The sequence below is a fragment of the Kaistella sp. genome (assembly GCF_041824135.1).
Lineage (GTDB): Bacteria > Bacteroidota > Bacteroidia > Flavobacteriales > Weeksellaceae > Kaistella.
On sequence record NZ_JBGZYM010000117.1, the window covers coordinates 1 to 57,671 of the forward strand.

Consider the following 57,671-nt stretch of genomic DNA (forward strand, 5'->3'; position numbering starts at 1 on the left):
ACATCATCCATCATCCATCACCTAACATCCAACACCCATCAACCATGAAAATCGAACACCTCGGTATCGCCGTAAAATCTCTCGGAACTTCCGATGACTTATTCGCCAAACTATTAGGCAAAGAAAACTATAAACAGGAAACCGTCGAAAGAGAAGGAGTGACAACTTCATTCTATGACCTCGGAGAATCCAAGATCGAACTCCTCGAAGCCACCAATCCCGAAAGTCCAGTCGCTAAATTCTTGGACAAACGTGGCGAAGGAATTCACCACATCGCTTTCGGTGTCGAAAATATTTATAATGAAATTGAAAGACTAAAAAAAGCCGGTTTCCTCTTCATCTCCGAAGAACCCAAAGACGGAGCCGACAATAAACTCATCGTTTTCCTCCACCCAAAATCCACTAATGGAATCTTAATCGAATTGTGTCAGGAAAAACCTGCGGTTTAAAGAGCCAAGTAAAAAGTAAAAAGAGCCAAGGAAATTCCTTGCGACCATTGCTAAGTTTACGCCTTTGCGTTCTTAAAAGTTTCATCAAAAACATTCGAATAGAAAAAGAATTCTTTGTGTCTTTGCGTTAAAATAATTCTGCAAACTGAACGATAACTTAATTTTCTCAGGAAAAACGTCAAATAAATTTTGATTATTTCAAAAAAACGCTATTTTTGCAAACCAATTGAGACGGTATTTCTTCGGAAATAAAGTTAGGCCCTATAACTCAGCTGGTTAGAGTAGCTGACTCATAATCAGCAAGTCCCTGGTTCGAGCCCAGGTGGGGCCACAACATTGGAATTGAAGCACTTACAGCGATGTAGGTGCTTTTTTTATGGGTTCAAATTTCTTTTAGATACAACATTGGTATAACAAAATGTTCTCACAAATATTTTGCTAAGACTCCTATTTTAAAAGCACCGCAGTGCATTTCTTTATATCTTAAAACTACTTAAGTTTTTATTTTTCGAACATTATGAATTATTTTTTTACAGTAATAATCTTTGAAGATATCTGTAACGGTCTTTAAATTGTACTTCGAGAAGACATTAATCCCAAAATGTTTTGACATGGAAAATAATAAAACAGTAGATGTTCTCAACAATCTATTACAGATCACCAACGACCGATTAGAAGGATTTAAGAATGTAGATGCTAAGATGATCTCTTCTTATCCTAAGCTTCGCGACGAGTATGATCACGGTGTTATTGCATCCAACCGTATGAGGACAGAACTTTCAGCTCTTATTCAGGAAAGAGGCGGAGATCCAAACGATACTACAACAGTTGCCGGCGGTTTACACAGAACCTGGATCGATGTGAAAAATTCACTTTCTTTCGATAAAGGCGAAGCAACCCTGGAGAATGTTCTTTTCGGTGAAGGCGCTGCGATCAAAGCTTTTGAAAAAGCGCTGGACAGTGGCGATCTTTGTCCGGAAAGCAGCAAAGTTGTTCAGGATCAACTTCATGAACTGCGAGCTTCTTACCGAAAATTCGAAAGTTTGGAGGAAAATGAAGATTAAATAATCAATTTCTAATATCAAAGGTTGCGCGGAAAGTGCAGCCTTTTTTTTGGAAAACATGCTTGTTTTAAGATCGCTCAATCTGAGAAATAGGTTGCTTTAAAATGTTTTGTAGATTTGGCTTGAAGCATTTACCGAGAGGCAGCTGCTAACTATTTTTTAGTAGGATTGCCTTTAACCCCAAAATAATCCATGTAGCGATTACAAACGGTGCGGTCAAGGTAATAATACCTGTTCTACCTAAGCCAACGGTAAGTCCAGTCGACAAAATAATTGCGAAGGTGACCCACATCAGATCTTTCTTTTGTTGTGCGCTCAGTGCGATAGCGCAAAGTATGGCATTATAACCCATCAAGCCGGCATTGATGCTGGAAAATGATTCCGATAAAAGCCAGCCGATCAAGGAGCCTAAAACGGCAGCGTATATTGCGTACACCGCTGTTAATTTACGATTGATAAAGATAGCCAGCAGAAAAAATAAACCAGTAACCGTATTATCCTGAAACATGACCTGACCAAAACTTTTGCCGAAGGTACTTATTAGATTTAAAGAATTTTTAGCAGTGGTAGTTGTGGTTTCAAGTGGAGTTTTAAAAACAAATAAAAGCGAATAAATTACGGACCAAGTAACTAATACAAATGGCGCAGTAAAAGGTGGAACCATTTTTTTCAAGAGCTTCATAACGATCGTGGAAAGAAAAGATCCGAGGATCAAAGCTATGATGGAGTATAAATTAAATTGGAAAAAAATTAGGACTGCAATTCCAGTTAGAGTGCCATTAAAACCATACAACCCATTTCTAATATCCTCTTTTGAATATTTCAAAATCTCCGCAGATATTGTACTGATACATGTTCCGGCGATTGCTGCAAGTCCCAACATCCACGAATTGTAAAAAATCCCAACTAAAAATATAAGACCTGATAACCAATTGTTTTGAAACATGACTTGGCCTATGCCTCTCAAAATAGTTTCTGGAAATTTCATTAATGTAAAACTAAAAGTTAATTCGTGCAATGATAAGGAAAGTTATTATATTTATCCAGGAATAGAATTTCGCCTACAGCATTGTAATATGAAAGTTTTAAATTATAAAAAGACAACATGTTCTGAGCTCTTTTGGGATGATGGGTGTATTTTCGGCAACTCAGTTATTTAGATCATTTTCAGAAAAATAAAACATTCCACAAAAAGAGATTGATAAAATTGAAGCTGAATTTTTTCAACTATAAATTTTTTCTTAATAGTTGTAGTTCTTTTGTAAACTTTAGAAGCACCTACCTTGAGGTAGTTGTTTTTTTTATCTCTTCATTAAATAATTTTCGTTGTTAAAATCAATTTGTGGTTGATTCATCTATAGGTCCTTTTTATAATCTGAAGTCCTATAGTCCGGATGTATTCTTGTTCATTATATTGCACAATGAAGAATGTTTTATATATTTATAATCCTTAACTAAAATAATGAAATGTAGTGACGGGCTTTTCTACAGCTTCGAACATGGAATCAATTAAAATGGAAAATAATTTTCCTAAATTTTTATTTTCTTTAAGGTTCAGATATGTAAAACGGGATAAAAAGACACTATGAATTTAGGGATATATGAAAGTCTTATAACTGATGCTCTAAAAGAGCGTCTTGACGTAATTGATAGAAATGAATTTTACATTGCTGATCAAAAAAAACTAGATACGAATGAAGCAGTTCATTTTCTTACGATGCATTTAGGGAATGCGATCAAAAATGCACTGAACTTAATTAAGTCTGAAAAAAAAAATTTGTTGGTTTCAAAACAAATTGAAATTACAAACAAAATTCTGAAATATCTTACGCAAGAGATTTCAAGTTATGAATTTAAGGAAGATTTAGTACATGCAGATGGTCTAATTCTAGAAGGTGTTCTTGAAAAATTGAATTCTGATTATACTGATGTCAAGCTTCATTTAAAAGAGATAATGCCACTAACCCGATTGACTCAAAGTGAATTATTCACCGGCGGAAATGTAGGATTATCATTGGATGGAGAATTAAAAAAGGAAATTCGATCTTCTGATAGAATAGATTTATTGGTCTCTTTTATTAAATGGAAGGCAATAGTTATTTTGCGCGATGCGTTTGAAGAATTTACAAAAAGAGGTGGAAAATTACGCGTAATTACAACTACCTATATGGGCGCCACAGATGCAAAGGCAATTCATGAATTATCTAAGCTTCCCAATACTGAAATAAAAGTTTCTTACAACAACTCCAATGAACGTTTACATGCTAAAGCTTATTTGTTTTTTAGAAATTCAGGCTTTCATACAGGTTATATTGGGTCCTCAAATTTTTCCAGATCAGCCTTAACAGATGGATTAGAATGGAATGTAAAAGTAACGACCAAAGAAATTCCACATATTATTGACAAATTTCAAAAAACATTTGAATCTTATTGGAACAACGCAGAGTTTGAGTTGTATGATAAGTCTAAGTTAGAGCTTTTAGATAATGCACTTCAAAATAATAAACTGGGGAAGGCAACTTTAGAAATCGTGAGATTTTTTGATTTGAAACCTTATCATTATCAGTCAGAAATTTTAGAAAAGTTAAAGGTTGAAAGAACGGTTCATCATTCATTTAAAAATCTGATTGTCGCAGCAACAGGAACTGGAAAGACAATGATTGCTGCTTTTGATTTTAAAAATTATTTACGTGAAAACCCGAAGACTAAATTTCTGTTTATTGCCCATCGAATCGAAATCCTAAAACAATCTCTTCATACATTCAGAAATGTACTTAAAGATCAAAATTTCGGTGAACTGTATGGAAGCGGATACTATCCTACGTCAAAAAATTCAGTCTTTGCAACTGTTCAGACTTTAAGTAAATTAGAATTTGAAAATTTTTGCACCACAAATTATTTTGATTATATAATTCTTGATGAAGCACATCATGGTCAAGCTTCAACCTATCAAAAAATTCTAAACTATTTTAAACCAACTATTCTTTTAGGTCTTACCGCGACTCCCGAAAGGATGGATGGTAAAAGTATTTTGCCAGACTTTAATGATAGAATTGCCGCAGAAATTCGTCTTCCTGATGCACTCAATAATAAACTTCTTTGTCCTTTTCAATATTTTGGAATTTCCGATTCGATCGATTATTCACGGGTTAAATGGACCAACGGAAAGTATGATTCGGAGGAACTGACTAAAATTTTTACTCAAAATGATATTAGAGTTGGAGATATTATTAAGAATTTAAATAATTATACAAAAGATTTTAAGTTAGTTTCTGCTGTTGGTTTTTGTATTAGTATCGAGCACGCGAAATTTATGAAACGTAAATTTGAAGAAGTAGGATTAGCAGCTGAATATTTAGTTTCCGAAAATTCATCTAAACGTGAGGAAATTATTTATCAATTTTCCACAAAAAAAATAAACTATCTGTTTGTAGTAGATATTTTTAATGAAGGTATTGATATACCACAAATCGATACCGTATTATTTCTAAGACCTACAGAAAGTTTAACTATTTTTTTGCAACAACTCGGGAGAGGGTTAAGATTAGCAGATGGAAAAGATGTTCTTACCGTATTAGATTTTGTAGGTCAGGCAAGAGATGAATATGATTTCGAAAGTAAATTCCGCGCTTTAATTGGAAAGACAAATACAACAGTTCTAAAAGAAATTGAACAGGATTTTCCGCATTTACCTTTAGGTTGCTCAATAGTACTAGAGAAAAAAGCTAAAGATTTTATTATAGAAAATATTAGAAAGGCGACATCGGTTAATAAAAGACAATTGGTATTAAAGATTCAAAATTTTCATAATCATACTAATCTGGATTTAACTCTAAGTAATTTTTTGAAAATCTATAATTTAAAATTCCAACAGATATATAAAAACTATACATTCAATGAGCTTTTAGAAGAAGCTTTGCGTATTAGATTCAACAAGGATAATTATGCAAGTTATAAATCGATGCTTTCAAAAAAAATGATTGCAACAGAATCGTTATCCTATTTTAATTTTATTTTAGAGTTGGCAGATCAAAATTTTGAATTAGAAAAGTTACAAAAGACAGAGAATAATACATTGATGGGTATCATGCTTTTTTATGACTTTTACCAAACGGCATCAAATGATTTAACATTGGAAGATGGATTAAGAAAAATCGGAGAAAATAAATCTATGGTTAAAGAAGTGAGGGATTTTCTCACCTTAAAAATTGACCAAATTAATTATGAGGAATTCCAACTTGAAGATATTGCATTTGGATTCCCGCTAAAACTGCATTCTAGATATACAAGAGATCAGATTTTAGTGGCACTACGTTTAAGTACTCTAGAAAAGAAAAGTTCAAGTCGGGAAGGAGTTGCGGAGAATAAAGCTCTTAATTGCGAAGCATTATTTGTGAATTTAAAAAAGTCTGAGGAAGATTTCTCACCAACTACAATGTATGATGATTATGCGATTAATGATTCTTTGTTTCATTGGCAATCGCAAAATCAAACTGCTTCTACATCTGAAAAAGGCAAATCTTACATCAAACAATTGGAAAGAAAAAAAACTATTTTACTCTTTGTGCGCGAATCAAAAAGTGACGCTGATGGATTTACCAGAGGCTATGTGTTTTTGGGCCCTGTAAATTTCGTTGAATTTTCGGGCTCAAAACCAATGTCGATAAAATGGAAACTGCAGAAAAATCTACCACATTTCCTCTGGCAAGAAAGTGCGAAACTAAATGTAGGTTAGTTATTGCACTAATAAAGTTACATTTTTTTATAAGACTTAACTTCAACCCAAAACACTTTTTCCACAATACTTCTTCAATTGACTGAAGCGCGAATTATAAGTAATTTCCCTTTATAAAAAATGTTTTTAACAGAACTTTTAAAGGCTTTTTACTTAAATTTGCATCTTCAATTTCAACCACCAAACCCTACCATAATGATCGATAAAAATTTTTACCTCGAAAACCTTTCTGCTTTTGATATTCTCATTGAAGATGAGGACCGCAAACAGGCGGAAGCGGTAATTTATCGGGTATTCAGCATGCTGCAGCGGGATAAGATCTGGCTGCGTGACGTCGCTACCGAAGAGGAGATCTTTGAAGAAGACGCTGAGCTTTTGGAAGAGGTGGAAGAGGAACTCAAAGAACTCGACCAGAAATATGAATTCGGTTTTGACGAGTTTTACAAACTCGTGCAGCAGGAAATGAAGAAGATCCAGTCCAACGCCGGTAGCGATCTTATCGAAAATGATCCTTTGGAAGACGACGACTACGAGGAGGACGATGATATTTTCGCCGAAGATGACGAAGAAACTTTTGATGAAGACGAAGAAGATCTGTACGATTTTGATGAAGACGATGATGATGAAGAGGAAGGTGATGAAGACGCCTTCAGTCATCTCTCTGATGAAGAACTGGACCTCATCGAAGATTTTATTCTTTCCAGTGCCAAAACAAGATTTAATTTCCCGCTGTTTGTTCAGGATTTCCCGGAGGGAGATGAGGTTTTTGTTGATGGAGAATTCCTTTTACCCGTCATCGCCGGAAAAGCCTTCGGTGAAACCGATACCGAAATTGCCGAAAAAATGCTATCCTCTTTTATGATGTTGGGATATCAAATTGAGGTGAATGATCTCATCCAAATGATTCAGGAGAAAGGAAAAGAACTAGGACCTGAGATTCTGGCTTTTAAGATCGCAGCGGATTCTTTACAGCAAGGCGCCCATCCGAGAGATATCGTTCGGCAACTCGAACAGTTATTGGGCGTCTAAATAGTATTCAAATTAATTCAGATCGTTTTCCTTCACTAAGGAATGATAATTGCTGCTCTGCAGCGTCTTTATAAAAGTAAAATAAAATAGTAAAAATGACAGATCATTATTTAAATGCAACGTTAGTATCCTCTACTCAAAACGATAGTAATACTTCAAAAAGCAGTCAGTTACACTTGCTGATCAATGCGACCGATGAAGTTTTGAATCAGTATCCAAAATCGGTTGCGGAATCGATGAAAGAAGCCTTTGAAAAAAAGAAAAACAAAGTGACCGTTCTCAATGGAGAGGAGCAGCTATTCCTGATCGCCCTTCCCAAGACCGATCCTGAAAGTTTAAGACTTGCCGGCGCCTCCGTTTTTCAAACCTTGAAAAATGAAAACTGTAAAGAAGTGACGATTGATGAGGTAAAAGATTTAACTGAACTTCAACGGTTTGCTTTTTTAGAAGGTTTGCTTTTGAGCAGTTATAGTTTTTCAAAATATAAAAAAGAGAAATCAGAACTTCAAATTAAAGTTTCCTGTACTTCGAATTTCATTGATGACCAATCTTTGGCTGAATTACAAAAACTTGTAGAAGTAGTATCGCTCACTAAAACAATGGTGAATGAACCGCCCCAATTTATGGATGCGGTGAGATTCGCTGACTACGCGGTAGAAGCGGGCAAAAAATTCGGTTTTGTAACTGAAATACTCGGTAAAGCAGAAATAGAAAAACTAGGTATGGGCGGAATTCTCGCGGTCAACAGAGGATCTTCTGTTCCGCCGACCTTCAATATTCTTCATTATAAGCCGGAGAATGCGGTCAATGAAAAACCTTTGGTTTTGGTAGGTAAAGGAGTCACTTTTGATACCGGTGGTTATTCCATAAAAGTGGGTGGAAATATGACTTCCATGAAATCTGATATGGCTGGTGGTGCTGCAGTTTTAGGAATTGTTTCTGCAGCGGCAGCGAATAAGTTACCATACCATATTATTGGTTTGGTTTCTGCGACAGACAATAAAATCTCGTCTGACGCTTTGGTGGTCGATGATATCATTACCATGATGGACGGAACAACGGTAGAAGTGCAGAATACCGACGCCGAAGGACGATTGGTTTTGGCGGATGCCTTAACGTATGCAAAACGTTTCAATCCTGAATTGGTGGTCGATATGGCAACATTGACAGGTGCATCTGTAGCAATCACAGGACCGTTCGGAATTGCAATGGCCGGGAATAATCAGGATTACATGGATCAATTGAAAGTGTCTGGGGAAGAGACTTACGAAAGACTCATCCAGTTGCCATTCTGGACAGAGTTTGAAGATCTGCTCAAATCTGATATTGCAGATCTAAAAAATATCGGCGGACCAATTGGTGGTGCTACAACTGCGGGCAAATTCCTGGAACATTTCACCGATTACCCATGGATCCACTTGGATATTGCCGGAGCCTCTTTCGTCAAAGATGCAAAAGGATACCGACAAAGTGGCGGAACCGGCGTTGCCGTAAGATTATTATATCAGTTTATTAAAACGAAATGCAAGTAAGAATTGAAACAGTTTAATTAGTCGGTAAATTTTTTAAACCACAAAAGCACAAAGATTTTGGTCTTCTAGCCTTTGCTAAGTGTAACGCCCCTGTCTGCCGGAAGGCAGGTTTGCGCCCGTAATTTAAGCAGCATTTAAGGAAAAGCTTAGCGTCCCGATGGCTATCGGGATTGCGTTAAAAAAGGCAGTGTGATTTAAAAATGATATTGAAGGAATATTAATCGTTCAATCAGAAACAAAAAACATAGTATTCTGCACGAACATAAAAAATAACTAAAATGAATTTAAAAGGAAAAAGTGCCATCGTTACAGGTGGTGGACGAGGTCTCGGTAAAGCCGTAGCCTTGATATTAGCAAAAGAAGGAGTCAATATCGGAATCACAGGACGCAATGAAGAAAACCTAAAATCAACCGTTGAAGAATTGAAAGGTTTAGGAGTTCAGGCTGCGTATTCGATTTTCAGTATGGACGAAGAAAGGGCGGTTCAAAAAGGAATTTCAGACTTGGCAAAAGATCTGGGTGGAGTCGATATCCTCATCAACAATGCTGGAATCGGTGATTTTGGAAGCATTGAACAAATGCCGTCAGAAACCTGGGAGCAGGTCATCAAGACCAATCTTTTCGGAGTTTATTATGCAGCAAAAGCAGTTTATCCATTTTTAAAAGAAAAAGGCGCGGGCGATATCGTCAATGTTGCTTCTACAGCCGGATTAAAAGGCGGACCAAATATGTCAGCGTATGCAGCTTCAAAAGCGGCAGTCGTGTCTTTATCACAATCGATGATGGCAGAATGGAGAAAAGAAAATATCCGTGTGATCACTTTAACGCCGAGCACTATTGCTTCAGACATGTCTATTCAAGGTGGATTGACCGACGGAAATCCAGATACAGTTTTACAGCCAGAGGATTTTGCAGAATGGGTTCGTGATATTTTGAAAATGAACAGAAGAGCCTTGATTGCAAACGGTTCTATTTTTTCTACGAATCCGTAATTGTGGGTCTTTAATTTATTAATAAAGAGTTTCATTACTTGACAACAAAAGCGGGATTTTCCTGCTTTTGTTTTTTTAATAAACCCACATTAGTCACCTAAGAATTCGTTCTCACTTTATAAATATTTAGAATATCATTTTGAAAATCTTTGATTTTCGAAACTAAAGTGAACTTTTAAAAGTATTTTTTTCCTAAAACTAATGGGACTAATATGTTTAAAATTATTGCATTTCAGCAGTCTTCAAAATCACCATGAAATAAGGTTTTTACATTTTGCCTTCTTTTGAAAATCTTTATTTTTGCATTTATCTTTGGTCTCTTTTGCGGTTAAAAAAAACATTTAACAGACTCAAAATTCATTCATAATGCAAGCAAAAACTAAAATCATCGCGCATCGAGGTTATTGGCAAACGAATCCTCCAACCGCAGAAAATTCCCTTCAAGCTTTAGAAAATGCTCAGAAATTAAATATTTACGGAACAGAGTGCGATGTTCGAATGTCAAAAGATGGTGTGCTGATCGTTTATCATGACGAGTATCATGGAACCATGGAAATTTCGGAAACCAAATTTGCAGATTTAGATAAACTTAAACTAGAAAACGGCGAGAACGTTCCGACTTTAAAGGAATTTCTAGAAAAAGGGAAGAAGAATCACTTCTTAAAACTGATGATAGAACTGAAACCAATTAGTTCAAAAGCTAAGGAAAATGAGTTGGTAAAAAAAACAAGTCAATTGGTTAAAGAGCTGCAACTGGAAGCACAAACTGAATTTATTTCATTCAGTTTAAATATCTGTGAACATCTTAAAAAAGAAGAGCTTGTGTTTAAAATACACTATCTGAACGGTGACCTGTCACCTTCACAAATAAAAGAAAAAGGATTTGATGGAATAGATTATCATTATTCTATTTTCCTAAAAAATCCGACTTGGATTTCACAGGCACAAAGTATAGGATTAATTACCAATTCCTGGACGGTCAATGATATTGAAATTTTTAAGCAGCTGAGAAAACAAGGAATTGAATTCGTCACCACAGATATTCCCGATCTGTTATTAAATCTATAATAGTGGTCCGTGCTCAACTTTGGTGAATCGTGCTAAAAAATCAGTCTATTTTATTTCAATAAAACTTAAAGAGGATTAGTTCTCAACGAAATACGCTAAAACCTGTCAGAATTATTTTTTAAATTTTGCGTATTAATCAACCTTACAGTCATCATTATTAATTTCATCTATCGGAACCATTATATATGAAAACTTGGAAACTAATTTTGTTTTTAAGTTTTCTTTTGTATCTTTGCCGCCGAAATATGGACGAAAAAACAATTTTTTTAAGCAAAGCAGCAGAACTTTTCATTGAAAACGGAGCGAAATCTGTGACGATGGATGAGATTGCAAAAGAGTTTGGAATATCTAAGAAAACCCTTTATCAGAAGTATAAAAATAAAGAGGAATTATTAGAAGAAGTGTTGAAACATAAATTGGAAGAGGTTATTAACCGACTTCAGTATTTGGATGATAATATCGAAAATGCCATTGAAAGAATGTTTTGCAGAGATGAGGAAATCGACAAGGTTTCGCACTCTAACAATAATATCCTGATCCGCCAATTGTTGAAATATTATCCCGGCATTTTCCATAAACACATGCTGAATTTTTCTGCAAAGTTTTCAGAAGTATTAGTTCACAATATTGAAAAAGGAAGAAAACAGGGTCTTTACCGCGAAGATTTTAACCCAGAAATTTATGCGAAAATTTTCTTCCAACTTGTGATGTCGTATGACAGTTCGACTTTTTTTGATACGGAAGTGATCGAACGGGAATATTTCGTACAGGAAGCACTCATGCTTTACATCAACGCGATCACGAATGAAAAGGGGAAAGAAGTTCTTAAAAGTCTTCAGCAAAAATAGAGTACAATCTTGTCTTAGGATGATTTCCTTTTAAAGCAAGTAAACTCAATAATAATCTGTAATAAATAACAAAAATATAAAATGACCAATTGGAGAAAAATGGCTTTCGTTGCCCTCTTTGCAGTTTCGATCACCGGATTGAAGGCGCAGGAGACGGTGACTTTAAAACAAGCCATAGAGTACGCGCTTCAAAATAAAGCCGAAGCGTTGAAGGCAAAACTGGATGTTCGGAATTCCGATTACCAGATCATGGAAGCGAAATCAAACGCTTTGCCTCAAATTTCGGGTGTCGCCAATCTTACCTATAATCCATTGTTGCAAAAATCTGCCTTGGATGTAGGTGCATTTAGTGGTGGACCAAGTAATATTCAACTGATCTCTTTCGGACAGAAATGGAATGCAGGTGCAGGTTTGCAATTGTCTCAGGCCGTTTTTAACCAGAAAGTATTTATCGGACTGAAAGCGGCAAAGTCGACCAAAGAATTTTACCAGCTTAATTCACAGTTAACGGAAGAGCAAATTATAGAAAGAGTTTCCAACGCATACTTCGAAGTTTTTACGATTCAGCAAAAAAGAGAAACTTTAGAAAGCAGTTTCACCAGTACGGAAAAAGCCAGAAATGTAATCAAAAGTTTGTTTGATAATGGTTTGGCTAAAAAAGTAGATCTGGATCGAACAAACGTGAATCTTACCAACATCAGCACGATTTTAACCCAGCAGCAAAACGGAATTAACCAAGCTGAAAATGCCTTGAAGTTTTACATGGGAATGCCGATCGAAACTGATATCGAGTTGGTAAAAGCAGATATGGAAATCACTCCACATTTATTGGATAACACTGCAGCGACGGATTCCAGAACTGAAGTGCAGCTACTTTCAAAACAAAGAGAATTATTAGAATTCAATAAACAGGCAGTTGAAGCTGCATATTATCCGACGGTCAGCTTAAATGCGAATTACAGTTATCAAGGACTGGGAGATAAGTTTCCGTTGACTCATGGTGAAAAAAGCGGCGTTTTCTGGTCCGATTATTCTGCCATTACTTTAGGCGTTAATATTCCAATTTTTAATGGTTTTGCAACGAAAGCAAGAGTGGCCATGGCGCAGATAGAACTCGACAAATTAGAGGTTGATATTAAAGATACCAAACTCGGTTTAGACTTATCTTATCAAAATGCGAAGTCGCAAATTGAAAACAGTCTTTTGGCTTTAGACAGTCAAAAAGCAAATGTTGGACTTGCCGAAACAGTAGCTGCCAATACCAAAAGTAATTACCAATACGGTTTAGCAACGCTTACTGATTTACTGGAGGCTGAAAATGCTTTGGTAGAAGCGAAAAATAATTATAGCAATGCGATCCTGGATTATAAAATTGCAGAGATCCAGTACTATAAATCAAAAGGTGAACTTAAAACGTATCTAAAATAAACTAAAACTAAAATCGTGTTAAAAGTTTCCTTTTGACATTAAAAAATAATTATTCCAAATGAAAAAAACTTTAATATATATTATCGTAGCAGTCGTACTCATCGGTTTAGGAGCGTACAAAATTGCCAGTAATAAAGCAACTCAAAAGAAAGAAGTAGCGGAAGTAGCTAAACAGGTTGATAAGATCAATGTGAATGTGGTGACCGCAAGCAGAGAAAATATCAACACTGATTATTCTGCCAACGGAACTTTTATCCCGAAACAGGAAACGAATCAGTCTTCTGAAATCTCTGGACGCATTGTAAATGTATTGGTGAGAGAAGGATCCAGAGTAGGAGCAGGTCAGGTTTTAGCAACCATCAAAAGAGATGCGATTGAAGTTGATGTTAGTCAGGCACAGAACAATTTACAGAATGCCATCATCGACAACCAACGGTATGAGAATGCTTATAAAACAGGTGGAGTTACCAAGCAGCAGTTAGATAATTCCAGATTACAGTTGAAAAATATGCAGTCTTCAGTTCGTGCCCAAAACGTGAGGGTCAATGATACCAGCGTAAGAGCAGGAATCAGCGGAATCATTAATAAGAAAATGGTAGAGCCAGGAATGGTCGTTGCACCGGGAACTGCTTTATTTGAAATCGTGAACATCAACAGTTTGAAATTATCTGTTTTGGTGGATGAAAGCCAAATCGGAAAAATTCAGATGGGACAGACCGTTCCAATCACGGTAAACGTTTTACCTGATGAGTCCTTCGGTGGAAGAATTACCTTTATCGCTCCCAAAAGTGACGCGTCTTTAAATTTCCCAGTAGAAATTGAAGTAGCCAACAACGGAAGTTTAAAAGCAGGTATGTACGGTACCGCTTTGTTTAAAACCAATTACGGAGCTGAAAATCAAAATATGTTAACGGTTCCTGCAGAAGCTTTTGTCAATGGCGTGAGTTCAGGACAATTGTTCATCGTAGAGAACGGAAAAGCTAAAATGATCAGTGTGAAAACAGGAAAAGTGTACGGTAACAAAGTACAGATCGTGAGCGGATTGAATGGAGGAGAGCAAGTAATTACCAGCGGACAGATCAACCTGGAGAACGGATCAAAAATAAACATCGTAAAGTAGAAAGATGAAATTAGCAGAAATATCAATTAAAAGACCCTCGTTAGTCATCGTTTTATTTACGATACTTACTTTAGGTGGTATATTGAGTTACTCGATGATGGGGTACGAATTGATCCCAAAGTTTGAAACCAATGTGGTAACGATTTCTACGGTATATCCGGGAGCGTCGCCAAGTGAGGTAGAAACTTCGGTCACCAGAAAAATTGAAGATGCCGTAGGATCTTTAGAAAATGTAAAAAAAGTAGAATCATCTTCTTACGAAAGTCTTTCCGTAATTATGGTTCAGCTGAGTACAGGTGCTGATGTGAATTATGCTCTGAATGATGCGCAACGGAAAGTGAATGCTATTTTATCGCAACTTCCGGATGATGTAGATGCACCGTCACTCAACAAATTCTCCCTGGATGATCTGCCGATCATGACGATGAGTATCTCCAGTGAGAAGTTGAATAACAGAGAACTTTTTGACCTCTTAGACAAAAAAATAGAACCTATCTTTTCCCGTGTGAGCGGTGTTGCCCAAGTTGACCTCATCGGTGGACAGGAGCGCGAAATTCAGGTGAATATTGATGAAAGTAAATTGCAGGGCTACAATATTTCTATCGGAGAAGTTCAGCAAGCCATCCTTTCTTCTAACTTAGATTTTCCAACGGGAAGTTTAAAATCAAGAACGTCCAAATCAACCATTCGATTATCTGGAAAGTACAAGTCAATTGAAGAAATGAGCAATTTGGTGATCTCCAGCAAAAATGGAGCCCAAGTTAGACTTTCAGATGTGGCAAACGTTTTTGATACCACCCAGGATGTAGAAAAAATTGCAAGATATAATCAGAATCCAACGATTTTGATGCAAGTCAAAAAACAGTCTGATGCCAATGCCGTTGCCGTTTCTGAAAATGTTCGGAAGACCATTGAGGACGTGATGAAAAATTATGCAGTGCAAGGTGTTAACGTGAAAATTGTTGATGACAGTACGGATTTTACCTTAGCAGCAGCCGATCACGTGATCGTTGATTTGGTGATTGCCGTCATCTTGGTGGCCATCGTAATGTTGCTTTTCCTTCATAATATTAGAAATGCATTTATCGTAATGGTTTCTATTCCGTTATCATTGATTGCAACTTTCATCGGAATGTATTTAATGGGCTATACCTTAAACTTAATGAGTTTACTAGGACTTTCATTGGTAGTTGGTATTCTGGTGGATGATGCTATTGTGGTCCTCGAAAATGTGTATCGACACATGGAAATGGGCAAGAGTAGAATTCGTGCCGCATACGATGGTGCCTCAGAAATCGGATTTACCGTAACAGCAATTACCTTGGTTATTGTAGTGGTATTCTTACCCATTGCGATGAGTTCAGGTTTGGTATCCGATATTTTAGCGCAGTTTTGTGTGACGGTCGTTATGGCGACTTTGTTCTCATTGTTAGCTTCATTTACCATCATTCCTTGGTTGTCTTCAAGATTCGGAAAAGTAGTCCATCTTACCGGTAAAAATCCATTTGAAAAATTCATTCTTTGGTTTGAAGGGCAATTGGATAAATTCACCCACTGGATCACTAATATTTTAGAATGGTGTTTGAAATCAGGTTTAAGAAGAGTAATGACCGTCGTGGTAACCTTCCTTATTTTGATCTCTTCCATGTTGTTGGTTTATTTCGGTTTCATCGGTGGAGAATTTTTTCCAAAGATGGATCGTGGACAATTCTTAGTACAGATCGAATTACCGAAAGATGCAACCGTTGAAAAAACAAATCAGGTTACTTTAAATGTTGAAAAATATTTAAGAGACAATAAAAATGTAGTTGATATGATTACTACGGTTGGTCAGCAATCTACAGGTTTTGGAGCGTCTCAGGCAACTGTTTATCAAGCTGAGGTTCAGGTGAACTTAATTGATAAATCAGAACGTGCTCAAAGTACCGATATCTTAGCGGCAAAATTCAAGAGAGATCTTGAAGAAAAATTCACCGGCGTAGAATTTAAAACCGCACCGATCGGATTGATGGGAGCAGATAATGCACCAATCGAAATGGTGGTAACGGCGGCGGATAATGAAACAGCCAACAAAGAAGCCAACAGAATCTTAGAGTTATTGAAGAAAGTTCCAGGATCTGTAGATGCAGAATTATCAACTGATACAGGAAGTCCCGAAGTTCGGGTGAATATCGATCGTGATAAAATGGCGACTTTAGGTCTTAACCTTTCCAGTGTTGGTCAGGCAATGCAAACAGCTTTTAACGGGAATACCGACGGAAAATTCCGAGCTGGAGAATATGAATATGATATCAACATTCGTTTTGCAGACAACAACAGAAAGTCAATCGATGACGTAAGAAACTTAATGTTTACGAACAATAATGGAGAGCAGATCAGATTAACCCAGTTTGCCAATGTAGACATGAGTTCAGGACCGAGTTTACTTCAGCGTAGAGATAAATCGCCTTCTGTAAAAGTAATGTCAAAAGTGGTCGGTCGTCCGGCCGGAGATGTTGCCAACGAATGGGCAGACCAGTTCATGGAAAACGAAAAAACAAAACCAGCTGGTGTCAACTACATCTGGAGTGGTGATATGGAAAACCAGACGGAAGGATTCGGTACTTTAGGACTGGCTTTATTAGCTGCGATTGTCTTGGTTTATTTGGTGATGGTATCGCTGTATGACAGTTTCGTTTATCCTTTTGTGGTCTTGTTTTCGATTCCTTTGGCCTTAATTGGAGTAATGGTGATTCTGGCTTTAACGAACAATTCCATTAATATCTTTACGATGTTGGGGATGATCATGTTGATTGGTTTGGTGGCGAAGAACGCAATTATGATTGTCGATTTTACCAATATGCGTAAAGCGGCAGGTGAAAATACCCACGATGCCTTAATTCAGGCCAACCACGCCAGGCTTCGTCCGATTTTGATGACCACGATTGCCATGATTTTCGGGATGCTACCAATTGCTTTGGCAAAAGGAGCCGGAGCCGAAATGAACAACGGTTTAGCTTGGGTAGTAATTGGTGGATTAACCTCCTCGTTATTCCTGACGCTAATTATTGTTCCCGTAGTATATTCACTTTTTGACTCTATGCTCAGAAGAATGGGTAAACACGAAAAAGTAGATTACGAAGGCGCCATGGTAGCCGATTATGAACACAAAGAATTAAGCGACGACGGATTCACTCCGAAACATCAGCTTTAATTATATTTAGTTAGTTTGGTTATGAAAGCCGTTTCAGTGATTGAAACGGCTTTTTTTTATTGGCGTAAAGTTGTATCACATTCAATCACATGAGTAAGAAATAATCAAACGATTTATAGAAAAATGGTAAACATTAAATTTTCATTGAGAAGCAACAAAATAATCGCTTTTAATAAAACCCGTCCCGCTGTCCACTATATCTTTTGCACCACTTCGTTCTGCAAAAGGATGCCGCTGCCATCGCGGCTATAACTTCAGGCATTTCCTTTTCCCACAGAAAAAACAATCCACTTTCACCGATGCAAAAATTACTTTAATCAGTCCATAGAACAATTTTCTGCAAATTGATTGGCAACAATTAGTGCAAATCCTTCGCGTTCTTTACGTTAAAATTATTGCCTTTTCGTTAGACGAGATGAAAACCATTCAAATTAATAATCATCAGAATTTTCTCCATATTTTTCCGACTATTTTAACAAAATCCCTTTGCTGAGCGAAGCGCCTTTGCGTCCTCAATTTTTCATAGTCAATAAATCAAAATCCTTCGCGTTCTTTGCGTTAAAAAACTTTGAGTCTTTGCGAGTACATATTACAAAATCATACTCAACTGAATCCGCTTTCTCGCTTCATCCACTTCGGTCACTTTTACCTGGACATGCTGATGCAGTTTTACCACTTCGTTCACATCAGATACAAAACCTTCTTTCAGTTGGGAAATATGAACGAGTCCGCTTTCTTTAATTCCGACATCTACGAAACAGCCAAACGCCGTAATATTATTGACGATTCCCGGAAGAATCATTCCTGCTTTTAAATTTTTAATGGATTTAACGGTCGGATCAAATTCAAAAACTTTCGCTGCTTTTCTCGGATCCAAACCCGGTTTTTCCAGTTCTTTGAGAATATCTTTAATTCCTAAAATACCAACCGTCTCCGTAATATATTTTTCTGGATTGATGGATTTTATCAGTTCTTTATTGGCGATGAGGTCGTTCGTTTTAGTACCTAGATCTTTCGCCATTTTTTCCACAATAGCATAAGCTTCCGGATGAACTGCGGAATTATCTAAAGGATTTTCACTATTTGAAATTCTAATAAATGCAGCCGCTTGTTGAAACGCTTTTTCACCCAATCTTGGTACTTTTTTTAATTGTTTTCGATTTTCAAAAGCACCATTTTCTGCACGATAATTCACGATGTTTTCTGCCATCTTTTCTCCGATCCCGGAAACATAACTTAGCAAAGATTTACTCGCCGTATTCAAATTAATTCCAACTGAATTTACGCATTTCATCACCGTAGAATCGAGTTCGTTTTTGAGTTGTGTTTGGTCGACATCATGTTGATATTGTCCAACACCAATTGACTTCGCATCGATCTTTACGAGTTCTGCCAAAGGATCCGACAATCTCCTTCCAATCGAAATTGCACCACGAACGGTAACATCAAAACTCGGAAATTCATCTCTCGCAATTTTACTCGCCGAATAAACCGAAGCTCCAGCTTCTGAAACGATGAAAACCAATGGTGGTTTATCAAAAGCAATTTTCTTAATAAAGAATTCTGTTTCCCGACTTGCCGTTCCGTTTCCAATCGAGATCGCTTCAATATTAAATGAATTGACAAGAGAGCGAATTTTCTTCATCGCCATTCCGGTTTCATTTTGGGGAGCATGCGGGTAAATAGTTTCGTTGTGTAGTAGATCTCCTTTCTCATCAATACAAACTACTTTACAGCCACTTTTAAATCCGGGGTCAATCGCCAAAATTCTTTTTTCACCCAAAGGTGGAGCGAGCAAAAGTTGACGCAAATTCTCTGCAAATATTTCGATGGCTTTATGGTCTGCCTTTTCTTTGGCTTCCTGTAAAGTTTCATTGGAGATCGCAGGTTCCAGCAATCTCTTGTAAGAATCTTTTATGGCCAAAGCAATCTGATCTGCATATTCATTATTCGATTTAATGATGGAATTTTCAATAAAGTCAAGCGCTTCGTCTTTATCAATTTCGATCTTCGTTTTTACAAAGCCTTCTGTTTCTGCACGCAGCATCGCCAATAATCGGTGCGACGGTATTCTGTTCAAACTTTCTTGCCAGTCAAAATATTGCGAAAATTTCTGCGCAGCTTCTTCCTCTTTTTTAGCTTTGACTACTTTTGAAGTGATGATGGCTTTTCTTTGAAATAATCGACGAAGATTTTGCCGTACATACATGTTTTCATTGATCCATTCCGCCATAATATCTCGCGCTCCCTGCAAAGCTTCCTCTTCACTGGCAACCTGATCATTTAAATATTTAGAAGCTAAACTTTCAAGGTTATTAGCGTTCTGGCTCATTATAATTTTAGCCAAAGGTTCTAAACCTTTTTCTTTCGCGGAATCCGCTTTTGTTTTTCTGCGTTTCTTGCAAGGCAAATACAAATCTTCCAGTTCCTGAAGATCAAAACTGTCCTCAATTCTTTTTTTAAATTCTGGTGTTAAAGCATTCTGTTCTTCGATTGATTTTAGAATGCTTTCTTTCCTTTTTACAATTTCCTCAAACTGTTTATTTAGTTTTGAAATCTGTTCGATCTGAACTTCATCTAAATTTCCGGTGGCATCTTTCCGATATCTTGAAATAAATGGAATGGTACAATCTTCACCCAAAAGTTTTAGAGTAGAATGAATGCTTTTATCAGAAATAGAAAGGGATCTTTTAATAAAATCAGTTGGAGTCATAAGGGATTTTTGGAAGCGCTAAAATAAGAACTTTAAGATGAACTGAAAAGCAGTAATTTCGTCAGATCATCAAAGGCAGAAGAAAAAAGTTAATCAATTTTAATAGCGATACCACTTTAAAACTGAAGAGAAATCATTGCAATAATGACGATTTCAATTTCATCAAATTAATGATGTTTGATGCTGTTTGATCTTAAGAATCCATTCATCGAACAGAACACTAAAAAGATGTCGATCATCCTGAGTTTTAATTTGGGTCAGCATATCTAAAAAAGTCGCTTGAATGGCTCCGTCATCTTTTCCGTAATTCCAAATTGGTTGGAGACAGCGTTCAAATAATTCAATAAAATCTGAGGTCGGTAAATAGATGACCACCATATTATCAGAATTTTCAATGAGTTGCGGTAACTGTTGATACAATCGGTAATCGAATAAGGCGAAAAGTGCATGCAGCGCCAAAACGGCTGTTCCGGGATCATTAATTCCAGGACTTAGTGCTTTGATGGCGACTTCTGACAACTGTCGAAAACCATAATCAGGATTTCGGTCAATCGGTTGTCCAGTGTAGAAGTCTGCACAATCTGCGATTTCTTTAAGAGCGTCGTCGCTAATTATTTCGTTGCTATGGATTTTCATGCAAGCAGTTCCTTTAATTACAAACTGTCCCGGCGGAATTAGAAAGCTAACCTGAACTTCATGTTTTGTCGCCAGTTCCAATAATCGTTTTTCATTAAATCCTTGAAAATAATCTGATTTTTGAGCAGATATAATTTTTGATGGTGAACTTAACCACGCTGGTTTCTCGGACTGAACTTCTTTAAAATCAGCCTCCATGTTTTTAAAAGTTTGTAAGCGAACACGATCAATAACAGTTTCGTACTTTACGGTTTGCGTGACATAATCTAAAAAATAAATGAACAAAAAGATATCAATTACCGTTAATAAAATCAGGACATAAATACTAAAAGCCGGTACATAGATCCCACTTGAAATGTCACGAATAGTACTCAATAAAAACAAAGCGTAAACAATAGTACCGATATAAATCCCTAAAATAACTTGCTGAAACCGATTCTCGATCATGCTGTTCAACACGCGGTTGCTCATTTGCGAGGCGGCCTGATTTAATACAATCATCACCATCGAAAAACTAAAAACCGTCAATGAAATTATTGCTCCAGCTACGGTGGAGATAATAGTTCTCGCTGTGCTGGCATCTTTTAAACTCAACCAACTCAATCCTGATTTTATTTCTTTGCCATAATCTGAAAAATCAAAAACCAACATTCCCCAGGACAGCGCCAGAAAGCCAACAGCGATCAATGCGGGATAGAAAGCAATGCTTTCGATCATTTTATTGTAATAAATTCGGATGCCTTTACTGAAACTCATTTTCTATGGATTATCTGTTAAGAGGATAGTCGTCTTTCGTATTTAAAATATCGATTGGGAAAGGCTTTTTAGAATCGTACCATTTGATTTCCTGAATATCAGACGGAAGTGAGAAACCTTCTTTCATCAAAACTTCTTTCACGAGTCTGATGATTTCACTTTTAATTTCGAGCACGCCTTTTTTATAATCCAAAGTATCTGCCCAGAAATAGGTGCGAAGGTTTACCGTACTTGTTGCCAATTCTTCGACGACGGTAAAGGGTTCCTTTTCTTTAATCATGGTTGCTGTCGGTTTGATGGTTTTAAAAATCAGCGAAATTGCTTCGGTGATATTATCTTCGTAGGCAATCCCAACGACAAAGTCGAGCCGTATTTGTCCGTCGCGTGTGAAATTGGTTACTGGTTCTTTGACAACGATAGAATTGGGCAGAAAAACATCTTTCTCATCAAAAGTTTTAATATGCGTGGTTCTAAAGTTTAAAGCTTTAACATGACCTGTAAAATCCCGAATCTGAATGGTGTCATCTAAACTGAACGGTCTGTTGAAAGCCAAAATTAATCCGCCCAAAAAATTCTCAGCAATATCTTTAAAGGCAAATCCAAAAATGAAAGCCGAAATTCCGGCACCTGCGAGTAAACCTTTAGCAACACCGCTTAAACCCATCGTTTGCATGGCAAAAATAATTCCGATAATGATGAGGATCACTTTAGAAGTCTTGCTCAGAAAATTGACGAAAAGAGGATCGTGATCAGCATTTAGAAATCTTCTTTTAATTAATTTGGAAAGGTATTGGGCGATATAATAAAACACCACTAAAATAATTAGTGCCAGCACAATGCGCGGTAAAGATTCTACCAAACTGTTCCAATAGTTGATAATGGAATTTTGTAAACCCGGAATAAAACCAATAGGATTATCTTTCATAGACTGAAATTTAACCTAAAGATAAAAAAACAAATAACTATTTGCTGTTTTGCTCCATAAAGTTTTTGGTTTCTATAAAGCGGTCGCTCCATGGCCAAAAATATTGCAGAATCATTGGGATGTGTTTCTTATTTAATACAATAGGTGCTACCTCTGGTTGAAATTCGTGTAGCTTTTTAATGAAATGGTCGTTCGCAGTGGTAATCGATGGATAGGTTTTACTTCCAACATAAATTAAAAACGGCGGTGAATTTTTATCCAGAAAATTAATAGGAGAGGCTTGATACCAGTTATCGGGATTCTTACTCCAGGTTGCGATATAGTTATCTTCCGAGGTGGGAGGATATTTCTCTAAGTAATCTTTCATGTCAATTCCGGCACCGTCATTCAAAATGATTCCGGCAACTGACTTTAGAGAAATCTTAAATTTCGGATTTAAAACCGCTGAAGCGACCAACTGTGCACCAGCAGAATGTCCCGTTACAAAGAGATTCTTTTCATCGCCATGGTAAGTTTCTATATTCTTTTGAACCCATGTGATTGCCTGCGCAATTTCAGCCGTCATTTGATCAACATTAGCTTTCGGACTCAAAGTATAGGCTGGAATAACAGTGATGACCTCTTTCTTCGCAAAGTTTCGTCCGAAAAATCCGTATTGGTCTTTATTTCCACTGTTCCAGTTTCCACCGTGAACAAAAAGAAGAACTGGCAACTTTTTGTTTTCAGAATTTTTAGGAACGAAGATATTCAGTTTTAGATCTTCTTTAGTCGCTGATTGTCCATAAACCACATCTTTATATTTTACAGATTGGCAACTCGCCAAAATGAATAAACCCACTCCTAAATAAATAATTTTTCGCATAATTAAAAATACGAGTTTTAGATGGATCTGGTTTGAATTTTTAAAGAAATAATCCAGATTTAATTGAATAAATAGTTACATCTATAATATGATTTTAAAACTAAAAAACCTTGAACAATTAAGTCCAAGGTTTATATAAGTTCAACTTAAAAAATTAAGTTTTTAGTACAATTTACATTGATTCAAAAACAGCAAATACTTTATTAGCAGCATCTTTTAAAATCAACGTGTTATCTTTTACTTGATAATTATTCGCAGTTTTAAAAATGTTTACAAAAGTTTGCTCATTTAATTTAACATCCGGACAAGCTCTCTTAGTCATGACCATATTTGAATCGAAATTAATCGTGTTTTTTCAAGACATAGAATAGGTACCATTAAAAGAATTACAACCTGCAAAACCTGTGATTTTACCACCGCTTCTCAACATGAAACCTTGTTCTTTTTCTTGGTTAGGAGTCATCATTACTTTTTTACCATTCAATTCTTTCAAGCTCCAGTAAGTGTTCAAAGCAGGGTTTTTACTCATCTCTGCGAATACCGCTAGAGGTGCTCTTCTTCCTACGTTCAACATTAACTGTCCGTTATTCATAGTAAAGTTATCCGCCGTTTTCAATACTTCCATTACCTCTTTTTCAACATTCATATCATACGGTGCACACATCATTCTGGTACTTGAAACTTGCGTAAAGTTAATCTGTGTTCCATTCTTTACGGCGTAATTTCCGTTAATGGTGTTACAGCCAGCAAATCCAGTAATTCTGTTATTGGCGTCGAAATCGATAAACACAGGTTTGCTGGTCATGATTTCATTTCCTTCTAAGGAGATCAGTTCCCATTTCTTATTGATGGTTTCTGCAGTTGGAGTCACTGCGTTTGATACTGGTGCGCAACTTGTTACGATTGCTGCAAGAGCTAAAGCTAGTACTGTTTTCATATTGTTTTATTTTAGTAGTTAAAATTTTATTTTGAAAATACGATCTTCATCTGAAAATGTTCTATTAAAGAAAGCATGGAAGGATGTTCGCATTTAGGCTTAGACCTTACAAATGTCAGTCCGAAAAAAATGATAAGAACTTGCTGTAATTGTCAATACGATAATTTTTTAAATTTTATTTCTTTTAATTTGCAGTTTTTTCGGTATTAAATAATTAAAACAATAACATTTTCGTTGTTAGGGTTGTAGAAATTAAAAATTACTTTATTGTTCATTATTTAAAATAAGTGCTATTATTATAACTATTCTGCAATACATAGTAGAATTAATAATTGTAATGTTGTAACGGTTTGGTTTTCGAAACAAAAAAAACTACGATAGATTCGTAGCTTTTATCTTAAGAAAAAATTCTAATTAATGAGCTTCTGTCCCGTCAACGCCATGAGCGTGACCATGCTCCAGTTCTTCTTCTGTTGCAGATCTTGTTGAAGATAGTTCAATATCAAAGTGTAACGTTTTCCCAGCCATTGGATGGTTCAAGTCAACGGTTACAAACTCTTCAGAAACTTCTAAAACAATACCGCTCACATGATTTCCTTGTGCATCTTGTAAAGGCAACATCGCACCGATTGGTGGCATTCCTGATTGCTCGAACATTGCGATCGGCAATTGAGTAGTTGCTTCTCCTATTTTTTCGCCATATCCTTCTTCCGGCGTAATGGTAAATGATTTTTTATCACCTACAACCATCCCTTGAAGTTCTTCTTCAAATTTAGGCAACATCATTCCTACACCATATAAGAAGGTGAAAGGATTGTCAGTTTCTGTTTTTTCAATGAAAGTTTTTTCACCATTTTCTTCGATGGCGTTTAACGTGTAATGTAATGCTACTACGTGATTTTTGTCTATTGTCATGAGATAAATGTTATCAAGGATTTGTAGATCCTCTTATTAAAATTGTATGTTTTAATGGGTAACGCTAGGTTAAACCTATTTAGGTGCAAAGATAATATTTTCAATTAACTTGAAAATTAACTTGAAAATTAAAGAATTCAAAAATAATATTTACTTTACAGCTCAATCCAAAAATATGAAAAATTCTCTTCTACAAAGTTTCCGTAGGAAACCTTAATCACCTTAACTTCTCAATCAAAACCCTAATAGTAAAATTCAATTTTAAATAGCCAAAAATTAAAATCAGAATACTTTTTGGAAATAATTTACTCAGCTTTCAATTCAACTCTAAAATCATCTGTCAGGCGTAAAATTCCTTCAGTCAAAGTTTGGGGATGTTCTGTGAAACCTTTCAGCTTAGAAGATTTTCCTTTAATGATCATATCCTGAATCTGTTTCTCGGTCAGTTTTTTTCCAAAGACTAAAAATGGAACTTTAAATCCACAACCTTTGTAATTGGAACAGCCGATAGCAGTTTTACCTTTCATCAGTTTGCTTTCTTTACACTTTGGACAATCTTGCTCTTCCCAAATTATTGTAGTGATTTTTCTCGGAGTGGGCTCTTTCTTTTCTTTCGGTTTCTCTTCTTCCTGAAAAGAAATGACTTTGGCTTTTTCGTTGATCACTTTTCTGGTAAGCTCCGTCACCATTGCGATCAGCTCTTCTTTAAATTGAGTTGCGTCATATTCTCCACGCTCAATTTTTCTTAATTTAAATTCCCATTCTCCCGTTAATTCTGGACTTTTCAATAATTCATCCTGAATGGTATCAATCAGTTCCACACCAGTTGTGGTCGCGAAAATATTTTTCTTTTTTCGCTCGATATATTTTCGTCTGAACAGAGTTTCAATAATATTGGCCCGCGTCGAAGGCCGTCCAATACCGTTTCCTTTCATCATCTCACGCAGTTCTTCATCATCCACTTGTTTTCCGGCGGTTTCCATAGCTCGAAGTAAAGTAGCTTCTGTATAAGCTTTTGGCGGACTGGTTTTCCCCTGATGAATTAATGGTTTGTGCGGACCTTTTTCTCCGGCTTTAAATTCTGGAATGGTCTGCTCTTCATCTTTATCCTTTTTTTCGGTATCGTCTTTTTCTTTTATGTAAACTTCACGCCAACCCAGTTCCAGAATTTGACGTCCTGTTGTTTTAAAAGGAATCGTCCCAACTTGACCTTCAACTAAAGTATTGGAGATTTTACATTCCGGATAAAAAACCGCAATAAACCTTTTCGCTACCAAATCATAAATGAGTTTTTCTTCTCTGCTTAAACTGGAAGAAGGAGGAATTTCAGTTGGAATAATGGCGTGGTGATCGGTCACTTTGGTATCATCGAAAACCGTTTTCGATTTTGGAATCGGTTGAGCTAAAAGTGGCGCGGTCAATTCTTTATAAAAATTTATTGACTGTAAAATTCCGCTGATCTGCGGATACAAACTCTCGGAAAGATAAGTGGTGTCAACACGCGGATAAGTCGTATGTTTCTTTTCGTATAAACTTTGAATATATTTTAAAGTATTCTCAGCTGAAAAACCAAATTTTCTATTCGCTTCAACTTGTAAAGCGGTCAGATCAAAAAGGCGTGGATTTTTTTCTTTGCCTTCTTTAATTTCAAAAGAGATGATTTCGAAAAGATTTTGTTTTAAATATTCAAGTCCCTTTTCTGCTTTTTCTTTCGTTTTTAAACGGTCGATTGCCGCACTGAAAATGACGTCACGGTATTTGGTTTTCAGTTCCCAATATTCTTCCGTCGAAAATGCATCGATTTCTTTTTGTCGCTGCACAATCATCGCCAACGTAGGAGTTTGAACACGTCCAACCGATAAAACACTTTTGTTTCCACCATATTTTCTGGTAAATAATCGGGTTGCATTAATTCCTAAAAGCCAGTCGCCAATTGCCCGTGCATTTCCGGCCTGATAGAGATTTTGATAATCTTCAGATGGTTTTAAATGAGCAAATCCTTCCTTAATCGCGGATTCGGTTAGGGAAGAAATCCAAAGTCTTTTAATGGGTTTTTTACATTTCGCTTTGTGCAATACCCACCGTTGAATCACTTCTCCTTCTTGTCCAGCATCACCGCAATTGATAACTTCTTCGCAATCAGCAACTAACTTCTCAATGGTTTTAAATTGCCGCTCAACACCAGGATTGTCAATCAGTTTAATTCCAAAAGGTTCTGGAATAATCGGCAGGAAAATAAGGTTCCATGATTTTAGATGCGGACTGTAATCATGCGGTTCTTTCAGCGTACAGAGATGTCCAAAAGTCCATGTTACCCAATAGCCGTTGCCTTCAAAGTAGCCTTGTTTGGGCATGTTTGCTCCCAAAACTTTGGCAATATCTCTGGCAACACTTGGCTTTTCAGCAATACATAAAATCATAGGTCAACTTCATTTTTTGGACGAGCTGCAAATTTGAGTAATTTTTTCTAAACAAAGGGTTGAAATAAAACGAAAATAAAATCCTTCGGTTACGAAAAGATTTAAATTTCTCGTTCTTATTGAAGATTCTAAAAAAAACGCTCCCGAGTATTCAGGAGCGTTTCTATTTTAAATCGATGATCATTAAAAATTCATGAAAAGTTTCGGATTGACCGGCGTATTATTTTTATGAACTTCATAATGAAGGTGAGGACCTGTTGAGCGACCAGAATTACCCGATTTGGCAATGACATCATTAACGTTTACCAAATCATTCGCTTTCACGGCGATGGTTGATAAATGACCATACAAAGTGTCGAGACCATTTCCATGAGAAATAATGACGCAGTTTCCGTAACCGCCTTTAGCTCCGGCGAAGATTACTTTTCCAGCAGCTGCACTGCGAACATCAGTTCCGTACGCCACCGCAATGTCTAAACCTTTATGAAACTGGATTTGATCTTTTTCTGCAGGCATATTATTCTGACTGGCAACTATTGGAGTCACCGTTCTTTTAATCACATTTCCTAAACTGTCTTTCTCTTCAACAACTTTCGGTTCTGCTTTCGGAGACGAAATTGAAGCTAACATGATTTTGGTCGGAATAGGATTAACCCGCTTTCCAAACTGAGAAGAAATATAGCCGTTTGTCGGAATTCCCAGAGGAACCTGTTGAAGTTTAATCTGTAAATCAACCAGGTATTTGCTGTAACGATTCGTTTGCTTTGCTAAATAAACAGCGTTAGAAATACTGTCTTTAGCGAGCATTTCAATCTTTCCATCAGATAAGTTTTTTGAAGCTAAAAAAGAATTTAATTCTCGAACGGTATTATCCACGAGCGTTAGATTGTTTTTCATCTCCAAATAATCGATGCTGTCTTTTTCAGTTTTTATCGGAACTAAATTAACCTGATACGATTTGTCATCTTTTTCAGCGTAAAGCTTACCAATAAATAAAGCCTGAACGAAGATAATCGCCGCAAGTATTCCGAGAATTAAACTAGTGTTTTTTTTACTACTTAAGAAATTTTTCATTTTTAAAGTCTTGGGTTTCAAAAAATTGAGAGTGCAAATTTATAAAATATTTTTAAAAACGTTTTTATTTAAATAAAAGTATGTTAAGAATCTTCTTTCGGTGATTAGAAAACATTTGTTTGCAGTATCTCAGAAACCTTTAATATATTTGTAGAACAGATGCTGATCTGCTCAGAAACCTTTCAATAGGACTTAATTTTTTAATTATGACAAAAAAGAAATCCCCCAAATCGCAAACACAAACTACAACTGTTGGAGTAGTGGGAAGTGGAAGTTTTGCTACGGCAATCGTAAAAATGCTGGTAGAAAATAACAAACTGGTTCACTGGTGTGTGCGAAATGAATATGTGAAAGGTGCGATCGAGCAGCGTGGTCACAATCCTAATTATCTTACTTCCGTTTCTTTTGATCCTAAAAATTTGAAAGTAACAACAGATATTAATGAGTTGGTTTCAGCGTGTGAAGTGGTTGTTTTGGCAACGCCGTCTATTTATCTTTCGGATGCCATGGATAAAATGACCTGCAATTATGAAAACAAAATTTTTGTGTCTGCGATTAAGGGAATTGTACCGAAAGTAAATGATGTTGTTGCGCATTATCTTCGCGACGAATTTAAGATCGGTTTCCGGAATCAAGCAGTTATTGCCGGACCTTGTCACGCGGAAGAAGTAGCGATGGAAAGACTTTCTTACCTTACCATAGCAGTTGCAGAAGATGATGTTGCTAAAAAATTATATGATTTATTTTCATCTGATTTCATTAATGTTCATTGTACCAAAGATATTTTAGGAAATGAATTCAGCGCAATTTTAAAAAATATTTATGCGGTCGGAGCGGGGATTTCAAGTGGTTTAGGCTACGGAGATAATTTCACTGCGGTTTTTGTTTCGAACGCTGTACGCGAAATGGAAATCTTCTTAGAATCAGTTTATGAAGTTCCAAGAGATGTAAATGAAAGTGCTTACTTAGGCGATTTACTAGTAACAGCTTACTCGCTGTTTTCACGAAACCGAAATCTCGGAAATCTAATTGGAAAAGGATATACGGTAAAGTCTGCCATTCAATCGATGAATATGATCGCGGAAGGCTATTATGCAGCAGATTCAGTCTATCACACGTCAAAATCGAAAAAACTCAATACGCCAATTATCGATACCATTTATGGAATTCTATACAAAGAAAAAAACGCGGAAACTGAATTTAAAAAATTAACCTTACTCTTAAATTAGTGAAAACCAAGACTAAATATCCTGTTCATACCTATTCGGTTGTAGAAGAGCAGCTCAATGTTTGGTCTCATTTTTTTGGTTTGCTGTTGAGTATTGGCGGATTGGTTCTTTTAATATTTCGTGCGCTGGAATTGAAAAGTGATCGTGCACTACTTAGTTTTTCAATTTTTGGAGTGAGCATGATTATCCTTTATCTGGCTTCCACTTTATATCATTCCTCAAAAAATCCATTATTAAGATACCGACTGAATATCTTTGATCATGCCGCTATTTATGTTTTAATTGCAGGCACTTACTCACCGTTTGCATTGGTTTCATTGAATGGTCGGGAAGGTCACATCATTTTCGCTGTCGTTTGGAGTATTGCCATTATTGGCATTGTTTTTAAGCTTTTCTTCACCGGTAGATTTGATATTTTATCTACCATTCTCTATGTCGGAATGGGTTGGTTAATTATTTTCAGTTTTAAAAGTCTGATGTATAATTTGGATTTTCACGGACTGGTCTGGTTAATTGCCGGTGGGATTTCCTATACGCTGGGCGCCGTTTTGTACAGCATTCATAAATTGAAATTCCATCATTTCATTTTCCACCTCTTTGTTTTGCTGGGGACTTTCTGTCATTTCGTTGCGATTTACTTCTATGTGATTCCCGTTTCCAGTATTTAAAATTTCATCTTAATTATCCTATTTTTACGTTTGCATTTTTAATGGAGCTCTGATTCTTTTCCAAAAGCGTTCATTTTTCTAGCTAAAAAACTTTTACAACATTGACTTTAAAATTAATCAGAGTAGGCGTTTTAAATAAAATTTAACAATTCTTCTTCCCTCTAAAACAAAACTTTTAACGAAATTCGTTGAACTAAAATATTAAATATGCCTACATCAGCCAATCACAAACCTCTTCAAGCTCATTACGATGTCGTCTTAATCGGTGGCGGAATCATGAGTGCCACGCTCGGTACAATGCTTCATGAACTGAATCCTGATCTTAAAATTGTAATTTTCGAAAGACTTGGTCGGTTTGCGCGCGAAAGTTCTGCCGCCTGGAATAACGCTGGGACGGGACATTCTGCTTTTTGTGAATTGAATTATACGCCGCAACAAGAAGATGGTTCGATTGATATTTCTAAAGCTGAAAGTATCGCTGAACAGTTTGAAATTTCAAAGCAGTTTTGGTCTTATCTGCTTTCTAAAAAATATATTGAAAACCCGAAAGATTTCATCAACTCCTGTCCGCACATGAGTTTGGTGTTTGGAAAAGGGGATGCTGAGTTTTTACGTAAACGTCATGAAAAAATGATTCAGTCTCATCTTTTTAAAGGAATGGAATTTACCGTTGATCACGACAAACTTCGCGAATGGATTCCTTTGATCATGAGCAAAAGAAAAGACAAAGAAGTTCTGGCAGCAACTAAAATGGATCTGGGAACTGATGTGAATTTCGGAACGTTGACCCGGAAATTAGGTCGCTTTTTAGCAGAAGATTCCAACGTCGATGTTTATTTATACCATGATGTAAAAGATATTGATCCGAGAGAGAATGGGAAATGGTGGTTGAAAGTTAAAGATAGATTGCATCAAAATTCTTCTGAATTAACGGCTGATTTCGTCTTCATCGGTGCTGGTGGTTATGCCTTACCGCTTCTTGATAGTTCCGATATTCCCGAAAGTGAAGGTTACGGTGGATTCCCAGTTTCTGGTCAGTGGTTGGTTACGCACAATCCTGGGTTAGTAGCCAAGCATCAAACAAAAGTTTACACGCAAGCGACTGTAGATGCACCACCAATGAGTGTTCCGCATTTAGACTTAAGGATTATCGACGGAGAAAAAGCCTTACTATTTGGACCGTTTGCTGGCTTTTCAACCAAGTTCTTAAAAGAAGGAAGTTATTTGGATCTACCTGAAAGTGTTAATTTAAAAAACATCAGATCATTGTTTGGGGCGTGGTGGCATAATCTACCTTTAACGCAATATCTGGTTCGACAGGTTGCCATGACCAAAGATCAAAGAATGCAGCATTTACGGGAGTTTGTAAAGGATGCAAAAGAAGAGGACTGGCATTTAAAAGTTGCGGGACAAAGAGTTCAAATCATTAAGAAAAATGAAGAAGAAGGTGGAAAGTTAGAATTTGGAACTGAAGTCGTTGTAAACGAAAATGGAACGATTGCTTCCTTATTAGGCGCCTCGCCAGGTGCTTCAACCGCAGTCTGGGCAATGCTTCAAGTTTTGGAAAAATGTTTCCCCGATCAGGTTAAAGGGGAATGGAATGAAAAACTACTGGAAATGGTTCCAACCTATGGTCAGAAATTGGCGGATAATCCCGACCTTACAGAGCAGATCAGGAAGTACACCAAAGAAAAACTCGAACTTCATTATTAGGGAACGTTAGTCGATATTGCGTCTTACTCACTGCTTTTTATTAATTTAAAAATGACCACTATAACTAAACCGAAAATCTCGCCTGAACTCTTGGAAGCGCTTCAGCCAAAGGTTGAAGTAGAAAAACAAGTGATCGTTCATTGTTGTTTTCCGCGAAGTCCGATTGCCGATATGCTTATTCGTATCTGGTCATCTACGTTTTTAATTGATGAAAGCTTGGCACATAAAAGTACGTTGATTCATCATGAAAATATTTCGCTTTTTCCTTATTGGACGGAAGTTCCACCGATGAAAGATTACTGGTTTACCTTAATTTTTTCCGGCTTGCCAAAAGAATGTAAAACGTTTGATCTGAAAGAGGAGATTCCGCAGGAAGGTGGCTTTTGGATCAAGGATATCAAGAGAAATAGCACTGATGTTTATAAAGTAAATATTACTTAAAATTCAGAAAGTCTTTCAATAAAAACCATCAAAAAAAATTGCACTAAAAATGAAAAACTTTCTCGTTCTAATAATCTCCTTGCTGCTGACTTCCTGCGTTTCACAAATTCAAAAAAAAGAAATTGCTGACATCCAAAAATTTCAGCAGGAATTAAATACTGAATACAAAAGTCCCAAGAAAACACCTTTGCGCGGAGACCATTTTACCAATTTCAAAGAACATCCATTTTTTCCGATCAACTTAAAATACAGGATTTCTGCGAAAGTGACGAAAACTGAAAATGCAGAACCTTTTGAGCTTCCAACTTCTTCGGGGAAAACGAAAACGTACCAGGAATATGGCAAAGCTTCTTTTGTTTTAGATGGTAAAGAATTAACATTAACATTGTATCAAAGCTTAGCATTAAGCAAACAAGAAGGTTACGAAGATTATCTTTTCCTTCCATTCCGGGACGCGACTAATGAGATCGAAACTTATGGCGGTGGAAAATACATGGATTTAAAAATTCCAACGGGAAATACCATTATTTTAGATTTTAATAAATCCTATCATCCACTTTGTGCTTACAATGCGTTTGATTATAGTTGTCCAATTGTTCCTCGCGAAAATTTTCTACCAGTACGAATTGAAGCCGGAGTGATGTATGAAGATGTTTATCATCAATAAACTTTCTGAAAATTTTAACGAAGCAGTGCTTCTTTTGGCGTGATACTTTCTCTTTGTTTAAAAATAAAGTCATTACATGAAAATCTCTCTCAAAAACCAGGTCGCTATTATTACAGGATCTTCGAGTGGAATCGGAGCTGGAATCGCAAAATCAATGGCAGAATCTGGAGCTACGGTCGTTATTAATTATCCCTCAGAAAACTCCATCGAAAAAGCAAAAGCAGTCTTAAAAGAAATTACTGATCAGGGCGGAAAAGGGATTGTTTATCAATGCGATGTTTCCAAAGAAGAGGAAGTGATCCAAATGTTTCAGGACGTTGTCAAAGAATTAGGAACGGTTGATATTTTGGTGAACAATGCGGGAATTCAAAAAGATGCAAAGTTTACGGACATGACTTTAGATCAATGGAACGCTGTGATAGGCGTAAATCTAAACGGTCAATTTCTCTGTGCCCGAGAAGCAATTAAAGAATTTCTAAGACGGGGAATTGATCCATCCCGATCTGTCGCCTGCGGAAAAATTATTCATATTTCTTCGGTGCACGAAATTATTCCGTGGGCCGGACATGCGAATTATGCGTCGAGCAAAGGTGCGATCAGAATGTTGATGCAGACTTTAGCGCAGGAATATGGTGCTGACAAGATCAGGGTCAACTCCATTTGTCCGGGTGCCATTCAAACTTCGATCAATAAAAATGCGTGGCAAACTCCTGAAGAATTAAATTCTTTACTCACTTTAATTCCATACAACAGAATTGGTCAGCCAGAAGATATCGGAAACTTAGCGGTTTTCTTAGCAAGTGATATGGCGGACTACATTACAGGCGCAAGTATGTTTATCGATGGTGGCATGACCACATTCGAATCATTTTCTACAGGCGGATAAGTTTCTGTTTTAGAAATGTGATAAAATCTTAAAACAGATGACGTTTTTGCTGAGTATTATTTGGACGCCTATTTCCGCCTTCCGTTCCCGCTATTTTTCTGTCATTAAGATTGGTGTATATTGAAGAACCGAGTTCCATTGAAAGGCAGAAATAGTTTAAATAAAATAAAGACAGAAAAATGAGCTCCACTCAAGTCGGGGCGCGGTTCGCACAAAGTATAAAAATTCGTTTTCGATTTCAAAATTTTTAATTGGTCTTAAAATTCAAATAAGATGACAGAAGAAAATAAAAGATTACCCGATATTACCTGGAAAAAATGGGGTCCGTATGTCAGCAATCGGGAATGGGGCGTAGTTCGTGAGGATTACAGCGCAAACGGTGATGCCTGGAATTACACCAACCACGATACTGCAGAAGCGAAAACTTACCGTTGGGGCGAAGAAGGAATTTGTGGGATCTCGGATGATGAACAGCTGCTGTCATTTTCTTTAGGCGTTTGGAATAAAAAAGACAAAATGGTTAAGGAGCGTTTCTTTGGTCTTACGAACGGTCAGGGAAATCATGGGGAAGATGTGAAGGAATATTACTATTATTTAGACAATACGCCCACGCATTCTTACATGAAGATGCTTTATAAATATCCACAGAATGCTTTTCCTTATGAAGATTTAATTACTAAAAATGCAGAAGCCGGAAAGCTTAATCCAGAATATGAACTCATTGATACAGGCATTTTTGATCAGAATGAATACTTCGATATTTTCATTGAATATGTGAAATCTTCACAGGAAGATATTCTGATTAGAATAACAGTCACCAACAAATCTTCCACTGAAGCACCCCTTATTCTTTTGCCCACAATTTGGTTTAGAAATACCTGGAGTTGGGGTTATGATGATTATCGTCCTCAATTAAATGATTCTGACTCTAACCAAATTAAAATAGATCACCAAAAATTGACCATTAAAAACCTGTACGCAAAACAAGCGGATCAGGTTCTTTTTTGCGATAACGAAACTAGTAACGAGCGTTTATTTAAATCGAAAAATTCTGGAAAGTTTTGTAAAGATGGCATCAACGATTTCATTATTAATGGAAATAAAAACGCGGTAAATCCCGAAAAGAAAGGAACGAAAGCGTCATTCGTCATTGAGGAAATGATTCAGGCAAAAGAAACTCAGGTTTTTGAATTCAGATTGTGTGATCAGGATCTAAATCAGCCATTTGAAGATTTTGATGAAATTTTTAATACTCGAAAAACGGAAGCCGATGAGTTTTACAAAGAATTACAACAAGGCATTAAAAGTGATGACGAAAAGTTAGTTCAGCGACAAGCTTTTGCTGGAATGTTGTGGAGTAAACAATTCTATCACTACAATATTGCAAAATGGTTAGAAGGCGATCCCGCTGAGATTACGCCGCCAAAATCCAGAAAACGTATTCGAAATGAAGAATGGGAAAATTTTAATTCCATGAACATTATTTCGATGCCGGATAAGTGGGAATATCCGTGGTTTGCAACGTGGGATTTGGCCTTTCATACTTTAAGTTTTGCCATTTTAGACTCCGATTTTGCAAAGCAGCAACTAAAATTATTAACGCTTGAATGGTTCATGCATCCCAATGGTCAACTTCCGGCTTATGAATGGGATTTCAGCGATGTTAATCCGCCTGTTCATGCTTGGGCGGCTTTTAGGGTTTTTAAGATTGATGAGGTAGAAAAAGGAAAACCAGATCTTCAGTTTCTGGAAGGCGTTTTTCAAAAACTATTGATGAACTTCACTTGGTGGGTTAATAAAAAGGACAATAACGGTAATAATATTTTCGAAGGTGGATTTTTGGGTTTAGACAATATTGGAATTTTTGACCGAAATGAAAAGTTGCCTTATGGTGAGCATTTAGAGCAGGCAGACGGTACAAGTTGGATGGCGATGTTTTCTTTAAACATGATGCGTATTGCGTTGGAGCTGGCGCTGTATAATAAAGTCTATGAAGATTTAGCAACCAAATTCTTTGAACATTTTTTACATATCGCCAACGCGCTGGACAATATGGGTGAAAATGATTTTTCATTGTGGGATGATCAGGACGAGTTTTTCTACGATGCTTTACAGCTGAAAGATTGTAGCAGTATGTTCATGAGAATTCGCACGATTGTAGGCTTAATTCCAATGTTTGCGGTAGAGGTGATCGATGAAGAAATGCTCGATAAATTACCGGCGTTCAAAGAAAGAATGAGTTGGGTTTTAAAAAATAAACCAAAGCTCGCCTCTCTTGTTTCGCACTGGGAAACGAAAGGAGAAGATTCTAAGCATTTGCTTTCTTTGCTAAGAGGTCATCGCTTGAAAAAGCTATTAGAAAGAATGTTGAATGAAACTGAATTTCTGAGCGATTTCGGCGTTCGGGCTTTATCAAAAGAATATGAAGAGAATCCTTTTAAAATTAATTTAGGCGGTACAGATTACACGGTAAAATATCTTCCGGCAGAAAGTGACAGCTATATGTTTGGCGGAAACAGCAACTGGCGTGGACCGATCTGGTTTCCGATTAATTTTCTGATCATCGAAAGTTTGCAACGGTTCTTCTTCTATTACAGTCCTGATTTTAAAGTGGAATGTCCAACCGGAAGCGGAACCTATTTAAATTTAAATGAAATTGCAGAGTTTCTGGGCAAACGTCTGGCCAATATTTTCCTGGAAGATGAAAACGGAAAACGCCCTTTCAATGGACAATATCCAAGATTTCAGGAAGATGAAGATTTCAAGGATTATATTTTATTTTACGAATATTTCCACGGAGATAATGGGCGTGGAGTAGGCGCTTCTCATCAGACTGGCTGGACTGGTTTGATCGCGAAAATTTTGCAGCCTCGCTTTACGGAAATGAAAATGGTACAAGCACAAACCGAAAGTCCGACCTAAAACGGTTTAAATTTTGTTGAAGTAATTCCGAACATAAAAAATAAAAGTTATGGAACCTTCAAAGAAAAATAAACCCGCACCAATTGTAATTATCGGAATTGCAGCAGTTGTAATTGCCATTATTTCTTACTTCGTATTGCTCGCGTTTTTCCCTGACTTATTTCAAAGTCTGCCTACAGGAGAAGCACAACCAGTGACGAATTAATTAAACTTTCGCAAGAAAATTTTCAAAAGCGGCGAGCACAGAAACGGTTCCGTCGCTTTGTATTTTATGGAGTTTCAGATATTCAATTTCATTTACGGAATTAATATCGAAAGGTTTTTGAACGCGCACGTAATTTTCGGTAAAGCCGAACATCAGCCCATTTTTGTTTTCATGTTCCCACAATACTGGAAGTGTTTTCCCTAACTGGATTTGGTAAAACGCCATTTTCTTTTTCTCCGAAAGAATTCGCAACATTTTATTTCTACGTTTTCTTTCAGGGATTGGAATTACGCCCTTCATTTCTACCGCTTCGGTATTTTCTCTTTCAGAATAAGTGAACACGTGCAAATAGGAGATCGGTAATTCGTTCAGGAAGTTATAAGTTTCTAAAAACTTTTCTTCCGTTTCACCAGGGAAACCTACAATTACATCAACTCCAATACAGGAGTCCGGCATCACTTCCCGAATCTTTGCAACTCGGTCAGCATACAAACCGCTCATGTAACGGCGCTTCATTTTCTTCAATAAATCATCGCTTCCGCTTTGTAACGGAATATGAAAATGCGGTACAAAACGTTTGCTTCTCGCCACCAATTCGATGCTTTCGTTTTTTAATAAGTTGGGTTCGATCGAAGAAATACGGATTCTTTCAATTCCTTCTATTTGATCCAATTCTGAAATTAAATCCAGAAAAGTATGTTCATGTTTTTTATTTCCGAATTCACCTTTACCGTAATCACCAATATTTACACCTGTCAGAACGATTTCTTTAATTCCTTTTTGTGAAATTTCAGTTGCATTTTTAACCACACTTTCTATGGTGTCGGAGCGGGAAATCCCTCTTGCCAAAGGAATCGTGCAATACGTGCATTTATAATCGCAACCATCCTGAACTTTTAAAAAAGCGCGTGTTCGATCTCCAATAGAATAACTTCCGATAAAGAAATCTGCTTCATCAATCTCGCAAGAATGAATAATTCCATGGCTTTCTGATTTTTCCAAATCATCGAGATAACTTAAAATATTAAATTTCTCCTTTGCTCCTAAAACCAAATCTACTCCTGTAATCGCCGAAATTTCTTCCGGTTTTAATTGTGCATAACAACCCAAAATAACGACCAAACCATCGGGATTAGCTTTCATAGCGCGCTTTACATGAAACTTACATTCCCGATCTGCATTTTCTGTAACCGAACAGGTGTTGATAATGTAAACATGCGCTGGCTCATCAAAACTGACTTTCTGATAACCAGCACCAGTAAGCTGGCGGGCAATCGTTGAGGTTTCTGCAAAATTAAGTTTGCATCCTAAAGTATGAAAAGCGGCGGTTTTTGAGTGTAAGTGTTCCATAATTGAATGGTGCAAATTTAAAGATTATTTTTTTTCTAACATCTTCATTTGAAAGTCAAAAAAAAACCACAACGAGTTGTGATTTTTTCAATGAATAAAATTTAATTTAAATGAAATTTTGTAATCTTATATTTGAATGATTTTTTGATAATTATTTTCGGGCAAGCTCCACGAACATGCTTTGGCTTCGGCAGAAAGAATCGCTATTCTGCGTTTTTCGGTATCAAAAATTCTAACACCTTCTAACTTTAATTTTGGAGTTCTGTAAACATGAATGCTGACGGAAATTCCTTGTGAATTGTTGATGATGGAGTTGATGTCGCTTTGTTGCTCCATTAATAAATCGCCAGTTCTCGCCGTCGCTTTGGAGTCGTACTCGATAAAATTGGAATTTTCACGATAACTTACTTCGGTTAAACTTCCTTTTAAGACTTTAATTTTTGCGTCGTAATTAGAATGGTCGCGGATCGCGGAATTGTTATTGGTTCCCCAAATCTTTAGCGCTGCTACAAATTCATCATGGTAAACCGGAATTCTCATAAAAGTTTCGTTCGGAACTTCTAACGGCGATATTTGAAAAAGCTCATCGAAATCTTTGAACTGAAAAGTGAATAGCAAGTCGCAAACATCTTCGAAACTTAAGCTCTTCTTCGTTTTTAAATCTATTAAAACCTGCTCGAGATTTTGCATTCCACCATCTGTTCTCATGTCTTTTAGTTTGATGGTGTAAAATTAGTCACAACCACCTACAGGATTTTATAAACGGTGGTGACTTTTATCAGAAGTGATTTATGTCAGAATTCTTAAATTTTATAATCATCGCGAACTTCATCGCTTTTCGCATAACAAACTGGTGAAGCATTTTCCTGAATTTCAGAAGGTTCGAGACTTTTAAGTTTCGCAATATCAAAAGGAATAGATTTATTTTTTGCGATGGATAAAGTCTTCCAATTATCATTTTTCAGCATTTTGCCTATAAAAACAATTTGGCCAATATGATAAGGATAATGCGCAAGCTGTCTTAAAACTGCATCTAAAACAGTGTGTTTTTCTCCGCAAATGGCAATCGCGTCGTTCCAGTTTTCTTCTTTAATTTGATTTAACGCGTTAAATAAAACTTGCCAACCTTGGTTCCAGATTTCCATCATTTCAGCTTTCGACTGAATATCATTTTCAAATTCAGAATCGCGGTTTCTCGAGCTTTTTTCGCCGTCTTCCGTTAGAAAATTGGTCCAGCGAGATTGCATATTTCCGGATAAATGTTTAACCAAAGTTCCGATGGAATTGCTTTCATCATTGTATTTCCAAAAAAGCTGTTCTTCCGAAAGTTGATCGAATGTTTTTTCAGTCAGTTCTTTATAGTATTGAAACCTTGTGATGAAGAGATCTTTCATTTTGAAATTTTTAAAGGAAATAGAACTACTCAAATTTACAAAAATCGATCTGAACTTTTTAAAAATTATTCTTAAGATTAACAAAATTGAATTTGTCAGTTTCAGAATATAAAATAAAGATTTTTTATTTCAATTACAACGGAATGAAGCTAAGATGAGATAAGACAGTATTTCTAAATATTAAGGTGCAAACATTTCCTACAAAACTTAAAATCAATACATTTGCACTTCATTTTTAATATATAACAATGGACTTTAAAAACTTTTCGATGCCATACAGCATCAACCCCGTTTACTCAAAAAAAGTGGCCTACTTTTCAATGGAATTTGCCATTGATCAAGCCCTCAAAATATACTCTGGAGGATTAGGTTTTCTAGCCGGTTCTCATATGAAAAGTGCTTTTAATCTCAAACAGGATTTAGTAGGGATTGGTATTTTATGGAAGTTCGGTTATTACGATCAAGCCAGAAATCATGATCAGACTTTACAACCGACCTGGACGCGAAAAATGTATTCTTTTTTAGAAGATACCGGCATTAAGTTTCAAATTGAAATTCATTCTGCACCAGTCTGGGTAAAGGTTTTTTATCTGGCACCAGAAACTTTCCATACAGCACCGATGTTTTTCTTATCAACCGACGTTCCGGAAAACGATCATATTTCAAAAACAATTTGTCACCGTTTGTACGATGCCAATGAATCTACTAAAATCGCACAATATATTTTACTTGGAAAAGGTGGTGCGAAATTATTAGACATGATGAATTTTGAAAGAGATGTTTATCATTTAAATGAAGCACACGGACTGCCCGCAGCATTTTACCTCTTAAAAAAATTCGATGGTGATTTAGCGAAAGTGAAAGAGAAATTAGTATTCACCACGCATACTCCGGAAGAAGCAGGAAATGAGAAACACAATATTTTTATGTGTCACGATATGTCTTACTTTTCAGGCTTGTCAATTGATGAAGTGAAGTCGATTGAAGGTGTAGAAGATGACCGTTTTAACCATTCGCTTTGTGCTTTGCGTATGGCGAGAATTGCCAATGGCGTTTCGCAATTACATGGAGTGGTATCGAATCAAATGTGGAGTAAATATTCCCGTATCTGTGAAATTAAAGCAATTACCAACGCACAGGAATATAAGTATTGGGCAGACAAACCTTTGTACCAGTCGAAAGATGAAGACGATGCTACTTTATTTGATTTCAGAAAGAAACATTTAAAGAAAAGGTTTTTCAAAATCGTAGCTGATCAAACGGGGAACTTATTTGATTCAAATGTGTTTACGATTGTTTGGGCAAGAAGATTTGCAGGTTATAAAAGAGCAGATCTATTGCTTCATGACAAAGAACGATTTGAAAGATTGCTGAATAATCCGAAATATCCAGTTCAGATTGTTTGGGCAGGAAAACCATATCCAATGGATTATGCGGCGATTTCTACCTTTAATGGTTTGGTAGAAGCCAGCAAGAATTATAAAAACGTAGCAGTTCTTACCGGTTATGAATTGGCGTTGAGTAAATCAATGAAGCAAGGTTCTGACTTATGGTTAAACAATCCAAGAGTTCCAAGAGAAGCGTCTGGAACATCTGGAATGAGTGCCGCGATGAACGGTTCCGTCAACTTATCCACCGACGATGGTTGGATTCCTGAGTTTGCGAAACATGGTGAAAACTCTTTCGTGGTTCCAAAAGCAGATTACGACAACATGAGCGTTTATGATCAGGATAATTATGACCTTAATAAATTGTATGAAATTTTAGAAAACGAAATTATTCCAATGTATTATGACCGTCCGGATGAATGGCGTCAAGTACAGCATAACGCGATGGATGATGTGAAAGTTGCCTTTAATTCTGACCGAATGGCAGATGAATATTATAAACAGATTTATATTAACTAAGATATTCAGTTGAATAAAAATCCGTCTTGTTGTATAACGAGACGGATTTTTTTATGATTAATTAAATGCTAAAGTTTTAAGAAAAGTTTTGCTGAGTTAGAAAGTAATTCTAATCTAGATCTCCATTTAGTTCTTTTTGCAATTTGCTGTTTCTATACCCATACGAGAAATAAATCACCAATCCGATGGCAAACCAAACGGCGAACCAGAACCAGTTGTTATGCGTCATTCCTGTTAAAAGATAAAGACAAGAACTTAAGCCCATCAATGGGATCAGCGATAAATTTTTAACAAAAGCCAGAACACAAAGAATCAGATTAATGACGATGAAAAAGAACATCGAGATTCTGAATTCACCTTCGGCGGGATCTCTCCAATCCATTAAATTTTGGAAAAAGGTAGGTTGCCAAAAGTAGAAAAATGCTAATCCTCCCAAGAAAATAATCGGGAATATAATTTTGGAATTGATATAAGGCATATGAAATCTACCAGGCAATTTTTTCTTGGCAGGAAGCAAAAGCACTCCACCACAAACCAGTACGAAAGCGAAAATAGTTCCGATACTGGTAAAGTCTAAAATGAAAGATTTATCGGTAAATAAAATTGGGATTCCGACTACGATTCCAGTGATGACGGTTGCATAAGACGGAGTATTGTATTTTGGGTGAATGGTCATGAATTTCTTTGGCATCAATCCGTCACGGCTCATTGCATACCAGATTCTCGGTTGTCCCATTTGGAAAACTAATAATACGGTGGTGATTGCAATAATCGCAACAAAAGAAACCGTTAGTTCCATCCAAGGAAGATTGGCATTTGATTTTTCAAAGATGAAAGCGAGTGGGTCACCAACGCCATCAAACTTTCTATAATCAACCATTCCCGTTAGAACCAAAGTGAGAATAATATAAATCACGGTGCATAAAACAAGAGATATGATCATTCCGCGTGGTAGATTTTTTTGTGGATCTTTGGTTTCTTCAGACAAGACACTCAAAGCATCAAAACCGATGTAGGCAAAGAAAACGCCTGACACAGCCGTCATCACTCCCGTAAATCCATTAGGCATAAAAGACGCAACCTGTGTTGTTGGATTGATCGGCATCCAGTTATCTACATTTACATAGGCGACTCCTACTAAAATGATTAAAACAATAACCGCCAATTTCATTAAAACCAAAACATTGTTGAAGTTTTTACTTTCACGAACGCCACGGTAAACCAACCAGGTAATTAATCCGTTGATTACTAAAGCTGGGAGATCTAAAATGATCTTTAGGTTTCCAACGATGGGCGCATTTTTCCAGGCATTCAAAAGTTCTTGATTTTCAGACGTACCAAAGAAGGCTTTTTTAGCTTCAGGATAACTACAGGTTAAAAATTCTGGGATATGAACTCCGATTCTTCCCATAAAACTGGTGAAGTAATCTGACCACGAAAACGCAACGTAAATGTTTCCAAAAGAATATTCCATGATCAATGCCCAACCGATAATCCAGGCAATGAGTTCACCAAAACTTGCATAAGCGTAAGTGTAAGCCGAACCTGCGGTCGGAATACGACTTGCAAACTCCGCATAACACAACGCTGTAAAGCCACAGGCAAAACCACAAATGATGTATAAAATGATCACTCCGGGACCGCCACGAAATACGGCTTCTCCCAAAGAGCTAAAACTTCCGGCCCCGATAATGGCAGCAATACCGAAAAATACGATATCCCAAACGCCTAAAACACGCAGTAATCCAGAGGGTTTTTCGCTTGCTGAATATTGTTTTCTTCTGAATAGTTGGTTCATCGTAAATCTTTAATTTACACAAATGTAACAGAAAATTTTAAAAAAGTTAATTTTTCATAACATTTATACTAAAATAGGTCGAAAATATGTTTTAATAAATAACGTATTTTTGAAAAAAAATGATTTGATGAAGAAGTTTTATTTTTTAGTGTCTTTCTGTTTATTCATCCTTGGCTACGGACAGTCTGTTCAGCTCCATAATCCCGACAATAACAGCGTATATCCGAACGAACAGAATTTTTGCACTGGCGAACAATTTAATTTAAAAGTTGATGCGGTTGCGAGTTCTACTGGGGATTATGCATATACAGGAGTTAGTCCTGCTGGTTACGGATTTTCGGCAGGATCAACGCCAATTATCTTTCCTTCTTCGGGTAGCAATAAGTTCAGTGAAGCTTTTCCCATTGGATTTAGTTTTAGCTTTTATGGAAAAACCTATACTAAGGTCGTTATGGGAAGTAATGGCCGTTTGGTTTTTACGAATGATCCAGTATTAGAAAATCTTAAAAACAATGCCATTTATACCGACCGGACTTTCAGCGGAGTGACAGGTTATAATAGTTACACCAAATTGCCTTCTACCGACTATAATAAAGTTTTCAGCGGTAGTCAAACGCAGGAATTAAATTTAGCGCAAATATTTTTTGGATACACTGATCTTGTTCCCAAATCTGCGAATGGTTCGGTAGCGTATTTATACAAAAATGTCGTTGTTGACGGCGTCAATGGTTTAATGGTTTCTTTTCAAAATCAGATTAGAACTGATGGGCTTGGTGGTATTTCAAGCGCCAGATATAACAGCAATGTGTTGCTTTTAGAGGATGGTAGAGTGGTCATTTATGTTAATGACAAATCCGAAGTCAATTATAATGCAATCCTGGGAATCCAAAATGACGACGCTACTAAATCTAAAGTTCCTGATCATAGCACTAGTGGACAGGATTATAATAATGGTCCCTGGACAAGTGAAGGTAAAGCCTGGCTTTTTACACCCAATCAAAATTTGACACCCGTTTTTAAATGGACGAATAACGGTAATCCGGTGGGAACGAATTCGGATACCTTAAATAACTTTGCACCAGCCAATAATGATGTTTTAAAAGTAGAAGTTACTTATTTGGAAGATGCCTCGATCATTGCGACCGATCAAGTAAAGTTTAAAAAAATTATTACTCCAATCATAGAAGGGACGCTTAATTGCGCTTATGATATGAAGGTTAATGATGCCACGTTTGATTCTAATTTACTTTACACCTGGTACAGAGTCGGTGAAACTTCACCTGTGGGATCCGGTCGTAATTTATCGCTTCACAGGAAAGGAAGTACTATTGGAGATTACTATGTTAAAATTTCGAATTTAGATGGTTCTACGCTTTGTGCCGGGTCCAATGAGAGTAACCGCTTAAATTTCAGCAAGCAAAGATTTCCGGATCTGGTGAAGAATAGTTATTGTTTAACTGATAATACTTTATCAAGTCCTGCTTCGAAAACCATTAATTTATACGATCAATTTTATCCTAAATATAATGCGGCTTCTGGTTTGGAACCGTATAAAATTTTATTTTATACCAATGCAGGAGTAGTTTCTGACGCTGATGCTGCAAATTTTGTAGTGCCAGCCAATACTGAACTTAATTTGAGATTCGCGGTGCAGGAAATTACGGGAACTTACACCTGTTATGAGGGCGGATTGACACTCTATTATTTGAGCATGCCACCAACCAAAACTATTTCCCTGTGTGCTTCGGTTACGAATTATAATTTGAGAGCGGGTTTTCAAAATCCAGCTTATCCACTTGCGTATGCGTATTACTATACTTATGTTGATGATGGATCGATCGCAGATAGAGATGCCATTGATGTTACCAGATCAGTCAATGTAAAAACGAGTGCGGCAAACTGTTCTACCAATACCGTAGTTAATTTTGTTTTAGGTGCTACGGTGACTTTGCCCAGTGTTCCGGGGCAGGAGAGATGTGCTGGTAACGATACCAATGCGAATCGTTTTGATTTTAACCTTCTCAAAGCTACACTTGATCCAAGCAATCAATATGATATTAAGTTTTATTCTAAATCAACCAATCAAGAAATAGTTCCCGTGGCTGGTCCGGTTGCAGGTGCAAATCTTAATTTGTCAGGTTATTTTTGGTCTGCCATCAATGGTGATTATGAAATTTACGCTAAAGTGATTGATAGGGCAGATCCTAGCTGTTTTTCAATTTCAAATGATATTTTATTAAGAGTCTATAATAAACCGAGGTTGCAAGTTTCAAATCCGATCTCCCTTAAAAACTGTCTGGGAAATCCTGTTTTCAATTTAAGTCAGGATCCAAGTACGATAACCAATGCAGGTCCAGGCATTAATGTAAAACTTGAATATTATTCGGGCTCCAATGTATTGCTTTCAAATGCAGAGGTGAGTCAATATGACGCCAGTGTTCTTGGTATGACACCATACATTAAGGTGATTTATAATATTTCGTGCAGTGATATTGTACTCTTTGATTTAGGATATTATCCAAAACCTGCGGCAGTAAAAGGAGAGATCAAAGTGTGTTCAGAACTTAATTATTCGCTTCAAAACTTTAAAAATGAAGTAATTAATAATTCCGCGAATTATGCATTTACCGATCTTTCGGGAAATCCATTGCCAGCAAATTTCAATTTGTCAACCTTGCCTTTAACCGTGAATTACTTAATAAAGGATAATGCAACAGGATGTATTTCAGATCCGCAACTACTTACCTTTGTGCAGGGTGTAAGTTCCGCTTTAAATGTAACAGAAACTGATTATACTCTGTGTGATACAGACTTCGATGGTAAAACTTCCTTTAATTTGGATTCAAAAAAATCGGTATTTACCAATGATGCTTTTGCGGTTTTTGAATATTTTAAAGATGCCAATCTTACGCAATCCATCAATTCAAATTATACCAATGAAACTGCTTTTGAGCAAACTGTTTATGTTCGGATTACGATTCCTGGATTCTGTCCATCTACAGCGAAAATTAATTTAAAAGTAAACACGCCAACTAAATCTACCACGTTGCTTGACAAATATTTTATTTGTTACGGTGATACTTTGGTGATTGATGCCGGCTCAGAAAACACTTCGTGGAAATGGAGTACAGGTGAAACTACGCGGACTGCCTCTTTCACAAATGCTGGAACTTATTCGGTTGAATTGATGAATTCTAATAACTGTACTTACACGCATAATTTCAGTATTTCTGATGAAAACCAACCCAAAATTCAGGTGATTAATCAAACCAACAATTCGATTGAGGTGATTGCTGAAGGTGGCGTGAAACCGTATTTATATTATTTCAATGGAGTTCCACAATCTTCCAATATTTTATTTAATCCGACTGGCAGTTCATATGTGATTCAGGTAGAATCGGCAACTGCTTGTATTGGGCCACCAAAAACGGTTTATTTTATTAAAATTAATAATGCTTTCAGTCCAAATGCAGATGGAATTAATGATGTTTGGAGAATCGAAAATTTAGACAGAATGGAGCAGGTTTCTATTGTCATTGCAGACAGAAATGGAGCCAAAGTTTTTGAATCCAATACTCCAAGTAAAAATGAATGGGACGGAAAACATAATAATAGAGCTTTACCGACTTCTACGTATTGGTATGTCGTTTCCTGGTATGATCCGGTTTCGCTCAAAGCTGAACAGCGACAAGGCTGGATCTTAATGAAAAATAGAAATTAGAAAAAGATTTCTAATGCAAAGTAACATTGACTTTGAGCGATATTTTTATTTTTGTCTTTTATAAAACTTTTTAGTTGAATTCGAAAATCTTATCTTTGCAAAAACAAAAAGTAATATGAAATTTTTTATCGACACGGCTAATCTGGAGCAAATTAAAGAAGCGCAGGATTTAGGAATTTTAGATGGAGTTACCACCAATCCATCGTTAATGGCTAAAGAAGGAATTAGTGGAAAAGAAGCAATTCTGAACCATTACAAAACCATTTGCGAAATTGCTGATGGCGATATTTCTGCCGAAGTTCTTAGTACTACTTATGAAGAAATGATCAAGGAAGGTGAAGAATTAGCAGCAATTCATCCTAATATCGTGGTGAAAATCCCGATGATCAAAGATGGTATCAAAGCCTTAAAATACTTTTCTAATAAAGGAATTAAAACCAACTGTACTTTGATTTTCTCAGCTGGTCAAGCTTTATTGGCGGCGAAAGCTGGTGCTAATTACGTTTCTCCGTTCTTGGGAAGATTAGATGATATTTCTGTTGACGGAATGAATTTAATCGAAGAGATCAGAATTATTTTTGATAACTACATGTTTGAAACAGAAATCCTGGCAGCGTCTATTCGTTCGCCGATGCATATCATCAACTGTGCAAAAATCGGTGCAGATGTTATTACGTCACCACTGGATTCGATTCTTAACTTATTGAATCATCCTTTGACTGATAAAGGCTTAGCACAATTTGTAGCTGATGCTAAAAAGTTAGGATAATAAGAAGTTTTCTTTTAAATATCAAAAAAACCGTCTGAATATTTCAGACGGTTTTTTCATGGAAATCGTATTGATTAATTCTTAATGAGTTTTTGCGAAAAGACCTCTCCATTTTTTAAATTAATTTTCAGAATATAAATTCCTTTTGAAAGATTACTCGTGTTAATGCTTTTTGGACTTGTAGAAGTTAAGATCATTCTACCATTCATATCGTAAAGGTCAAATTGAACTGCGTTTTCAGCATTCTTAATATTTAAAAAATCTTTTACCGGATTCTCAACTTTAATTTGTTTCAAAGGATTATTGCTGGTTGCTAATCTTCCATCGGTGATGAGAAACTTTACAATTTTTACGTTCACCACGTTTTGGTTTTCATCCTGCAACAATGATTTTATTAAAATGTAATTATCTTTCACTTCAATTTCATGGCCAGAGTTCAAACTGAAATCTCGGACATTATTGATGTTTAAAGAGATTCCTGCAGTGGAGTAGGCATTCAATGCTTTTTGATTTCCTTTCTCATTTAAAACGATAAATAGGTTGTTCGAAAAACCAGCGTCCAAAAAGTTTTCCCCATCTTCAGAAGTTGCAAAACCAGCTCCATTAAACTGCGAATCTAATTGTTCATTTTTCATGACGATCAATCTGCTAAAATTGGGTAGTGGATAATTAGTATAGTTAAATACGGAGTAAACCAAACCATCTTTTGTTGTTCTTGTCGACACATTGGTCTTATTCTGAATGGTGAAGCCGTTGTTTTGATGGCAGGAATGATTATTTAAATCAATGACCGTATTGGTAGACAAAGAATTTAAATCAAAGAATGAAAATAGCGAGGATGACGTCGAACTCACATCACAAGTAGCGATTTTCCCATTTGGAAACTGCCCGATCGGGAAATGATAATTATATTGGATGATCCCGTTATTGCCGGCAGCGGAATCAAGTTGTCCATTGCTTGTAAATTTTTTAGGATAAGTTTCGGCGGAGTTAGTTACCAATAAGCTTTGATCTTTCAAAACTAAAACGCTCAATGCTTGTGGGTCTGTGCTTTCTGTAACTTCATTTAAAATACCGTTCGTTCCAAAAGTAGTGTCCAAGGTTCCATTACTATTATACCGTACAATCTTTGAATCGGTGTAATCGCTGTAATCCACAGATTTCGAACCGAAATAAACGATGATTTTATCGTTTTGTAAAACAGCATTCATCACATTATTGACGCCTAATTCTAACTTTCCATTATTGGCGAAGGTGGCATCTAAAGTTCCATTTGGTTTTAGCTTAAAAATATAGTTGTTATCGGCTAAGATTACAATCTGTAAGATAGAATGATCAGCTAAGATAATGGTGTTGCTGTGAAGAATCTGTTGAGTAGCGCTAAAGCTTGTCGTGTAATTACCGTTGTTTCCAAAAGTATTATCTCTCGTTATGGCAATCTGCGAAAAGGCCTGAATACCGCATAGGGCAATCAGAAAAAAGTAAAGTTTTTTCATATCATTTGTGTGTAGGCAAATTTAGAAATTTAATTAGATGAAAGTGGGGGTTAATAAACCTATTTTAGAAAGTGTTTTGAATTCTCCAGGAAATGACTGGTAGATAGGATATTGGTCTTTAATTAAAACGTACTTATTTTCAAATGTTCAATTTTTTTCTTCCGTATAATTGATAAAATTTAAAATAATACGCAATTAAATTGCGTACAATTTAATTGTTTACTATCTTTGCAATTCAAATTAGATCAATTAAAATAAAAGAAGATGTCATTAATAGAAGATTTAAAATGGAGACACGCTGTAAAAGCGTATGACTCCTCAAAAAAAGTTTCACAAGAAGATCTTAATAAAATACTAGAAGCAGCGAGATTGGCTCCAACTTCTTCGGGACTGCAACCTTTCAGAGTAATTGTTGTTGAAAATCAAGAATTAAAAGAGCAGATGATCAAAGGTGCTTTAAATCCCGAAGTCATGAAGGATTGTTCACAAGTTTTGGTTTTTGCCGCTTGGGATAGTTATTCAGATGCGAAGATCGATAAAGTTTACGATCATCACACCGATGTAAGAGAGTTGCCAAGAGGTCGCTTCGGAAGTTATACAGATCAAATTAAAACTTTGTACAACGGTCAGACTGCTGATGAACATTTTGCACACACCGCTCGTCAAACATACATCGCATTAGGTTTAGCCATGGCACAAGCTGCGGAATTGAAGATTGACAGCACACCAGCTGAAGGTTTCAGCAATGAAGTGGTAGATGAAATGTTAGGCTTGAAAGAACTAGGTCTAAAGAGTGTAACCTTGCTATATCTTGGGTACAGAGATCTGGAAAAAGATTATTTGTCTCATATGAAAAAAGTAAGAATTCCGATGGAGGAATTTATTATCAGTAAATAATTATTTCAATTAATCAGTTGATTTTAAATGATGGACAATCAAGATACTCCCAAATTAGACAATCAAATATGTTTCCCGCTTTATGTAATATCGAAAGAAATTACGGGAATGTACCGTCCGTTTTTAGAAGAATTAGATATTACCTATTCTCAGTATCTGGTGATGATGGTACTTTGGGAAAATGAAGGATTGACCGTTAATCAAATTGGTGAAAAATTATTTCTTGACAGTGGAACTTTGACTCCTTTATTAAAAAGATTAGAAGCCAAATCCTATTTAGAAAGAAAAAGAAAAAAAGAAGATGAACGCGTCGTACAGGTTTTTTTAACGGAAGTTGGGCGAGATCTGCAGAAATTATCCTGTGCAATTCCGGGTAAAATGGCGGAGAAACTCAATCTATCAGAAGATGATCTGGTGGGACTTAAATCGACCGTCGATAAAATATTAAACATCATAGAAAATAAAAAATAAGAAATGAAAATATTATATACAACAAGCGTAACAGCAAAAGGAGGAAGAGACGGGCACGTTAAAAGTGAAAACGGAATTTTAGAATTGGATGTAAGAACTCCAAAAGCTTTAGGTGGAGGCAGCGATGACTTTACAAACCCAGAAATGCTTTTTGCAGCAGGTTATTCAGCTTGTTTTGATAGCGCTTTGAATTTGGTTATTAAAAGATCAAAGATGGAAACAGGAGAAACTACAGTAACTGCAAAAGTGAGCATCGGTCAACTTGAAAACGGCGGTTTCGGCCTAGCTGTGGAATTAGATGTTAATGTTCCGGGCGTTTCTTTAGAAGAAGCTCAATCATTGGTAGAACAAGCGCATCAAGTTTGTCCTTACTCCAACGCCACCCGAAATAATATTGAAGTTCAGCTTGCTGTGACGAACAACTAAATTTCGGATTAATAGAAACACATCAATTATATAGAAGATTAAATCGATTCTGAGATTTAATCAAAGTAAAAAACGGCAAAGCTTCAATACGCTTTGCCGTTATTTTTATTGCTAGATCTGAGAATATTCTTTCTTAAGTTTAAAACTCTTTTCAACCTAAATACAAAAAAGGATAAAAAACTAATTTTATCCTTTTGTGGTGACCGCGGCAGGGTTCGAACCTGCAACCATCAGAGCCGAAACCTGCCTGCCGGCAGGCAGGTCTGATATTTCCCATTTATTAATATCATTTAGCTCATTGGTAATAAATTCAATAACCTAATATCTTCTTTAAAAACTCTCTTCCGCTTCCTGTCTTTAAATACTTTTCACGAAGAACTGCTTCTTCTCTTGTTTGAAATGTTTCGAAATAAACCAATTCCCAAGGCATAAAACCTTTAGTCGATTTTGTTTTGCCAGAATTATGTTGTTTTACCCGTTCATTAAGATCTGATGTTTGACCTTTATACAGCCTTCCATCTTTCTGACTCTTTAAAACATATACAAAATACTCCATTTTATTGTGATATTTTAAAAGGTAAATATCCGATATTACTACATAATTATTATAATCATTTAGTTTTTAACTCTAACTAAAAAACAGAAAAGGATAAAAAACTAATTTTATCCTTTTGTGGTGACCGCGGCAGGGTTCGAACCTGCAACCATCAGAGCCGAAATCTGATATTCTATCCAGTTGAACTACGCAGCCATTTCTTAAATGAATAACCATTAATAAGCAATCTTAAATTACTCATTATTTATTACTCATTGCTTATATTTAGAAACTAATCTTCACACCTCCCAAAATCTGTGCTCCCAAAACTTTATAACCTTTGTAAGTTTGATACTGGGTGTTGAGTAAATTATTTCCGAGTGCGAAAATACTGAAATTTTTGTGAACTTTGTACTCTGCAGACAAATTTAAATCAGCAAATCCACCAACTTTGTCATTTGTGTTCTGAGTGGAGATAAAACTATTGGGATTAAAACCATCATTATTCACTTCAAATGAATTGGTTGTTTGATCCGAACCAAATATTGCTTTCGCACCCACGTTCAATTTTTTGTCCAACATCGAATATTTACCACCTAAACTCGCTTTTATTAGAGGTTTGTTGTAAATGTCATCATTGGTATCTAAGTTATATTTTTCAAAATTAACTTCAGCATCCAAAGAAAGATTTGCTAGTGGGAAATACTGAATACTCGCTTTTGCTTCACTCACCGTTCCATTATCGTAAACGGAAGAGAAGGTATTCGCAAAATCATAAGCCGGACGGTTATAATCGACATCGTAATTAAATAAATCATTGGCCTTAAAGAAAAGAATATCATTCATCTTTCCAAAACCTGCACTGAAATCGTATTTAATTTGCTGGTCAATATCACCACGCAATCCAAAGTAGAATTTATATTTCGTCTCTGTTGCACGTAATTCCTGATCTGAAACCAAATATGGATTCTGCTCCAGTAAATTAGCGTAAGAATTCAAATGCAAACCGCCTGTAATTCCACCATAAAATTTGAATTCATCCGCAGCTGCAAACTGGACTTCTGCTTTTGGAAACCAATACGTTTTATTATTTTTCTGTTGGTCTGTTAAAAGTAAATTTGAATTTTTAGCATTTAAAAATGAAAAATCTGAACCGATCATCAAATAAGAATCGCCTTTAAAAAAAGTCATTTTAGGTGCTAAAGTAGCATTCAAAAATTGGGAAGAATTTTTATCGAGCAAATCAAATTCTGATTTTACAGTCTCTAAATTAATTCCAAAATCAGCATTAAAACGAATATCATCCATACTTGGAAATTCTACGCCATGTTTAGAAAGATTCACTAAAACTTCAGCCTGACTTTCCTTCGCACCAAAATGATCACTCAAGAAAGAAGATTTAAGTCGGACATCATTCAGTATTTCGTTCGAATAGAAATCATAATATCCATTGACTTTAAAACGATTTGTTTTCTGCTGTAAATCAACATTTGAAAATGACGGCGTCAAAGCATAAATCCCATAATAATTATAGTCGTTTAAACCGTAATCAGCATTCACACTGAACTTTCCTAATTCTCCGTAAGAATTTAAAAACGCCCCAACATTCGCGGAACTTTGTTTTGAATCCCAATCATACACTTTTTTCAAACCATTGGTTGAAAGGAAATGTACATCTGCACCAACTTCCATATCGTTTTCTAAAGTGGTTGAAATTAATCCATCAGCTAAAATTTTCCCGTAATTTCCCATTCCTAACTGGAAATAGTTGTTCTGATTCTCTGCTTCAAATTTGGGCGAAATATCTTCTCCCTGAATCAGCGAAGTTTTAAAGTCAGAGGATGCCGGAACATTCGTGATATTGTAAGCGGGCGGATTTGCAGACTTTTCTTCGGGCGGATAGTTTTTTTCCGCTTCGATAGAAGTTTTCTTCTTCTCAATTTTCTTTACTTCTGGTTCGCGTTTACGGTCCAAAATCAATGTTTCATCTTTGATTTGTGAAAAAACTGCGGTCGAAGAAAATAGCAGACCGACTAAAAATATATGTTGAATTCTTTTGTTCATTAATTTAATTTTTTGCGTTTGTTTTATGACGCTAAATGGGTTTCACCCGTTTCTTTTGTTCTTTTCAATGGCTACACCCGTTGCTATTGATGTCGCCACTTCGTGGCTCTGTGGATTTATTTCTTGATCTGCTTTTTTAAATCCTTTGCTTCTGACACAATCTCAGGAAAATCTCCATAGTTGGCGATAATCTGATCCGCGGTGTAACTCGCCTGGTAATTATCTTTCAGACCAATGTAATTTCTGACCATTAAAATTAAAGATTTTGCGCCCCAATATTCCTCGGAAGCATAATTGTTCGCCAGTTTGAAAATAGTTTCGTTAGACGATTTAAAGGCTTTTCCTTTGTTTTGATAGAAGGCTTTTGCATACAAAGCTTCGGCTGCAACCTCCGTGTTTGATGATTTTTCTAAAGAAGTATACGCTGTTTTTGCTTCACTGTCTTTTCCATTATTCATCAGACTTCTGGCTTTAATGACTCTCGCCAGTTCATTAACTGAAGCTGAATTTTTTGGATTTTGAATCACTAAGTCCGCTAATGTTTCTGCCTTTCTGAAATCTTTTTCATCAGCATAAATCTTCATTAATTCTACATTAGCAAAGTTTTTTACATTGATGCTCGTTGAGTTTGAAAGTGAAACCAAATATTTTTTAGCTTCGTTAGAATTGTTCTGTGCTAAATAAATCTGCGCGATTCTGGTTTGTGCATCTTCCTGATAATCGTTCTGAACTTGCGCAACTTCCTGTAAAACCAATAATGCCTTCGTTAGATTCTGAGTCTGGAAATAACTTTCACCCAATTCATATTGAGCTTGATACAAACCATCACCCGTTGGATTCTGTGTTAAATATTTCTCAAAAAGTGGAATGGCATTTTTAAAATCCTTGTTGGCATAAAGCATTTTTGCACGATTCACATTAATTTCATCAATTTCAGAAGCGTCGATTCTTACGCCTAAGCTTTGGGCAAAACTTTCATAACCAGAAACATCTCCTTTTTTAATGAAAATAGGTTTTGCAGCCAAAACTACTTTACTTGCAAAGGCGGTATTTTTATATTGATTCCCAAGAGACTTTAATTCTGTTAAAGCTTTGGCATCATCGTTTTGATCGATGTAATTTTGAGCGCGGTATATCTGTGCATTCGCGACTAAATCTTTATCGCTGCTCGTTTTAATGACTTGGCTAAAATAATCGTTGGAGTTTTTATAATCATCGTTTGCCGCATAAGCCGTTGCGATCTCATATTGCGCATCATCAAAATATTCTGAATTTTTATATTGCGTCAACAACTTTTTCAGTTCTGAAATTTTAGCTACAGTATCTCCTTTAAAACCTAAAGCCATCGCTTTCTGAAACATCGTGTAATCATCGGCACTTTCCGATTTGTCATAAATGGCGATTGCTTCATTCAGTTCGTTATTGGCGTAATAGGTATCTGCCAAACGAAGTTCTGCATCATTTTTAAATTCCGGTTGTGGATCTTTTAGATACGCTAAAAAGTACTGTTTTGCTTTGTCAAATTTCTTTGATTTAAAGTAGGCGTATCCTAAATCATAATTCAATTGTTGTTTTTCCGGGAAATTCTCAGATTGTAATTTCTCAAAACGGACAATCGCAGAAGGATAATTCGACTTCAGATAGTAGGTTTGGGCCAACCAATACAGCGCTCTGGAATTGAATTCTTTATTAATATTGAATTCTAAACTTCGAAGAAAATACTTTTCGGCAGCGTCTAAATTTCCTTTATTAAATTCTTCCGTTCCAATTAAATAAGAAACTTCCTGATCTACTTTATCGGTTTCAGGAGTGGAATTCGGCATCTTATCAATGGCTGCCAATGTTCCTTTATAGTCACCTGAGTACAAATACGATTTCACCAAAAGAGATTTCATCTCTTTCGTCTCTGGACTGTTTGGATATTTTGAAATATAATTTTGGATCACATTCGAAGCCGATTCAAACGGATTTCCAAGTTCGTAACTTAGTTTAGCGTATTGTAAATGAGCGAGTTGCTGAACTTTCGCATCATAAGTCATTTGATAAGCTGACCGAAACGCAGAAAGCGCTTCCTGCTTTTTACCAACTTCTAAATAAGCGTTACCTAACTGGTAATAAGCATTTTGAGACGTTGCAGAATTGCTGTTTAATAATTGATTATAATAAGAAACCGCTTCATCATATTTTTTCAGATGTGCGGAAACAAATCCCATTTCATACAGATCACTTTCAGAAGGATTGGCTTTGCTGTCTAAATAGATTTTCAAATGCGGATAGGCAGAGTCATAATCACCTTTCATGAAATAACTTTCGCCGATCATCTTGTGAACTTCGGCCTTGTAATCTGCAGAAATATTTTCATTTAATAATGAATTTCCTTCTACAATTGCCTTGTCATAGTCTTTGTCATTGAAGTATAACTGAACATAATACGGTTTTACAACCCGGGCATATTTTTCGTTATCTTTAATTTCATCAAAATAATTAAACGCTTTATCGTTCTGTCCATCAGCGTAATACAAATGTCCCAACATATAACCGATGTCATTTTTGTCGGAACCTTCTGCCGATTTATAAGCTTCATCTAAAGCTTCGATCGCGCCCTGAGAATCGCCGGTCATGAATTTGGCATAACCAAGTTTCATGATATACTGCGTGTTTTCTTCTTTGGAAAGTTGGTATTGATTAACGTTTTGTAAAGTTTCCAGCGCCTTATCAAAATCCTTTTGAGCCAAATAGAAATCAGCCAACGGTAAATTGGCCTGTGCGAAATACGCAGAGTTCGGATATTCTTTGATGAACGCGTCAAGTCCTTGTTCCGCGTGATTCTTACGTAAAATAACGCCTATTACATTATCGAAAAACTGAGCTGCTTCTTTTTTTGAATTTGAAAGTGTTTCGTTGTAAAAATACTGTCGGGCATATTCAAATTGGGAAGCATTGTAAATTTTATTTTGGTAAAGGTTTTCTGCGAGGTTAAACCGGTAATTTTCGCGGTCGCTGAAGAATTGAGATTGTTGCGCCTCGGATAAGCCGAAATAGAAAATTGCCGTAGCAATTAATATTTTTTTTGAATTCATTTAATCCTTATTTTCGGAGAGTTTTAGGAAGATTGATCAGAGTAAGAATCCTGATAATGCTTTCCACATTTAATCAACGAAAATAAAGAAAAGTTATTGCTTATACAAGTTTATTTGTTCCTTGTGGAAATGTGGATAACTTTTAATTAAACTCAAAATAGTTTGACTTTACCGTTGAATTATAATAACCAACTCAAAAAATATGGAGCTGTGCAAACATCAAAAAAGTAGTTGAAAATTTGAATATTATTTCTGAGTCAATTTCTCCTCAATCACCGCCAAAGCAGATTTTACGTCGCGCATTTTCTCCATAGAATCAGCATCGATTTCAATATC

General features: G+C 36.3%; 42 protein-coding genes, 2 tRNA genes and 1 pseudogene (1 of these 45 running past the window's edge). 26 read left to right on the forward strand and 19 right to left on the reverse strand.

The features are described from left to right. Positions 1 to 44: 44 nt before the first annotated feature. From mce to ACEYOS_RS14515, 3 genes are all read left to right on the forward strand, one after another. Positions 45 to 449 (forward strand): methylmalonyl-CoA epimerase, encoded by a 405-nt coding sequence (mce, locus tag ACEYOS_RS14505; protein WP_373739330.1) that lies wholly within the window; start codon positions 45 to 47, stop codon positions 447 to 449. A gap of 257 nt (positions 450 to 706) precedes the next feature. Continuing rightward, positions 707 to 780 (forward strand) — tRNA-Ile (locus ACEYOS_RS14510). Between the two features lie 280 nt (positions 781 to 1,060). Beyond that, positions 1,061 to 1,513: a PA2169 family four-helix-bundle protein gene (locus tag ACEYOS_RS14515; RefSeq protein ID WP_373709479.1), complete on the forward strand. Its 453-nt coding sequence runs from the start codon at positions 1,061 to 1,063 to the stop codon at positions 1,511 to 1,513. A gap of 148 nt (positions 1,514 to 1,661) precedes the next feature. Here ACEYOS_RS14515 and ACEYOS_RS14520 read toward each other — a convergent pair whose 3' ends face one another. Beyond that, on the reverse strand, positions 1,662 to 2,501 hold the full coding sequence (locus ACEYOS_RS14520; protein WP_373709480.1) for an urea transporter: 840 nt from the start codon (positions 2,499 to 2,501) through the stop codon (positions 1,662 to 1,664). 597 nt (positions 2,502 to 3,098) lie between these two features. Between ACEYOS_RS14520 and ACEYOS_RS14525 the strand changes: the two genes are divergently transcribed. From ACEYOS_RS14525 to ACEYOS_RS14565, 9 genes are all read left to right on the forward strand, one after another. After that, entirely contained in the window at positions 3,099 to 6,248 is a 3,150-nt protein-coding gene (locus tag ACEYOS_RS14525) for a DUF3427 domain-containing protein (RefSeq protein ID WP_373709481.1), read from the forward strand. A gap of 195 nt (positions 6,249 to 6,443) precedes the next feature. After that, positions 6,444 to 7,277, forward strand: a complete 834-nt coding sequence (locus tag ACEYOS_RS14530) for a hypothetical protein (RefSeq protein ID WP_373709482.1) — start codon at positions 6,444 to 6,446, stop codon at positions 7,275 to 7,277. 95 nt (positions 7,278 to 7,372) lie between these two features. Then, complete coding sequence (locus ACEYOS_RS14535) at positions 7,373 to 8,809, forward strand: M17 family metallopeptidase (RefSeq protein WP_373709483.1); 1,437 nt, start codon at positions 7,373 to 7,375, stop codon at positions 8,807 to 8,809. Between the two features lie 278 nt (positions 8,810 to 9,087). Further along, positions 9,088 to 9,801: a 3-ketoacyl-ACP reductase gene (locus tag ACEYOS_RS14540; protein WP_373709484.1), complete on the forward strand. Its 714-nt coding sequence runs from the start codon at positions 9,088 to 9,090 to the stop codon at positions 9,799 to 9,801. Positions 9,802 to 10,167: 366 nt separating this feature from the next. Continuing rightward, positions 10,168 to 10,869, forward strand: a complete 702-nt coding sequence (locus ACEYOS_RS14545; protein WP_373709485.1) for a glycerophosphodiester phosphodiesterase — start codon at positions 10,168 to 10,170, stop codon at positions 10,867 to 10,869. Between the two features lie 245 nt (positions 10,870 to 11,114). Further along, entirely contained in the window at positions 11,115 to 11,717 is a 603-nt protein-coding gene (locus ACEYOS_RS14550; RefSeq protein WP_373709486.1) for a TetR/AcrR family transcriptional regulator, read from the forward strand. Between the two features lie 81 nt (positions 11,718 to 11,798). After that, positions 11,799 to 13,145: a TolC family protein gene (locus ACEYOS_RS14555; RefSeq protein WP_373709487.1), complete on the forward strand. Its 1,347-nt coding sequence runs from the start codon at positions 11,799 to 11,801 to the stop codon at positions 13,143 to 13,145. A 58-nt stretch (positions 13,146 to 13,203) separates the two neighbouring features. Beyond that, on the forward strand, positions 13,204 to 14,265 hold the full coding sequence (locus tag ACEYOS_RS14560; RefSeq protein ID WP_373709488.1) for an efflux RND transporter periplasmic adaptor subunit: 1,062 nt from the start codon (positions 13,204 to 13,206) through the stop codon (positions 14,263 to 14,265). Positions 14,266 to 14,269: 4 nt separating this feature from the next. Continuing rightward, positions 14,270 to 17,458 carry an efflux RND transporter permease subunit gene (locus ACEYOS_RS14565; RefSeq protein WP_373709489.1) on the forward strand — a complete coding sequence of 1,063 codons (3,189 nt, stop codon included), beginning with the start codon at positions 14,270 to 14,272 and terminating at the stop codon, positions 17,456 to 17,458. A gap of 589 nt (positions 17,459 to 18,047) precedes the next feature. Here ACEYOS_RS14565 and ACEYOS_RS14570 read toward each other — a convergent pair. From ACEYOS_RS14570 to ACEYOS_RS14605, 8 genes and pseudogenes are all read right to left on the reverse strand, one after another. Then, positions 18,048 to 20,171 carry a Tex family protein gene (locus ACEYOS_RS14570; RefSeq protein ID WP_373709490.1) on the reverse strand — a complete coding sequence of 708 codons (2,124 nt, stop codon included), beginning with the start codon at positions 20,169 to 20,171 and terminating at the stop codon, positions 18,048 to 18,050. A gap of 162 nt (positions 20,172 to 20,333) precedes the next feature. Then, the gene (locus ACEYOS_RS14575) at positions 20,334 to 21,563 is read right to left on the reverse strand and encodes a DUF2254 domain-containing protein (protein ID WP_373709491.1); all 1,230 of its coding nucleotides are present in this window, start codon (positions 21,561 to 21,563) and stop codon (positions 20,334 to 20,336) included. Between the two features lie 10 nt (positions 21,564 to 21,573). Then, positions 21,574 to 22,488: a mechanosensitive ion channel family protein gene (locus ACEYOS_RS14580; RefSeq protein WP_373709492.1), complete on the reverse strand. Its 915-nt coding sequence runs from the start codon at positions 22,486 to 22,488 to the stop codon at positions 21,574 to 21,576. A 37-nt stretch (positions 22,489 to 22,525) separates the two neighbouring features. Beyond that, on the reverse strand, positions 22,526 to 23,350 hold the full coding sequence (locus ACEYOS_RS14585) for an alpha/beta hydrolase (protein WP_373709493.1): 825 nt from the start codon (positions 23,348 to 23,350) through the stop codon (positions 22,526 to 22,528). A 172-nt stretch (positions 23,351 to 23,522) separates the two neighbouring features. Next, positions 23,523 to 24,287: pseudogene (locus tag ACEYOS_RS14590) on the reverse strand (META domain-containing protein). Between the two features lie 414 nt (positions 24,288 to 24,701). Then, entirely contained in the window at positions 24,702 to 25,202 is a 501-nt protein-coding gene (locus ACEYOS_RS14595) for a peptidylprolyl isomerase (protein ID WP_373709494.1), read from the reverse strand. Positions 25,203 to 25,507: 305 nt separating this feature from the next. Further along, complete coding sequence (locus ACEYOS_RS14600; protein ID WP_373709495.1) at positions 25,508 to 27,622, reverse strand: DNA topoisomerase 3; 2,115 nt, start codon at positions 27,620 to 27,622, stop codon at positions 25,508 to 25,510. 183 nt (positions 27,623 to 27,805) lie between these two features. Beyond that, positions 27,806 to 28,696, reverse strand: coding sequence for a M23 family metallopeptidase (locus ACEYOS_RS14605; RefSeq protein WP_373709496.1), 891 nt, complete (start codon positions 28,694 to 28,696; stop codon positions 27,806 to 27,808). A gap of 206 nt (positions 28,697 to 28,902) precedes the next feature. On the opposite strand from ACEYOS_RS14605, the gene ACEYOS_RS14610 reads away from it, so the two are divergent. The 8 genes from ACEYOS_RS14610 to ACEYOS_RS14645 all read left to right on the forward strand — a co-directional run bounded on the left by ACEYOS_RS14610 (position 28,903) and on the right by ACEYOS_RS14645 (position 37,427). Further along, the gene (locus tag ACEYOS_RS14610; RefSeq protein ID WP_373709497.1) at positions 28,903 to 29,925 is read left to right on the forward strand and encodes an NAD(P)H-dependent glycerol-3-phosphate dehydrogenase; all 1,023 of its coding nucleotides are present in this window, start codon (positions 28,903 to 28,905) and stop codon (positions 29,923 to 29,925) included. After that, the gene (locus ACEYOS_RS14615) at positions 29,925 to 30,593 is read left to right on the forward strand and encodes a hemolysin III family protein (RefSeq protein WP_373709498.1); all 669 of its coding nucleotides are present in this window, start codon (positions 29,925 to 29,927) and stop codon (positions 30,591 to 30,593) included. Before ACEYOS_RS14610 ends, ACEYOS_RS14615 begins: the two co-directional genes overlap by 1 nt. A gap of 207 nt (positions 30,594 to 30,800) precedes the next feature. Continuing rightward, positions 30,801 to 32,306, forward strand: coding sequence for a malate dehydrogenase (quinone) (gene mqo, locus ACEYOS_RS14620; RefSeq protein WP_373709499.1), 1,506 nt, complete (start codon positions 30,801 to 30,803; stop codon positions 32,304 to 32,306). Between the two features lie 51 nt (positions 32,307 to 32,357). Then, on the forward strand, positions 32,358 to 32,747 hold the full coding sequence (locus tag ACEYOS_RS14625; protein WP_373709500.1) for a hypothetical protein: 390 nt from the start codon (positions 32,358 to 32,360) through the stop codon (positions 32,745 to 32,747). 49 nt (positions 32,748 to 32,796) lie between these two features. After that, positions 32,797 to 33,414 carry a DUF1684 domain-containing protein gene (locus ACEYOS_RS14630; protein WP_373709501.1) on the forward strand — a complete coding sequence of 206 codons (618 nt, stop codon included), beginning with the start codon at positions 32,797 to 32,799 and terminating at the stop codon, positions 33,412 to 33,414. Positions 33,415 to 33,490: 76 nt separating this feature from the next. Next, positions 33,491 to 34,300 (forward strand): glucose 1-dehydrogenase, encoded by an 810-nt coding sequence (locus ACEYOS_RS14635; protein WP_373709502.1) that lies wholly within the window; start codon positions 33,491 to 33,493, stop codon positions 34,298 to 34,300. A gap of 273 nt (positions 34,301 to 34,573) precedes the next feature. After that, on the forward strand, positions 34,574 to 37,222 hold the full coding sequence (locus tag ACEYOS_RS14640; protein ID WP_373709503.1) for a glucosidase: 2,649 nt from the start codon (positions 34,574 to 34,576) through the stop codon (positions 37,220 to 37,222). Between the two features lie 49 nt (positions 37,223 to 37,271). Beyond that, on the forward strand, positions 37,272 to 37,427 hold the full coding sequence (locus ACEYOS_RS14645) for a hypothetical protein (protein WP_373709504.1): 156 nt from the start codon (positions 37,272 to 37,274) through the stop codon (positions 37,425 to 37,427). Here ACEYOS_RS14645 and mtaB read toward each other — a convergent pair whose 3' ends face one another. The 3 genes from mtaB to ACEYOS_RS14660 all read right to left on the reverse strand — a co-directional run bounded on the left by mtaB (position 37,428) and on the right by ACEYOS_RS14660 (position 40,171). Continuing rightward, positions 37,428 to 38,777: a tRNA (N(6)-L-threonylcarbamoyladenosine(37)-C(2))-methylthiotransferase MtaB gene (gene mtaB, locus ACEYOS_RS14650; RefSeq protein ID WP_373739331.1), complete on the reverse strand. Its 1,350-nt coding sequence runs from the start codon at positions 38,775 to 38,777 to the stop codon at positions 37,428 to 37,430. Positions 38,778 to 38,903: 126 nt separating this feature from the next. Further along, positions 38,904 to 39,485 carry a hypothetical protein gene (locus ACEYOS_RS14655; RefSeq protein WP_373709506.1) on the reverse strand — a complete coding sequence of 194 codons (582 nt, stop codon included), beginning with the start codon at positions 39,483 to 39,485 and terminating at the stop codon, positions 38,904 to 38,906. Between the two features lie 95 nt (positions 39,486 to 39,580). Then, on the reverse strand, positions 39,581 to 40,171 hold the full coding sequence (locus tag ACEYOS_RS14660) for a DUF1572 family protein (RefSeq protein WP_373709507.1): 591 nt from the start codon (positions 40,169 to 40,171) through the stop codon (positions 39,581 to 39,583). Positions 40,172 to 40,419: 248 nt separating this feature from the next. Between ACEYOS_RS14660 and glgP the strand changes: the two genes are divergently transcribed. Further along, entirely contained in the window at positions 40,420 to 42,078 is a 1,659-nt protein-coding gene (glgP, locus tag ACEYOS_RS14665; protein ID WP_373709508.1) for an alpha-glucan family phosphorylase, read from the forward strand. A 109-nt stretch (positions 42,079 to 42,187) separates the two neighbouring features. On the opposite strand, the gene ACEYOS_RS14670 is transcribed toward glgP, so the two are convergent. Further along, positions 42,188 to 43,876, reverse strand: coding sequence for an APC family permease (locus ACEYOS_RS14670; RefSeq protein ID WP_373709509.1), 1,689 nt, complete (start codon positions 43,874 to 43,876; stop codon positions 42,188 to 42,190). Positions 43,877 to 44,003: 127 nt separating this feature from the next. Here ACEYOS_RS14670 and ACEYOS_RS14675 point away from each other — a divergent pair, with 127 nt between their 5' ends. Continuing rightward, the gene (locus ACEYOS_RS14675; protein ID WP_373709510.1) at positions 44,004 to 47,597 is read left to right on the forward strand and encodes a gliding motility-associated C-terminal domain-containing protein; all 3,594 of its coding nucleotides are present in this window, start codon (positions 44,004 to 44,006) and stop codon (positions 47,595 to 47,597) included. A gap of 115 nt (positions 47,598 to 47,712) precedes the next feature. Further along, a complete protein-coding gene (gene fsa, locus ACEYOS_RS14680) occupies positions 47,713 to 48,366 on the forward strand; it encodes a fructose-6-phosphate aldolase (RefSeq protein WP_373709511.1) in 654 nt (217 codons plus the stop codon). Between the two features lie 74 nt (positions 48,367 to 48,440). On the opposite strand, the gene ACEYOS_RS14685 is transcribed toward fsa, so the two are convergent. Next, positions 48,441 to 49,862 carry a T9SS type A sorting domain-containing protein gene (locus ACEYOS_RS14685; RefSeq protein ID WP_373709512.1) on the reverse strand — a complete coding sequence of 474 codons (1,422 nt, stop codon included), beginning with the start codon at positions 49,860 to 49,862 and terminating at the stop codon, positions 48,441 to 48,443. Positions 49,863 to 50,126: 264 nt separating this feature from the next. On the opposite strand from ACEYOS_RS14685, the gene ACEYOS_RS14690 reads away from it, so the two are divergent. Genes ACEYOS_RS14690 through ACEYOS_RS14700 form a run of 3 tightly spaced genes read left to right on the forward strand, consistent with a single transcriptional unit; the run spans position 50,127 to position 51,656 of the window. Next, the gene (locus tag ACEYOS_RS14690) at positions 50,127 to 50,759 is read left to right on the forward strand and encodes an NAD(P)H-dependent oxidoreductase (RefSeq protein ID WP_373709513.1); all 633 of its coding nucleotides are present in this window, start codon (positions 50,127 to 50,129) and stop codon (positions 50,757 to 50,759) included. 30 nt (positions 50,760 to 50,789) lie between these two features. Beyond that, positions 50,790 to 51,230: a MarR family winged helix-turn-helix transcriptional regulator gene (locus ACEYOS_RS14695; RefSeq protein ID WP_373709514.1), complete on the forward strand. Its 441-nt coding sequence runs from the start codon at positions 50,790 to 50,792 to the stop codon at positions 51,228 to 51,230. 3 nt (positions 51,231 to 51,233) lie between these two features. Continuing rightward, on the forward strand, positions 51,234 to 51,656 hold the full coding sequence (locus ACEYOS_RS14700) for an organic hydroperoxide resistance protein (protein WP_373709515.1): 423 nt from the start codon (positions 51,234 to 51,236) through the stop codon (positions 51,654 to 51,656). Positions 51,657 to 51,966: 310 nt separating this feature from the next. On the opposite strand, the gene ACEYOS_RS14705 is transcribed toward ACEYOS_RS14700, so the two are convergent. From ACEYOS_RS14705 to ACEYOS_RS14725, 5 genes are all read right to left on the reverse strand, one after another. Then, the gene (locus tag ACEYOS_RS14705) at positions 51,967 to 52,212 is read right to left on the reverse strand and encodes a GIY-YIG nuclease family protein (RefSeq protein WP_373709516.1); all 246 of its coding nucleotides are present in this window, start codon (positions 52,210 to 52,212) and stop codon (positions 51,967 to 51,969) included. Positions 52,213 to 52,330: 118 nt separating this feature from the next. Beyond that, positions 52,331 to 52,407 (reverse strand) — tRNA-Arg (locus ACEYOS_RS14710). Positions 52,408 to 52,476: 69 nt separating this feature from the next. Then, positions 52,477 to 54,255, reverse strand: a complete 1,779-nt coding sequence (locus tag ACEYOS_RS14715) for a TonB-dependent receptor (protein WP_373747932.1) — start codon at positions 54,253 to 54,255, stop codon at positions 52,477 to 52,479. A 116-nt stretch (positions 54,256 to 54,371) separates the two neighbouring features. After that, positions 54,372 to 57,335, reverse strand: a complete 2,964-nt coding sequence (locus tag ACEYOS_RS14720) for a tetratricopeptide repeat protein (RefSeq protein WP_373709518.1) — start codon at positions 57,333 to 57,335, stop codon at positions 54,372 to 54,374. Between the two features lie 246 nt (positions 57,336 to 57,581). Further along, a protein-coding gene (locus ACEYOS_RS14725) for an acyl carrier protein (RefSeq protein ID WP_373709519.1) crosses the window boundary here: on the reverse strand, positions 57,582 to 57,671 show its final stretch. Its footprint extends 165 nt past the window's final position; the window shows 90 of its 255 coding nt (coding positions 166-255); the start codon falls outside the window, past its right edge; it ends in the stop codon at positions 57,582 to 57,584.

Coding starts and splice junctions, on each gene's coding strand:
- ACEYOS_RS14545 (WP_373709485.1), top strand. CDS start 10,168: ATGCAAGCAAAAACTAAAATCATCGCGCATCGAGGTTATTGGCAAACG.
- ACEYOS_RS14600 (WP_373709495.1), bottom strand. CDS start 27,622: ATGATTTTATGTATTGCTGAAAAGCCAAGTGTTGCCAGAGATATTGCC.
- ACEYOS_RS14720 (WP_373709518.1), bottom strand. CDS start 57,335: ATGAATTCAAAAAAAATATTAATTGCTACGGCAATTTTCTATTTCGGC.
- ACEYOS_RS14515 (WP_373709479.1), top strand. CDS start 1,061: ATGGAAAATAATAAAACAGTAGATGTTCTCAACAATCTATTACAGATC.
- ACEYOS_RS14560 (WP_373709488.1), top strand. CDS start 13,204: ATGAAAAAAACTTTAATATATATTATCGTAGCAGTCGTACTCATCGGT.
- ACEYOS_RS14605 (WP_373709496.1), bottom strand. CDS start 28,696: ATGAAAAATTTCTTAAGTAGTAAAAAAAACACTAGTTTAATTCTCGGA.
- ACEYOS_RS14705 (WP_373709516.1), bottom strand. CDS start 52,212: ATGGAGTATTTTGTATATGTTTTAAAGAGTCAGAAAGATGGAAGGCTG.
- ACEYOS_RS14660 (WP_373709507.1), bottom strand. CDS start 40,171: ATGAAAGATCTCTTCATCACAAGGTTTCAATACTATAAAGAACTGACT.
- ACEYOS_RS14535 (WP_373709483.1), top strand. CDS start 7,373: ATGACAGATCATTATTTAAATGCAACGTTAGTATCCTCTACTCAAAAC.
- fsa (WP_373709511.1), top strand. CDS start 47,713: ATGAAATTTTTTATCGACACGGCTAATCTGGAGCAAATTAAAGAAGCG.
- glgP (WP_373709508.1), top strand. CDS start 40,420: ATGGACTTTAAAAACTTTTCGATGCCATACAGCATCAACCCCGTTTAC.
- ACEYOS_RS14580 (WP_373709492.1), bottom strand. CDS start 22,488: ATGAAAGATAATCCTATTGGTTTTATTCCGGGTTTACAAAATTCCATT.
- ACEYOS_RS14640 (WP_373709503.1), top strand. CDS start 34,574: ATGACAGAAGAAAATAAAAGATTACCCGATATTACCTGGAAAAAATGG.
- ACEYOS_RS14655 (WP_373709506.1), bottom strand. CDS start 39,485: ATGAGAACAGATGGTGGAATGCAAAATCTCGAGCAGGTTTTAATAGAT.
- ACEYOS_RS14570 (WP_373709490.1), bottom strand. CDS start 20,171: ATGACTCCAACTGATTTTATTAAAAGATCCCTTTCTATTTCTGATAAA.
- ACEYOS_RS14595 (WP_373709494.1), bottom strand. CDS start 25,202: ATGACAATAGACAAAAATCACGTAGTAGCATTACATTACACGTTAAAC.
- ACEYOS_RS14575 (WP_373709491.1), bottom strand. CDS start 21,563: ATGAGTTTCAGTAAAGGCATCCGAATTTATTACAATAAAATGATCGAA.
- ACEYOS_RS14715 (WP_373747932.1), bottom strand. CDS start 54,255: ATGAACAAAAGAATTCAACATATATTTTTAGTCGGTCTGCTATTTTCT.
- ACEYOS_RS14585 (WP_373709493.1), bottom strand. CDS start 23,350: ATGCGAAAAATTATTTATTTAGGAGTGGGTTTATTCATTTTGGCGAGT.
- ACEYOS_RS14675 (WP_373709510.1), top strand. CDS start 44,004: ATGAAGAAGTTTTATTTTTTAGTGTCTTTCTGTTTATTCATCCTTGGC.
- ACEYOS_RS14520 (WP_373709480.1), bottom strand. CDS start 2,501: ATGAAATTTCCAGAAACTATTTTGAGAGGCATAGGCCAAGTCATGTTT.
- ACEYOS_RS14700 (WP_373709515.1), top strand. CDS start 51,234: ATGAAAATATTATATACAACAAGCGTAACAGCAAAAGGAGGAAGAGAC.
- ACEYOS_RS14525 (WP_373709481.1), top strand. CDS start 3,099: ATGAATTTAGGGATATATGAAAGTCTTATAACTGATGCTCTAAAAGAG.
- ACEYOS_RS14685 (WP_373709512.1), bottom strand. CDS start 49,862: ATGAAAAAACTTTACTTTTTTCTGATTGCCCTATGCGGTATTCAGGCC.
- ACEYOS_RS14670 (WP_373709509.1), bottom strand. CDS start 43,876: ATGAACCAACTATTCAGAAGAAAACAATATTCAGCAAGCGAAAAACCC.
- ACEYOS_RS14695 (WP_373709514.1), top strand. CDS start 50,790: ATGGACAATCAAGATACTCCCAAATTAGACAATCAAATATGTTTCCCG.
- ACEYOS_RS14690 (WP_373709513.1), top strand. CDS start 50,127: ATGTCATTAATAGAAGATTTAAAATGGAGACACGCTGTAAAAGCGTAT.
- ACEYOS_RS14530 (WP_373709482.1), top strand. CDS start 6,444: ATGATCGATAAAAATTTTTACCTCGAAAACCTTTCTGCTTTTGATATT.
- ACEYOS_RS14550 (WP_373709486.1), top strand. CDS start 11,115: ATGGACGAAAAAACAATTTTTTTAAGCAAAGCAGCAGAACTTTTCATT.
- ACEYOS_RS14625 (WP_373709500.1), top strand. CDS start 32,358: ATGACCACTATAACTAAACCGAAAATCTCGCCTGAACTCTTGGAAGCG.
- ACEYOS_RS14635 (WP_373709502.1), top strand. CDS start 33,491: ATGAAAATCTCTCTCAAAAACCAGGTCGCTATTATTACAGGATCTTCG.
- ACEYOS_RS14645 (WP_373709504.1), top strand. CDS start 37,272: ATGGAACCTTCAAAGAAAAATAAACCCGCACCAATTGTAATTATCGGA.
- mtaB (WP_373739331.1), bottom strand. CDS start 38,777: ATGGAACACTTACACTCAAAAACCGCCGCTTTTCATACTTTAGGATGC.
- mqo (WP_373709499.1), top strand. CDS start 30,801: ATGCCTACATCAGCCAATCACAAACCTCTTCAAGCTCATTACGATGTC.
- ACEYOS_RS14565 (WP_373709489.1), top strand. CDS start 14,270: ATGAAATTAGCAGAAATATCAATTAAAAGACCCTCGTTAGTCATCGTT.
- mce (WP_373739330.1), top strand. CDS start 45: ATGAAAATCGAACACCTCGGTATCGCCGTAAAATCTCTCGGAACTTCC.
- ACEYOS_RS14610 (WP_373709497.1), top strand. CDS start 28,903: ATGACAAAAAAGAAATCCCCCAAATCGCAAACACAAACTACAACTGTT.
- ACEYOS_RS14630 (WP_373709501.1), top strand. CDS start 32,797: ATGAAAAACTTTCTCGTTCTAATAATCTCCTTGCTGCTGACTTCCTGC.
- ACEYOS_RS14555 (WP_373709487.1), top strand. CDS start 11,799: ATGACCAATTGGAGAAAAATGGCTTTCGTTGCCCTCTTTGCAGTTTCG.
- ACEYOS_RS14540 (WP_373709484.1), top strand. CDS start 9,088: ATGAATTTAAAAGGAAAAAGTGCCATCGTTACAGGTGGTGGACGAGGT.